The 50743-nt window shown below is 37.1% G+C and carries 72 protein-coding genes (1 of these 72 cut by a window edge); 67 read left to right on the top strand and 5 right to left on the bottom strand.

The genetic code is table 11. From position 1 onward, the window contains the following. Positions 1-426: 426 nt before the first annotated feature. The 25 genes from KJS52_RS18935 (at position 427) to KJS52_RS18815 (ending at position 19315) form a co-directional block, all read left to right on the top strand. The gene (locus KJS52_RS18935; protein ID WP_213518243.1) at positions 427-1188 is read left to right on the top strand and encodes a nucleotidyltransferase domain-containing protein; all 762 of its coding nucleotides are present in this window, start codon (positions 427-429) and stop codon (positions 1186-1188) included. 581 nt (positions 1189-1769) lie between these two features. Continuing rightward, positions 1770-2225 carry an NUDIX domain-containing protein gene (locus KJS52_RS18930; protein WP_213518241.1) on the top strand — a complete coding sequence of 152 codons (456 nt, stop codon included), beginning with the start codon at positions 1770-1772 and terminating at the stop codon, positions 2223-2225. A 917-nt stretch (positions 2226-3142) separates the two neighbouring features. Then, positions 3143-3421 (top strand): hypothetical protein, encoded by a 279-nt coding sequence (locus tag KJS52_RS18925; protein WP_213518239.1) that lies wholly within the window; start codon positions 3143-3145, stop codon positions 3419-3421. 517 nt (positions 3422-3938) lie between these two features. Beyond that, entirely contained in the window at positions 3939-4448 is a 510-nt protein-coding gene (locus tag KJS52_RS18920) for a GNAT family N-acetyltransferase (protein WP_213518237.1), read from the top strand. Between the two features lie 55 nt (positions 4449-4503). Next, a complete protein-coding gene (locus KJS52_RS18915; RefSeq protein WP_213518305.1) occupies positions 4504-4917 on the top strand; it encodes a GNAT family N-acetyltransferase in 414 nt (137 codons plus the stop codon). Positions 4918-5132: 215 nt separating this feature from the next. Then, positions 5133-5942, top strand: a complete 810-nt coding sequence (locus tag KJS52_RS18910; RefSeq protein ID WP_213518230.1) for an MORN repeat-containing protein — start codon at positions 5133-5135, stop codon at positions 5940-5942. 282 nt (positions 5943-6224) lie between these two features. Next, complete coding sequence (locus KJS52_RS18905) at positions 6225-6683, top strand: hypothetical protein (RefSeq protein WP_213518228.1); 459 nt, start codon at positions 6225-6227, stop codon at positions 6681-6683. Between the two features lie 34 nt (positions 6684-6717). Further along, positions 6718-7059: a hypothetical protein gene (locus KJS52_RS18900; RefSeq protein WP_213518226.1), complete on the top strand. Its 342-nt coding sequence runs from the start codon at positions 6718-6720 to the stop codon at positions 7057-7059. A gap of 163 nt (positions 7060-7222) precedes the next feature. Continuing rightward, complete coding sequence (locus KJS52_RS18895) at positions 7223-9208, top strand: glycosyltransferase family 39 protein (RefSeq protein ID WP_213518224.1); 1986 nt, start codon at positions 7223-7225, stop codon at positions 9206-9208. Positions 9209-9451: 243 nt separating this feature from the next. After that, positions 9452-9928 (top strand): hypothetical protein, encoded by a 477-nt coding sequence (locus tag KJS52_RS18890; protein ID WP_213518222.1) that lies wholly within the window; start codon positions 9452-9454, stop codon positions 9926-9928. Positions 9929-10017: 89 nt separating this feature from the next. Further along, positions 10018-10473, top strand: coding sequence for a hypothetical protein (locus KJS52_RS18885; protein ID WP_213518221.1), 456 nt, complete (start codon positions 10018-10020; stop codon positions 10471-10473). A 97-nt stretch (positions 10474-10570) separates the two neighbouring features. Continuing rightward, a complete protein-coding gene (locus tag KJS52_RS18880; protein WP_213518219.1) occupies positions 10571-11323 on the top strand; it encodes a GNAT family N-acetyltransferase in 753 nt (250 codons plus the stop codon). A 42-nt stretch (positions 11324-11365) separates the two neighbouring features. Next, a complete protein-coding gene (locus KJS52_RS18875) occupies positions 11366-11662 on the top strand; it encodes a hypothetical protein (RefSeq protein ID WP_213518217.1) in 297 nt (98 codons plus the stop codon). A 130-nt stretch (positions 11663-11792) separates the two neighbouring features. Next, positions 11793-13292 (top strand): serine hydrolase, encoded by a 1500-nt coding sequence (locus KJS52_RS18870; protein ID WP_213518215.1) that lies wholly within the window; start codon positions 11793-11795, stop codon positions 13290-13292. 438 nt (positions 13293-13730) lie between these two features. Then, complete coding sequence (locus KJS52_RS18865) at positions 13731-14348, top strand: hypothetical protein (RefSeq protein ID WP_213518213.1); 618 nt, start codon at positions 13731-13733, stop codon at positions 14346-14348. Positions 14349-14456: 108 nt separating this feature from the next. Then, the gene (locus tag KJS52_RS18860) at positions 14457-14873 is read left to right on the top strand and encodes a GNAT family N-acetyltransferase (protein ID WP_213518211.1); all 417 of its coding nucleotides are present in this window, start codon (positions 14457-14459) and stop codon (positions 14871-14873) included. A 189-nt stretch (positions 14874-15062) separates the two neighbouring features. Continuing rightward, positions 15063-15371 carry a hypothetical protein gene (locus tag KJS52_RS18855; protein ID WP_213518209.1) on the top strand — a complete coding sequence of 103 codons (309 nt, stop codon included), beginning with the start codon at positions 15063-15065 and terminating at the stop codon, positions 15369-15371. Positions 15372-15436: 65 nt separating this feature from the next. Then, entirely contained in the window at positions 15437-15751 is a 315-nt protein-coding gene (locus KJS52_RS18850; protein WP_213518207.1) for a hypothetical protein, read from the top strand. A gap of 120 nt (positions 15752-15871) precedes the next feature. After that, positions 15872-16153, top strand: coding sequence for a hypothetical protein (locus KJS52_RS18845; protein WP_213518206.1), 282 nt, complete (start codon positions 15872-15874; stop codon positions 16151-16153). Positions 16154-16385: 232 nt separating this feature from the next. Then, entirely contained in the window at positions 16386-16817 is a 432-nt protein-coding gene (locus tag KJS52_RS18840; protein WP_213518204.1) for an NUDIX domain-containing protein, read from the top strand. A 134-nt stretch (positions 16818-16951) separates the two neighbouring features. Then, positions 16952-17305 carry a GNAT family N-acetyltransferase gene (locus KJS52_RS27520; protein ID WP_306433594.1) on the top strand — a complete coding sequence of 118 codons (354 nt, stop codon included), beginning with the start codon at positions 16952-16954 and terminating at the stop codon, positions 17303-17305. A gap of 67 nt (positions 17306-17372) precedes the next feature. Continuing rightward, on the top strand, positions 17373-17783 hold the full coding sequence (locus tag KJS52_RS18830; RefSeq protein WP_213518202.1) for a hypothetical protein: 411 nt from the start codon (positions 17373-17375) through the stop codon (positions 17781-17783). After that, positions 17744-18280, top strand: a complete 537-nt coding sequence (locus tag KJS52_RS18825) for a hypothetical protein (RefSeq protein ID WP_213518200.1) — start codon at positions 17744-17746, stop codon at positions 18278-18280. The genes KJS52_RS18830 and KJS52_RS18825 overlap by 40 nt, the downstream gene beginning before the upstream one ends. Before the next feature lie 123 nt (positions 18281-18403). Continuing rightward, on the top strand, positions 18404-18661 hold the full coding sequence (locus KJS52_RS18820; RefSeq protein ID WP_213518198.1) for a hypothetical protein: 258 nt from the start codon (positions 18404-18406) through the stop codon (positions 18659-18661). Between the two features lie 90 nt (positions 18662-18751). Then, on the top strand, positions 18752-19315 hold the full coding sequence (locus tag KJS52_RS18815; protein WP_213518197.1) for a GNAT family N-acetyltransferase: 564 nt from the start codon (positions 18752-18754) through the stop codon (positions 19313-19315). A gap of 140 nt (positions 19316-19455) precedes the next feature. Here the strand turns inward: KJS52_RS18815 and hslO are convergent, their stop codons facing one another. The 5 genes from hslO to KJS52_RS18790 are packed head-to-tail and all read right to left on the bottom strand — an operon-like array spanning position 19456 to position 22430. Next, positions 19456-20223 (bottom strand): Hsp33 family molecular chaperone HslO, encoded by a 768-nt coding sequence (gene hslO / locus KJS52_RS18810; RefSeq protein ID WP_213518195.1) that lies wholly within the window; start codon positions 20221-20223, stop codon positions 19456-19458. A gap of 23 nt (positions 20224-20246) precedes the next feature. Continuing rightward, positions 20247-20465, bottom strand: coding sequence for a DUF896 domain-containing protein (locus tag KJS52_RS18805; RefSeq protein WP_213518193.1), 219 nt, complete (start codon positions 20463-20465; stop codon positions 20247-20249). Positions 20466-20487: 22 nt separating this feature from the next. Then, positions 20488-20895, bottom strand: a complete 408-nt coding sequence (locus KJS52_RS18800) for an LLM class flavin-dependent oxidoreductase (RefSeq protein WP_281425650.1) — start codon at positions 20893-20895, stop codon at positions 20488-20490. Between the two features lie 50 nt (positions 20896-20945). Beyond that, positions 20946-21947, bottom strand: coding sequence for an LLM class flavin-dependent oxidoreductase (locus KJS52_RS18795; protein ID WP_213518189.1), 1002 nt, complete (start codon positions 21945-21947; stop codon positions 20946-20948). Between the two features lie 54 nt (positions 21948-22001). Beyond that, entirely contained in the window at positions 22002-22430 is a 429-nt protein-coding gene (locus KJS52_RS18790; RefSeq protein ID WP_213518187.1) for a MarR family winged helix-turn-helix transcriptional regulator, read from the bottom strand. A gap of 282 nt (positions 22431-22712) precedes the next feature. On the opposite strand from KJS52_RS18790, the gene KJS52_RS18785 reads away from it, so the two are divergent. The 42 genes from KJS52_RS18785 to KJS52_RS18585 form a co-directional block, all read left to right on the top strand. Further along, positions 22713-23315 carry a methyltransferase domain-containing protein gene (locus tag KJS52_RS18785; RefSeq protein ID WP_213518185.1) on the top strand — a complete coding sequence of 201 codons (603 nt, stop codon included), beginning with the start codon at positions 22713-22715 and terminating at the stop codon, positions 23313-23315. Positions 23316-23413: 98 nt separating this feature from the next. Then, a complete protein-coding gene (locus KJS52_RS18780; protein WP_213518183.1) occupies positions 23414-23695 on the top strand; it encodes a hypothetical protein in 282 nt (93 codons plus the stop codon). Between the two features lie 67 nt (positions 23696-23762). Next, positions 23763-24167: a hypothetical protein gene (locus KJS52_RS18775; protein ID WP_213518181.1), complete on the top strand. Its 405-nt coding sequence runs from the start codon at positions 23763-23765 to the stop codon at positions 24165-24167. 259 nt (positions 24168-24426) lie between these two features. Continuing rightward, positions 24427-24951 (top strand): P-loop nucleotide/nucleoside kinase family protein, encoded by a 525-nt coding sequence (locus KJS52_RS18770; RefSeq protein ID WP_213518179.1) that lies wholly within the window; start codon positions 24427-24429, stop codon positions 24949-24951. Between the two features lie 59 nt (positions 24952-25010). Beyond that, positions 25011-25673, top strand: a complete 663-nt coding sequence (locus tag KJS52_RS18765; RefSeq protein WP_213518177.1) for a DUF3885 domain-containing protein — start codon at positions 25011-25013, stop codon at positions 25671-25673. Between the two features lie 108 nt (positions 25674-25781). Beyond that, positions 25782-26129: a hypothetical protein gene (locus tag KJS52_RS18760; RefSeq protein WP_213518176.1), complete on the top strand. Its 348-nt coding sequence runs from the start codon at positions 25782-25784 to the stop codon at positions 26127-26129. Positions 26130-26354: 225 nt separating this feature from the next. After that, on the top strand, positions 26355-26657 hold the full coding sequence (locus KJS52_RS18755) for a hypothetical protein (RefSeq protein ID WP_213518173.1): 303 nt from the start codon (positions 26355-26357) through the stop codon (positions 26655-26657). Positions 26658-26975: 318 nt separating this feature from the next. After that, complete coding sequence (locus KJS52_RS18750; protein ID WP_213518172.1) at positions 26976-27428, top strand: RrF2 family transcriptional regulator; 453 nt, start codon at positions 26976-26978, stop codon at positions 27426-27428. Positions 27429-27554: 126 nt separating this feature from the next. Then, positions 27555-28988 (top strand): MDR family MFS transporter, encoded by a 1434-nt coding sequence (locus KJS52_RS18745; protein WP_213518170.1) that lies wholly within the window; start codon positions 27555-27557, stop codon positions 28986-28988. A 22-nt stretch (positions 28989-29010) separates the two neighbouring features. Then, entirely contained in the window at positions 29011-29418 is a 408-nt protein-coding gene (locus tag KJS52_RS18740) for a hypothetical protein (RefSeq protein WP_213518168.1), read from the top strand. Positions 29419-29983: 565 nt separating this feature from the next. Beyond that, complete coding sequence (locus KJS52_RS18735; RefSeq protein ID WP_306433593.1) at positions 29984-30394, top strand: phosphatase PAP2 family protein; 411 nt, start codon at positions 29984-29986, stop codon at positions 30392-30394. Between the two features lie 5 nt (positions 30395-30399). Beyond that, positions 30400-31056: an MGDG synthase family glycosyltransferase gene (locus tag KJS52_RS18730; RefSeq protein WP_246563734.1), complete on the top strand. Its 657-nt coding sequence runs from the start codon at positions 30400-30402 to the stop codon at positions 31054-31056. Then, positions 31056-31688, top strand: a complete 633-nt coding sequence (locus KJS52_RS18725; protein ID WP_213518157.1) for a DedA family protein — start codon at positions 31056-31058, stop codon at positions 31686-31688. Before KJS52_RS18730 ends, KJS52_RS18725 begins: the two co-directional genes overlap by 1 nt. Positions 31689-32074: 386 nt before the next feature. Next, entirely contained in the window at positions 32075-32329 is a 255-nt protein-coding gene (locus KJS52_RS18720) for a hypothetical protein (RefSeq protein WP_246563732.1), read from the top strand. A gap of 213 nt (positions 32330-32542) precedes the next feature. Then, positions 32543-32926, top strand: a complete 384-nt coding sequence (locus KJS52_RS18715; protein ID WP_213518155.1) for a hypothetical protein — start codon at positions 32543-32545, stop codon at positions 32924-32926. A gap of 347 nt (positions 32927-33273) precedes the next feature. Then, positions 33274-33738 carry an SRPBCC family protein gene (locus KJS52_RS18710; protein WP_213518153.1) on the top strand — a complete coding sequence of 155 codons (465 nt, stop codon included), beginning with the start codon at positions 33274-33276 and terminating at the stop codon, positions 33736-33738. 87 nt (positions 33739-33825) lie between these two features. Then, positions 33826-35238, top strand: a complete 1413-nt coding sequence (locus tag KJS52_RS18705) for an alpha/beta hydrolase family protein (RefSeq protein ID WP_213518151.1) — start codon at positions 33826-33828, stop codon at positions 35236-35238. 33 nt (positions 35239-35271) lie between these two features. Continuing rightward, on the top strand, positions 35272-35556 hold the full coding sequence (locus KJS52_RS18700; RefSeq protein ID WP_213518149.1) for a YjjG family noncanonical pyrimidine nucleotidase: 285 nt from the start codon (positions 35272-35274) through the stop codon (positions 35554-35556). A 28-nt stretch (positions 35557-35584) separates the two neighbouring features. Next, positions 35585-36283 carry an MBL fold metallo-hydrolase gene (locus KJS52_RS18695; RefSeq protein WP_213518147.1) on the top strand — a complete coding sequence of 233 codons (699 nt, stop codon included), beginning with the start codon at positions 35585-35587 and terminating at the stop codon, positions 36281-36283. A gap of 31 nt (positions 36284-36314) precedes the next feature. Next, positions 36315-36797 carry a GyrI-like domain-containing protein gene (locus KJS52_RS18690; protein ID WP_213518145.1) on the top strand — a complete coding sequence of 161 codons (483 nt, stop codon included), beginning with the start codon at positions 36315-36317 and terminating at the stop codon, positions 36795-36797. Positions 36798-36829: 32 nt separating this feature from the next. Further along, entirely contained in the window at positions 36830-37252 is a 423-nt protein-coding gene (locus KJS52_RS18685) for a GyrI-like domain-containing protein (protein ID WP_246563730.1), read from the top strand. A gap of 56 nt (positions 37253-37308) precedes the next feature. Further along, complete coding sequence (locus KJS52_RS18680) at positions 37309-37659, top strand: VOC family protein (RefSeq protein WP_213518143.1); 351 nt, start codon at positions 37309-37311, stop codon at positions 37657-37659. 51 nt (positions 37660-37710) lie between these two features. Next, positions 37711-38466, top strand: coding sequence for a class I SAM-dependent methyltransferase (locus KJS52_RS18675; RefSeq protein WP_213518141.1), 756 nt, complete (start codon positions 37711-37713; stop codon positions 38464-38466). 49 nt (positions 38467-38515) lie between these two features. After that, positions 38516-39151, top strand: a complete 636-nt coding sequence (locus KJS52_RS18670) for a DinB family protein (RefSeq protein ID WP_246563727.1) — start codon at positions 38516-38518, stop codon at positions 39149-39151. Between the two features lie 69 nt (positions 39152-39220). Next, complete coding sequence (locus KJS52_RS18665; protein ID WP_213518140.1) at positions 39221-39979, top strand: hypothetical protein; 759 nt, start codon at positions 39221-39223, stop codon at positions 39977-39979. Continuing rightward, positions 39969-40787 carry a VOC family protein gene (locus KJS52_RS18660; RefSeq protein ID WP_213518138.1) on the top strand — a complete coding sequence of 273 codons (819 nt, stop codon included), beginning with the start codon at positions 39969-39971 and terminating at the stop codon, positions 40785-40787. The genes KJS52_RS18665 and KJS52_RS18660 overlap by 11 nt, the downstream gene beginning before the upstream one ends. Before the next feature lie 35 nt (positions 40788-40822). After that, complete coding sequence (locus tag KJS52_RS18655; protein WP_213518136.1) at positions 40823-41296, top strand: NUDIX domain-containing protein; 474 nt, start codon at positions 40823-40825, stop codon at positions 41294-41296. 66 nt (positions 41297-41362) lie between these two features. Continuing rightward, positions 41363-42382 carry an NmrA family NAD(P)-binding protein gene (locus KJS52_RS18650; protein ID WP_213518134.1) on the top strand — a complete coding sequence of 340 codons (1020 nt, stop codon included), beginning with the start codon at positions 41363-41365 and terminating at the stop codon, positions 42380-42382. 79 nt (positions 42383-42461) lie between these two features. Next, positions 42462-42926 (top strand): VOC family protein, encoded by a 465-nt coding sequence (locus tag KJS52_RS18645; protein WP_213518132.1) that lies wholly within the window; start codon positions 42462-42464, stop codon positions 42924-42926. A 75-nt stretch (positions 42927-43001) separates the two neighbouring features. Further along, complete coding sequence (locus KJS52_RS18640; protein WP_213518130.1) at positions 43002-43541, top strand: VanZ family protein; 540 nt, start codon at positions 43002-43004, stop codon at positions 43539-43541. A 102-nt stretch (positions 43542-43643) separates the two neighbouring features. Beyond that, a complete protein-coding gene (locus KJS52_RS18635) occupies positions 43644-43838 on the top strand; it encodes an SRPBCC domain-containing protein (protein ID WP_246563725.1) in 195 nt (64 codons plus the stop codon). Further along, on the top strand, positions 43825-44247 hold the full coding sequence (locus KJS52_RS18630; RefSeq protein WP_213518128.1) for an NUDIX domain-containing protein: 423 nt from the start codon (positions 43825-43827) through the stop codon (positions 44245-44247). The genes KJS52_RS18635 and KJS52_RS18630 overlap by 14 nt, the downstream gene beginning before the upstream one ends. A gap of 53 nt (positions 44248-44300) precedes the next feature. Further along, positions 44301-44687 (top strand): hypothetical protein, encoded by a 387-nt coding sequence (locus KJS52_RS18625; protein ID WP_213518126.1) that lies wholly within the window; start codon positions 44301-44303, stop codon positions 44685-44687. Between the two features lie 105 nt (positions 44688-44792). Then, positions 44793-45533 (top strand): class I SAM-dependent methyltransferase, encoded by a 741-nt coding sequence (locus tag KJS52_RS18620; protein ID WP_213518124.1) that lies wholly within the window; start codon positions 44793-44795, stop codon positions 45531-45533. Between the two features lie 97 nt (positions 45534-45630). Further along, positions 45631-46011 (top strand): BlaI/MecI/CopY family transcriptional regulator, encoded by a 381-nt coding sequence (locus tag KJS52_RS18615; RefSeq protein ID WP_246563723.1) that lies wholly within the window; start codon positions 45631-45633, stop codon positions 46009-46011. A gap of 1 nt (position 46012) precedes the next feature. Next, entirely contained in the window at positions 46013-47827 is a 1815-nt protein-coding gene (locus KJS52_RS18610; RefSeq protein ID WP_213518122.1) for a M56 family metallopeptidase, read from the top strand. A gap of 169 nt (positions 47828-47996) precedes the next feature. Continuing rightward, entirely contained in the window at positions 47997-48530 is a 534-nt protein-coding gene (locus tag KJS52_RS18605) for a GNAT family N-acetyltransferase (protein ID WP_213518120.1), read from the top strand. Next, the gene (locus tag KJS52_RS27515; RefSeq protein WP_246563722.1) at positions 48531-48719 is read left to right on the top strand and encodes a hypothetical protein; all 189 of its coding nucleotides are present in this window, start codon (positions 48531-48533) and stop codon (positions 48717-48719) included. Between the two features lie 3 nt (positions 48720-48722). Continuing rightward, a complete protein-coding gene (locus tag KJS52_RS27510; protein WP_281425649.1) occupies positions 48723-49028 on the top strand; it encodes a GNAT family N-acetyltransferase in 306 nt (101 codons plus the stop codon). Positions 49029-49087: 59 nt separating this feature from the next. Next, positions 49088-49555 carry a GNAT family N-acetyltransferase gene (locus KJS52_RS18595; RefSeq protein ID WP_213518118.1) on the top strand — a complete coding sequence of 156 codons (468 nt, stop codon included), beginning with the start codon at positions 49088-49090 and terminating at the stop codon, positions 49553-49555. Continuing rightward, positions 49555-50226, top strand: a complete 672-nt coding sequence (locus KJS52_RS18590; RefSeq protein WP_213518116.1) for a hypothetical protein — start codon at positions 49555-49557, stop codon at positions 50224-50226. Before KJS52_RS18595 ends, KJS52_RS18590 begins: the two co-directional genes overlap by 1 nt. Before the next feature lie 25 nt (positions 50227-50251). Next, a protein-coding gene (locus tag KJS52_RS18585; RefSeq protein ID WP_213518114.1) for a GNAT family N-acetyltransferase crosses the window boundary here: on the top strand, positions 50252-50743 show its 5' portion. It continues 72 nt past the right edge of the window; 492 of the gene's 564 nt are visible here — the first part of the coding sequence; it begins with the start codon at positions 50252-50254; its stop codon lies beyond the right edge, outside the window.

The raw sequence follows: 50743 nt of genomic DNA, 5'->3' as shown, positions 1-50743 counted from the left end.
AGGCAAAAGACTTCTTGCTGTGTAATTCTTACACGAACTGTCGGAACGACAGGGTTAGCTTGGTGAATTTCTCTTCGTTAGAAGAGACTACCCAAGAATCTCGTGACTTTAGTCATGAGAGGTTCAAATTTATATTGGAGACAAGGTATTGCAAGTGAAATCTCAACCCGGAATACCCAATCATTTAAATAATTTATTAGAAGAATGAAGAATAACTATTTAACTACATTCAAACTTTTATGATTGTGTGTTCAACTAAGCGAATACTTCGTATAAGACCACATTAATGCATCTTCGCATGCGCTCTTTGATCACTGGTGATGCTTTTTGCTTTTGATAGAGAAGCTGATTCAAGTACCTACCCTGCAAGGTTAAGTTTACGACCCGTTGCGCTTCACTTAAGTCTTTCAAAGGAGATACAAGTATATGTTTTCATTGCAGAATATTGAAGGAGAAGCAAAACCGATAATTGAACAAGCGGCAAATGTATATTACAAACACACTAAAAATCAGCTTATAGGAATTATCATTCATGGTTCAGTAATAACTGGTGACTTTATTCCCGGTTGCAGTGATATAGATATTAAATTGTTAATGAATGTCACTAACCTGGATTTAGGAAAATATTACGATATTCATAAAGAGTTAGCCAAGATTGACGTGACCCCTTTTCGGTATATTCAATGTGATATTATAGGCAAATCACTGCCTAAGAATTATGCAGGTTTTGTAAGTGGAACCTATGAAGTAATATATGGTGAAAATTTTATCCCAGATATGCCACCCGAACAGATAAGAGAGAATTCAATTAAATCAATAAGATCAATTGATGTTTTTCCAAGATTTGCATATGAAAGTTTGTTAGATCACGGTGGGAATCGTTTGTCCCAGAATACTAGATTGATGATTACTAAAATATGGCCTACTTTAAAAAACTGTTTGATAATTGAGGGTAATGACCCTATTCGTGTATGGAGGTTAAGCAAAGTAGAGGCTATTAATGAACTCAGGAACATGGATCTAAAGTCTATGTTTGAGAGATTTCTTAACAGTGTTTATGATTATTACCCAGACGAAAAAGAGGTAGATTGTGCTTTGAATATTTTACGTTTGGGGATGGAAATTTTAGCAAATATAAAAAGATATTGTGAGGGGCTCGAAGAAGGCAGCCACATCTTAAAACACTGAATTAAAGCAACGTCGCATACGCTCCTCGATTACTGTGGCGGTGTGCTTTTGGCAGATAAGTTTATTCATGTGACCCTGCAAGGCTAAGTCTACTATCCGTTGTGCTGCAACCCACTTAAGCCTTTTGTGTTTATTGAAGCAAGTACGTTAGACGATATCTTTCGAAAGCAAAAATCTCTTTGAAGGATGATCATATGCTAAGATTAAAAACCAAACAAGATTTTTTAAATCTATCTTTACTAGGAAAGATTTCAGTATGCATTTTGTTTACTTCATTTATTATGGTCTTCATTCTTTTTATCCCTTACTCATTTAATAAGATAAACGATATAGTTTATAGTTCAATATTTATAATCTGTACGGGAGTTTGTATTATATGTTCATCGATTGCTAGATATGATCAGATATATTTACAGAAAAAATCGAAAAAGAGTTTACGAATATTAATATTAATTTTAGAGATTATTCTAATAACACTAATAATATTCGTGTTTTTAAGTCAAGTTAAAACATAACACAGCCTTCACGCATCGTGGCATACGCTCCTCAGTCACTGGTGATGCTTCGTACAGGAGAATAAAATGAAACCTATAAGAAATTCAGCAAAAGCAATTATTATTGAAAATAATCAATTACTTTTAACAAGAAATCAAGATGAGCAGGGATTTTTCTATCTTTTCCCGGGTGGTGGACAAGAAAAAGGAGAAGAATTAAAGGTAACTGTCGAAAGGGAATGTAATGAAGAATTGGGTTGTGAAGTGGTAGTAGGAGATATTGTTTACATTAGAGAATATATAGGCAAGAATCATGAATTTGCAGAATGGGATTATGATGTGCATCAAGTAGAGTTCTATTTTGAATGTAGAATCAAAGAATCAGTAGAGAAATTTATAGGAACGAATCCAGATAATAATCAAGTAGGTGTCGAGTGGATTGAAATAGATAGCCTAAATAAATTAAGAATTTATCCAAGTAAGTTATCGGAGAAAATAATGAATAGACATCAAAAGGGATGTTACATGGGTGACACAAATTAGAAGGGAAATCATCGATTGTGAGAGATATTTCAAGGGAGCGACGACTTCAGCTAACACTGAATTCGTAACGTAGCATTCGCTCCTTGGTCACTAGTGATGTTGGCAGAGAAGCTGATTCATGTTACAACCTACTGTAGGCTCGTGAATGCAAGAACGTTATCGGGAATTTAGTGATATAGACAGAATATTAAAAGCTTTAGACGAAGAGAATAGACTGATAGAAGCATCTGAAAATTATCCCGAGTGATTCGAAGGAGCCAGCAACACCATCTAACATAATTCATGCATCGGGCTTTCGCCCTCGGTCCAGATGAGGGGGTTCGGAGAGGCATAAATGACCAGACATGTCCGAGTCCGTCGGACTTCGTGTATGTGTAATTGCATTAATAGGTTAAGAAGGTGATTCAGTGGAGGAAAGGAAATATAAAAGTTATTTTTATTACTTCATGTTACTTATAAGTCCTCTCATACTAATAGAGATATTATTATTTTTCATATATCCTATCAGCGGAATAGTAAGAATCATTACTTTTCCTCTGACCGTAATGATCAATGGAATAATCATTTTATTATCATCGAGTGTGGTTTATTATTTGATAAAATATACCCGATTTAGAGTAATGGGGCAAGTTATTATAGGAATAACAATATGTTTGACACTTATCTTTAGATTATGGATTCATCAATACATCTACTGAAAATTATAATCGAGGATATTTAAAATATGGATTAATTATTTGAAAAAGTTAAAAACCGATTCTTTCTGTAGTATATCGATAAGAATACAACAGCAAATAACACAGCATTAACGCATCGCCGCATTCAGTCACTAGCGGTCTTTTGATAGAATGAGAACGCTATGTGAAACCTCCGAAAAATCTAAAAACTTTAAAATCTTAAACCATTAAGGAGAAACTATGAAGAATTCAAATTTATTAATTGCCTGTCTGATACTGGTAATTTGCTTTTTGATCTATCAAGTGTTTGATTTGAAGCAAGAGATAAGATCAGTGGAAAGTTCGCAGCCTCCAGTGGTAGTACCTAATGGGTTTAGCATTTATGGACAAGTCAGTGGGACTAGCAATGAGGATGGTTTCTGGGTATATAAAGATGATGAGAAGAATGTTTATTTTTTTGATTACGATCCAGAAACTAAAGAAATCACAAAGATTCAAAAAAGTATTTATGATCAGTAAAACCGCATCGCGCCCGTCTCTTACAGGACTTAAGGTGGCGGGGCGTCGTTAATACATAGTGTTATGGGAATTACAGGTCTAAGTGGCACAGAACAGTGAAGTTCTATGAGGAGCTTGGATTCAAGATGTGGTATGTACAAATGTACCAGTAGAAAGCTGAATGTATTCAAGATGCCTGTTATTTCTGATCTCGAACGCCAATTAAATGAGTATTACGAAAAAAATAATTGGATTGAAATCGGTATATGATATTCAATCGGAGACGAAAAGTATAAAATCTATGAATCAAGTTGTGAATGATTATTTGATGAAGCGTGGTACTACGTATAACACAGCATTAACGCAACGTTGGATTTAATCCTAGGTTGAAAGAAGAAATATCAGGGAAGAAAGCTCACTAACACAGATACCCACCTAAGATAAGAGCAATCTAAGGTGGGTATCTGTCGTTATTTCAAGAACGTTTGAAGCAATCTCCACAAATCAAAAAAAACGGTGTAAAGAAAGGGAGATCAATATGAACCTACTTATTCGTAAAATAACTGAAAGTGACCCCATTATTATTTCAAATGCTTTTAAAGAACAAGGGTGGGAAAAGCCTGAATTACTATACGAAACATATATTACCGAACAATACAATGGGGAACGAATTACACTGATAGCCGAATTAGATGGTGAATTTGCGGGGTATGTAAATGTTATCTGGAATTCGTATTATCCCGCATTTAGGGAGAAGAAGATTCCCGAAGTGAATGATTTTAATGTCTTGATTAAATACCGTGGACTAGGTATAGGATCTAGGTTGATGGACAAAGCCGAAGAGATAATAAGTGAGAAGTCAGCGATTGCTGGAATTGGAGTCGGGATATTTTCCGATTATGGCGTAGCCCAAGTATTATATGTAAAGCGTGGCTACATTCCAGATGGTAAAGGAATACATAATGGAAAGGATTATGTTAAATACGGCGATAAAGTTCTGATTGATGATGATATTGTACTCTACTTGACAAAGAAATTAAGGGATTAACACGCGGTCTGGATCGACTACATAGACTCGGAGGAGGATTAACGTGTCCAATCATATGATATCTAAAAGCACAGAAGAAGAAAGCAAATATGTTAGAACCAAGCTTATTGAGTTCAATGCAAGTCAACTTCCAGATGATATTAAGAATAGATACGAAGAAATTAATCTCAACATTAAAGATGAAAATAACCAGATCATTGGTGGAGTGCTTAGTGTATTGTGTTGGAATTGGCTCGAGGTTGATATTTTATGGATTGATCAGACTCAAAGGCATCAAGGGCATGGCTCAAAATTGCTAATGGAAATAGAAAGAATCGCTAGGGAGAAAGAATGTACCTTTATTAAGCTTAATACCTTTAGTTTTCAAGCTCCTAATTTTTATAAGAAGCATGGATATCAAGTGATTGCAATTATTGATAATGCTCCAAAAGGACATAAACACTATTATTTAATGAAAGAACTGGTTTAAGGATATCTTGGACTTGGACCGCGTCACGGCCGCCCCCGTTGGTATTAAACCTATCGAGTTCGTGAATAAGGGAACGTTATGAAAGGATTTAAATTGAAAGAGGGTGTAGAATTATTAACTATTCTAATTTTGATTTTTTAAAGGGCAATTTCACTGAACTATTTCTTCTTGCTAAAAACACCGAAAATTTGATCTCAAAAGATCCATTTGCTGCAATGGTTAATATTCAGCAGATAATGAGAACTGTCCTTAATATTATAGTTGGTAATACTGGGATAGTTACAAGTGATCTACATATGGATGGAATTATCCACGCATTATGGAAGAATAAGCTGATAGAGGATAACATGTATGAACTATCAAGGGAAATTGAACTTTTCGACAGTAGAGAAAGTGAGATAATCGTTGATCTGTCTAAGATCGAACAAATTTTTTATAGATTGTATGATTTTACTGTCTGGTTTTATAAAACGTATGTAGATGACACTTTTGTCCCTAGCTCATTTATTAATCCAGTTTTAAAGAAAGCTCTTCCACTGGTTACTCAGCAAGAAACGGAAATAGAAGTACCAGTTCAATTTATAGATATTGATGGACGTGTCCACCAAGGAGAGTGGATTAATAGCCTAAAATCACTCGATAATTATGCGATTAATAATTATGAAAACGGTGAACGGTATGAAGGCCAGATCATTAAGAAAATGAAGCATGGTAAAGGAATTTATACTTGGCTGGATGGTACAGTATATATAGGATATTGGAGTAATGATCTTGAACATGGTTATGGCGAAAAGATATATGCAAATGGAGATGTTTATCGAGGATACTGGAAGTACGGAACTTTTGATGCTCAAGGGACGTATGTCTGGAAAAATGGGCAGTCTTATGAAGGGCAATGGAAAGATGGATTTGAGCATGGATATGGGACTAAAACAACAGCGAGTGGTATAAAAACTCGAGGCTTTTGGAATTATGGTGAGTTTGGACATTTTACTGACCAATTGAATGATATTAGAAAAAAATAGTTCAACCATTTATAATGTATGGATTGGAGGATACTCTCCAATTATTTCGCTTCGAGCAAATGATTATTATGAATAATCTACTAAAGCAAGAGCTCACTGACACAGACGCCCACCTAAGATACGAGCAATCTAAGGTGGGCGTCTGATTTTCTTCTACAAAAAAGAGGAATGGGGGGATTTAATGCCGCTTGACATAAGATGAAAAAGATAAGAAGGAGCTGGAAAAATGTTTTAATGAATGTCGCAGATCAAGATATTAGAAGGTAGAAGAGGGGAGCGAATATGATAAAGACCTATAATATAAAAGTACCACGATCCAATTATTTGCAAATCATATTGTTTGTATTCTTATTAGGAAATACTATACGTCTAGAATTGTTATTAGATAGTAGCGATTCTATCATTCTCAATTTATTAGTGTGGTTGGGGATATCGACAGCTTTATTCGTAATCATCGTAAAACTATACTTACTTGCCCGATTTGGAAAAGAAATAGTAATTACATCAGACAGCATTAAAACGAAAAACAGAGAAGTTCCTATAAAGGATATAGAAAAGATTATAGTAGAAGGGTACTTTACACAAAACATTGGAATTAAAAGAGTCGGAAAAAAATTGGTATCATCGGACTTACATTTTAGGTTTAAGAAGGAGGAAGAAAAACAAGTGGAAGAATGGACAAAGTGGGCAGAGCATAATGGTATTCCAGTTGTTGAAGGAAGGATCATTAAGTGGATATGAAAAAGATGTTTATTAAACTTGGAGGCAAGTCATTATGAGCAAAGGCAGGGTTATACTTCTCGGTCTTGTCATCTCTTTATTAATACCTATTATACATTTAATAACGTTAGAAGCCAGCACATCCTATAAAAACTCAACGCAATCAGGACGTTCCAATATTAGTATAATGAAGCAGCCCGTTCAAGAGGGAGCAGTTGTTGATGTCGAAGATGCAGCTAGATACTCGCAAGGACATCTACACATATTTTATTGGTATTCCTATACAGCTATCGATTTTTTGAGAGATTTTGTAGTGAGTATGCTAGTTTATTGGCTTATTGTAGTTGTCCTTCGAGTATTAAGGCTAAAAATCTTAAAACATAGAAAAATTAGCTGAGGTAAAGGTATTGTTTCATGTTAACGCAAGAGCGAAGTAAGGCTGAAGGTTAAATTATTATTTAACAACTCCTATATTCAAATAAGGCCGGTAGTATTATTATAATAGTATAGTAGAGAGCAAATTGTGTAAATTATAGAATAATATATAAGGAGCAAAATTAATGAAGCAAATTGTTAACTGGGTTAAGGATTATAAATGGTTTTTGGCTATATTCTTACTCGGTGCTGCTATTCGATTATTTTTAATACATATTGTTCCGCCCGGTCTTAATCAAGATGAGGCTTCTATAGGGTATGATGCCTATGCTGTTCTTCATTATGGGATCGATCGCAACGGCTACTACAATCCCATTCATTTTATCGCTTGGGGCAGTGGACAAAATGCGTTATATGCTTATTTATCGATGCCATTCATATATTTGTTTGGCTTAACCCCGTTATCTGTTAGAGCAGTTAGCATTATATTTGGAATTATAGGCTTGCTGGTTTTTTATTTACTATTTACTCGAATCCATCATAACAAGCTATTTGCGCTGCTAGGAATGTTTTTACTAGCGATTAGCCCTTGGCATATTATGATGTCTAGATGGGCGCTAGAATCTAATTTATTTCCCAGCTTAGTACTTATTGGCGTGTTATTGCTGTACACCTCCTTTGAGAAAAATAAATGGTTCCCAGCAGCTTGCTTTGTATTCGCTCTTTCTTTATACGCCTATGGAACGTCTTACTTTTTTGTTCCCGTGTTTTTAATCATTGCGGTTGGTTACGCATTATTCTTTAAACGATTAAAAATCAAACAGCTAATCCTTGGTATAGCCGTATTTATCGTTACGTCTACACCGATACTTTTGTTCGTGCTAATCAATCGACTGAAGCTTGCATCGATTGATCTAGGTCTATTTACAATTCCAAGGCTGACAGGAACTCCAAGATTCGATCAAGTTTCTTCTGTATTTTCTGGCAATATGCTTCAACAGGGAATCGAGAACTTTAAAAAGTTCATCGTTATGTTCTTAAAACAGGATGATGGACTAATATGGAACTCACTTCCACCGTATGGCTTTTTATATATTTTTTGTATCCCATTATTACTTATTGGATTAGGAAAAGCGGTATATTCACTAAAAGACAGAAGATGGAATCATGAATTTGTTATGCTGGCTTGGTTTATATCAGCTATTGCGATGGCATTTATAACCGATGTAAACATTAACCGTATTAACATTATCTATATCCCTTCGATCTATTTCGTTGCAACTGGAGTGTGGGTGCTCAGAAAGAAATTTGCAGCTACTTTTATTCCTATCGTAGCCGCTTTTGCTATTTGTTTCGTAGGCTTTACAAATGATTATTTCACAAAATTTCCTGATAAGGTCAGCTCTGCTTTTTTTGAATCATTAGGAGATGCCCTGCAATATGCAACGAATGAAACAGATGGGAAGATAGCCGTAACGAATACTGTTAATATGCCTTACATATTTGCATTGTTTTATGAAAAAACCGATCCGAAAGTATTTCAAGATACGGTGCAGTACGTAAATCCTGACAGTCCTTTTCAATCTGTATCCTCATTTGGGAGATATTATTTTACGGACGAACGGGAAAATGATCAGCAAATCTCTGCTTTTGTAATACCTAATTCAAAGATTAGTCAGTATCAGGGAGGCGAGTTCAAGCTAGAAACCTTCAAACACTATTCGGTTGCTGTTCGTCATGCAAACAGTGATGAGACTGCTGAATTGAACGCTTCAGAGCTTAATATCATTAAAGACTCAAGTTTCGAGTCCGAGGATGGAGCATGGCACTTTACAGGAAATTCAGGCATAGGCACAAATCGGCCTGTTACTGGTAGCAACTTGGCATATTTAGATATAGGTAATGAAAATATTATAAGTCAGCAGCTTACGGTAGAACAGGAAAGAACGTACACCTTCTCCGCATTTGTCAGTGCAGGTGGAGACGGTGGGAAAATAGGCATTAAAGTGGGCAACACTGTACTTGCAGAAATGAACATTCCATATGAGTACGATTATTTGTCGCTGTCACAAGAAGTTACGCTGAGTGCCAATGAACCTATAGAAGTATATGTTATAGGCGGTAATGGATGGGTTAATGTAGATGATATAAGTTTAACGCTAATGAAATAAACTGAGTGAGATGGCTGGCTCTATAGCTCTACGCAGCGGACTTTGTCACAGATAGCTCACAGTTAGACCAAGTGATCTTACACTTGGTCTTTTTCTTTTGCATGGACATTTGGTTAGTAGAATCATATTTAAATAAAGCAATAACTGGAAGCATATGTTAAAATGAATGCATATAGCGAAAATCAAAAAAATCTGCGTATCTTGCAGTAAATATTAAATTCAATGTCTGGATGAGGTGAATGTATGGAAGTAGAAAAGAAAAGATCAGAGTTTACTCTTGCGAATATTTATTCGTGGAGAAGTTTCTATTTATCTTTAAGTATGTCGATGACTTTTCTTATTTATTTAAGTGTAGCAATACTTGTCGAATCAGACGTTAAATATGTAACTATGATATTTTTAGGTAGTATTTTATTAGTTATATTTATTTTAATGCTAAGCGAATGGAAAAAAGACACGAAAATAATAGTAAACGCAGAGAAGATAATTTATAGATCAGAAGAGTTAAATCCGGCTGAAATTGAAGAAATTATATTTGTTAATTGGATTATCGATATTAAGAGAAAAAAGGGAATTAGATCATGTATCAGAATAGCATTAAAGAACAATGAGGAGTTTGAAACATTTAAGAGCAGAATAATTGAATATGGGAATTATAATAACATAAGGATTAAAAGTGATTCATTTGAAGAAAGTGAGGTGTTCCTGTACCATGATTGAAAAAATCACTTTCCCCGATCCATCAGCACATCCTGATTGGATTACTCCACATAGTTCCGAATGGTATTCATTGCTGAATGATACTTTAGGTGAATATAGATATCCATGGAAGTCTAAATTTAATTTACACCAAAAAGGGGCCATGGCTATATCATGAAGCATCTCGTATCCTAAAGCCAGGAGGAGTGATGATTGGTTTATATCACAGTGGAACGGACGGAGGTTTAAGAAGTTATTTTCCTGGCTTATTTAGTCCGTTGAAAGAAGATCCATATAATCTTGAACAAATAGAAGCAAAACATCAATTTAAGAGAAGTATTGGATTAACTGACTTTAAGATACAAGTAATAGAAGAAATTGAATACTTAGAAACTCCAAAAGATATATTAATTAAAAAATGTTATGGACAGAAAGATTCAGTAAAAACCTTTGTGTGGAAGCATTGTCTAGAGGATGTAGAAAAAATATTTAATAGATACTCTACAGATAAGGGGCTAAAAGTCATCAACTATCATCATCTCGTGATCGCTACCAAATCTTGTTGAGTGACCCGTTACACTCTTCTTTAGCCTGTCGGGTTGTGTAAGTTAGAAAAAATTGAACTACATATAGAAATTAAAGGATGAAGAAGGTGCTTATTTAATGAACTCACAGCTAGAGATTGTGAAAAATAAGATCGGACAAAACGGCTGTTACTGTATGAGGAGTATGAAAAATCATTCAGGTTATTTAAAAAAGCTTAAATGGACTGAAGAAAACTTTGATCAAGGATTAGAATATTTGCAAATCAAAGATGGAAAAAAGACGTTAGGCTTTATAGAATACTCCCCTGGCCAATATTCTTGGAGAGCCATTCATGCAGACAATTATATGGTAATTCACTGTATCTGGGTAGGAACTCCCGGGATGGGGCTTGGTTCTCAGCTCATTCAGTTATGCTTGGAAGCTGCCAGACAACAGAAAATGAAAGGAGTAGCTGTATTAACAAACTCTGATACCGGATGGGCGCCTAGTAAAGAGTTATTTATCAAAAATGGCTTTTCTTTCGTCCAAAGTGGGCCTTATTCATTTGAACTTTATGTTTATTCATTCGAAGATACGTTGCTACCCTATTTTCCTGACAATTGGAGTCAGCGTTTGGCAAGGTTTTCTGAAGGACTGACTATATTAAAAACAAATCAATGTCCGTATTTGGAAGTAGCTACAGAGAATCTTATAAAAGCAGCGAATGTAGCAAATATTCATCCGCACATTATTTATTTTCAAGATCGAACACAGATGATGGAGTTATCACCTACCCCTTACGGCGTATTTAATGTGGTTTATAATGGAAGGTTAATTGCCTATCATCGAATGACAGAGAGGTCTTTTTTGAAAGCTCTTCAAAAAGAATGAGTAAATTTGGATTGTATTAGAAGGATTTTATGGAGGAACACCATGAAGATTATTTCAATTCTCTTTTATAAAAAATTTGATTATGTAGTATTTCCGATTGGATTAATTGCAGGCTTAATAATAATTGTAGATTTATTTTACACAACAAAGATAGATGCTTCTATGCAGTGGAGTCAATTATTTATGGTGTTTTTATATTATTTTGCTACTAGAGGAAGGGCAGAAAGGAATTTTTTGATGCATGGGATTGAACCTATAATAGTCCTTTCGTTTTTCGGATTTTTAGTTGTATTTATGTTCCTTACTAATATGATATTTTTGATGAACTTACTAGTATGAAGGGCGTTCATGGAGGGGGATAACATCGCATTCACGCTGCGGGCCGTTTACGCGTCCCCTGGTCCGCCAGAGGATATTCAAGGATAAAAATTAGGGGATTTTTAGAAGACTTACAATAGGGAGAGCCGCATTGAAAAAAATACTAAGTAAAACAGGCACATCAACAATATGTGTCATCCTGCTTATCGCAATCATTACTACAATAGTGTGTTGGGATGAACTCAGGAGTTTGATAAGGACAGGGAATTATGATAATACGGATCATATGGTAGAAACCATAATGGTCAAATCAGCGACTCCGGGGGTAGCTGTAGTAGTATCTGAGCAGGGCAAGACAGAATATAAGAATTACGGATATGCAGATGTTAATAATGAGAAGAGGATCAATGAAGAGTCATTATTTGAATTGGGATCGACTACAAAGGCATTCACGGCTTTGGCCGTAATTCTATTAGAAAATGAGGGCTACTTATCTCTTTCGAATTATGTTACAGATTATATTCCATCCTTTGAGCCTACATTTAAGGAGAAGAAAGTTAATATTACAATTCATCAGTTGTTAGCTCATACAAGTGGAATTCCACCTTGGAGTATTCGGTTAATTCCTGAAGGTACTACGGATGATATGCTAGAAAAAACGATACAAAATGTATCAGGCATTGCATTAGATGCGCATCCTGGGACAGCGTATAATTATGCTACAGTTAATTATGATATTTTAGCTTTAATTATTGAAAAAGTTACAGGTAAACGTTATCAGGATTACGTGACTGAAAACATACTGGTTCCTTTAGGAATGATGGATAGTTATTTTTCAACAGGTCAGGAAAAGGAATCTGATAAGCTTACCAAAGGATATCGTGTATTTTTTGGAAGAAGCTTAGAATATGATGCTCCTAGATATTATGGGAATATCGCTGCAGGATATTTGGTAACAAATCCAAAAGATCTAGAACGCTGGATTAATGCCCAAATGGGGATAGGCGACATACCAGATCATTTATTGAAAGCGATACAACAATCTCATCAAGTCGACATCCAAACGGCGGGGTACGAAGATGAAAATCAATACTATTCATTCGGATGGAGTATTGATACCAAAAATAGAGTTGTTAGTCATAATGGATCTAATCCTAATTACTCCTCACAGGTTCTTATTGATTTAGAAAAGCAGCAGGCTATATTTGTTCTGGCTAATTTGAATTCAACTGCACCATCGCAAATTGCTAATAACATATATGAGAATATGAATGGAAATGACATGAATAAATTTAATTATGATGACGTGTATCTATTAATTGATTTGGTATTTTCATTCTTAATAATCGTAGCCGTCGTTATCTTATGCGTCCAAGTAATGAAACTCTTTAGGGGACTAAAACTAAATATTAAAGATGAAAAGTCAAGATTCAGAAAAAGGACAGGAAGTATTATCTCACTAATTTTAAGCATTATGCTTTTGGTATTGGTAATGATCTTGCCTTATTTATTAAACAGTAGTTATTTGATGACATGGGTGTGGATGTCATATTCAATATTTATTTGGATGGGTCTTACTTCTATCAATTGTATTTTATCGATAATAATTAATATTAAAAAAATCACATACAATCGTTTGTCTGAATTTTGATTTGCATCTTTAAGGAAAGAATAGGTATATTTCGAAGAAGTCGCTAACATCTGATGTACAGCATTACTGCACACTGAATGAAAAACATAACTTCGGTACGACAAGTTGGCTGTACTGTATCGTTAGGATATAATCAAATAAAGGCGGTCATTCATTATATATGAACATTTCTAATGATGAACCGGATAAATTAATAAGAAGATTGTAGCCGAGTAGGAAACTATCGGATATCGTATGAAATTTTGAATGCTAGAAAATTGTCATCTTTATTTTCAAGATCGGACCTCCTTGCGACGTATATAAATACTATCAAGAGATACCTGACGAATATGTGTAGTCGGGTATTTTTGTTTTTAGAGGTGTTCGCTGGTATTAAAGGAAGATGTTATGAGAAATCGGTGAGATTTGAAAGCTGGTGATTAATAGTTGATTAGGTGAATGCTTAAGCAAAATAATACAGGAGTTGACTATATGCTCGTAGTTCACTGGTCCCCAGTAAATAATTCAAAAAACATTTTAAAAAACGGCATTAATAAAAATCAAAATGGTGTGTATTGCTTTCCAATAACAGGTCATTTCTCAATTGATAAATGGTGGATGAAAGCATTAAAGAGGTATAGAAAAGATGGAAAAAAATATAATGGTTTTGTATTCAGATTAAAGGAACAAGATTTACCAGCTTATTTCGGACATTTCATTGGCACTACTACAAAGGATAAATTCGAAAAGCCTATTAAAACGCTTTATGATCTTGGTAAAGAAATACAAAATACAATTATTTGGCGCATTGGTGAAAGTACGCTCCAGAGTACGAGTGAAAGACTGAGAAACGATCTAGATTACATACAACTGGGACGAGAAGAGTTACAGAAAAGACCAAAGCTATATACGGAAACATTAAACGATGCTGCAATTATGGAATATATACTAGAGGATTATCAAATTGTAATAAGTAAATCTATAGAATCAAGCAGGATTATCCGTGTAATTCCACCGACAAGAGAATTTGGAAGAGTTTTATATAAGAACAAGAAAGAAAGATATCTTGAAGAATAGTATCAAGGGCGCAAGTGCATTCGCTCCTTGGTCGTTCGCTGCGCTAACTTAGGCCTTTCGGGTTCGTTGATGTGAAAATATTACAATGAAAAAGTGAAGTGTGAATTGATGATTAACTTAAGGGATTATAACAATCAAGAGGAAATAATAACATTACTAGCTGAATGTATGTATCCAGATGTAGAACGAGTAAAAAGGGAATACGAACGATACAGGAATGATCAAAATAGAATATTGTTAGGAAGAATAGAAGGCAAGAATTTGGTTGGAATTATCGGAGTAATTTGGTTAACCGAGAACGAAGTTGAATTAAAACACATATCAATCAAAGCAAGCAAGAGAAGACAAGGATTAGGGAAAAAACTAATCTATGAATTTATAAAAGAAAATCAAATTAAAAGAATAGAAGTAGAAACAGACAAGAACTCTGTGAACTTCTATAAAAAGATAGGTTTTAAGATAACAAGTCTAGGAGAGAAGTATTCTGGAGTAGAAAGATATAAATGCATAAAGGATTGCTATTGAAAGTGGTTACAAGTAGTAAACACACGTAATGGATTTCGACTTTAATTCCAATAGAATTAGAAAAGACAATGTTAATACAATATCTACCCAATTCTAAGTATGTAATTTATATAACAGTAAGTAAAAGTTAATTCTGAGATGTAGTTGACTTCATATTGACATAATCGAACAAAGAAAAGGACAACAAGTATGAAATTAATTAAAAGAGATTTTGAAAGCATAGATTTCGAGTGGACAGAAAATACTTTTGGTTATTTATCAATACCTGCATTTTTCATAGGAATAGTATTATTTAGTTTCCCAGATATTGTTTACAAAGTATTTTTGGAGTGTCAGTATCGAGTAATGAAACCCAATAGTGAGTTTGAGGATAATATCCCAAAGAAAGAGATACCAGCGATTATAGAAAAGATATTAAAGAGTATAGGAATGATATTGATTTTATTGGGAATCATTTGCTTTTGGTTCTCAAAGGATTTTTATGAATTGATATTTTGAGAAAAGAGTGTTATCGGAATGCCCGAAGGGTGATTGAATATCTTAATTCAAGGTCGGTGAATTTCATGAAAAACATTAAATTTAAGTTCTCTTTAATCTTTATCATTTTAGGTATTTGCATTATTACAATATCTAAGATCGTAGAAGAAATAGTCCCCAAGTTAGGTTTTGCAGCATACCAATCAGCAGCCGCTGGTTCATTTTCTCACGAGGATTATTATGTAAATCTAACACTAAACTATTGGATAGGAGCATTATGTATTCTGAGTGGAATTATTTACTTAATAAAGAGCTCAAATATTGTAGAAAATCAAATCGCAGAGATTAAATTAAGAAATAAGGAATTAGAAGAGAGATTTAAAAATAATCAACAAGAATAAACTAATCAGTGTACCAGAAGAAAATCAATAAAGTATTGAAGTAATTGAGAGGTGATTTAGATTAAGATAAAAAAATTATTGAGGTTTATTACAATAGGTTTAAGTATTAGTTTAATCATAATGCTAGTAACTAAGCCTTCACACGAAAAATTTGAAAAGTGGATTTTACAGGAATACGAAATTAGTTGTGAATTTGATATGAACTTATTCGATGTATGTGATAAGGATGAGAAAAGAATTGATTTTAAATCCTCTCATTTTCGGAACTCAGTATTTCTTGCCTCATATGAAAAAAAATATGAATATGAAAACGGTGAAAAATTGACGATTAGAACGCTTGGTGCAGTAGGTATGCTTTTTAGAATGAATGAAGGATTCTTGTGGGATCTATTGAACAACTAATATTTAAATAAAAACTCTTTATGCGAAGTTTAGTGTTGTAAAGCAGAATGTAAATAGATTGGTAGCTATTGATACCAATGGTCCCAACTGAATAAATATTAATGAATTAGATTCTATGAATGCTTCTCATTAGTACTAAGCGCAGTGAACTACATGAAAAATAGATTTGAATTGAAGCAAATTCATAGAGATTGGAAAATTATCAAGAAACGAATGAAAGCGTGGGTTATTTATGGAAAAAGGTCAAGATGCTGCTGCAATAATTATAATCGATCAATTGAATCGAGTTTTGTTAGTGCATCAAACATATGGAAGAAAAGTATGGTCATTGCCTGGAGGAATGGTAGAAAGTGGAGAGAGTGCGTGGAAAGCAGCAGAGAGGGAGTTAAAAGAAGAGGTCAATATTGTTGTTGAAGACTTGGAATTAGCAGGATTGTATTTTCAACCGCACAGAAATCGATATATTTACACATTCAAAGCATATAAGTATATAGGTGAAATTCAAGTGGATCAAAAGGAAATAGATGAATACGGTTTTTTTGACATTAATTCTTTACCTAAGCCCATAACTAGCTTTACAGCAGAAAGGTTAAAAGATGCGATAGCAAGTACAAAAACAATATTTAAGGAAGAAATTAAAGCAACCTATAAAATCTATGAATAAGGTTTTGGACAAGGGATGATATTCAATGGAACTAATCAATATTGAACCATTAACACGTAATAATTGGGAACAAGCTGTCAAGATATCTCTTGAAGAGAAGCAAATATCTTTAGTTCCTTCCGGTTTTTGAGAGTATAGCTTTCGCATATATAAAACCTTGGGATGAGGCACTTGATCCATATGTTCTAGAAAAAGAAGGGAAGATTTTCGGCTTTTTTTATTTGAGTTACACACCGATGAGTACAGATAATTATTGGATAGGTGGTTTCCAAATAGATAAATCATACCAAGGCAAAGGGAATGGTAAGAGAGCTTTAGGAGCGATAATAGATTTTATCAGGAAAAGGCATCCGAAATGTAGAATAATTTCATTGACTGTGGAAAGAAACAATCTTATAGCCCAGAATTTGTATAAAAGCATGTTTTTTGTTTGTGAGAATATGACTAACCAAGATGGCGAAGTTATCTATAGGCTGAAAATCAGTTGAGTTCGGAGAGCTGGTGAATGCTGAGATACCATGTTAAATCTTCGCAGATCATAAAGGAGAGAGTTTAGTGTCCTTAGTTCATGATAACGAGATCTTATCCTATGAAGTAGATTTATATAATACGAGAATTGTTCTTCATACTTTATATGAAAATAAGAGATTGATTGAATACACTGACGTTACTTTCGAAGGTGTTCTTTGTCATATGTTTGAACACCAACTATCTGGCAGTATCATTCTTACGATAAATGAGTATGAGTTGGATTACTTCTTTAGGAACGAAGAGAATTTAGAACTCCTTAGTAAAACTAAAAATTATGGTTGGCCAATGATTTATGAAGACGCTGTTCAATTAGAACAGAACTTAAAGCAATCACAATACAAATACATAGTTATTATGTCTTCATACGGATTAAATGGATGGATTCTTGCAAAGGAATGGTTATCCGAAATCGCAAAAAGAAAAATAGGGATTTAGTGATGATAAAACCTTGGATATTTGAAACAAATAAAACAGGCTTTGACTTTTGTCGTTCAACATTAATAGAACTAATTTCAAGATTTCCTCTAACTCAATTTGAAGGAATCCATCTGATCAATTCCAGATGGGGACATTTATCATTACTAGATGAAGATGAAATAACTTATCATGAATCGCCAGAATTTTGGGCTAAAGATTTTTATTGGGGTACAGATACATTTTGGTGGAAATCAGAAGACGAAAGAATTTTAATGAATCTTAGTCCCTTGAAACCTAAGAGGGACGATAAAGAGACTATTTATGAACTATGGGAAGTGCCAAGTAAAGAAGAATATATATTCGTAAACCGCGAGGAAATAAACGACTTATTCACGAATCATTTAATTAACAATGTTTTTGAAAAAACATGGTGTACAACTAAGTATAACTATAATGAAGCATTAAGGGATTTATATAAATACAAAGGCTGGATTGAATACAAAGAAATTTGTTAGTAGTTTAATGAAGACACCAACTTTGGATAACAAGCATTAACGCACGTAGAATACACTCCTCGTCACTGGTGATCTTTCGCAGAGAAGCTGATTAAAACAGAACTTACTTATGCATTAATTGAGGTGACGAATAGCGGTATTAACTTGTTCAAAAAAGATGTAGATTTTTTATGGATGTTTGGATATATGATTTCTCTGTTTCCTTACTTTTTTGGTGAATATGAAGAATGGGAACAAAGAGGGAAGAAGATGATTGAGGAAGCTATGACCTTGAAACCTAATGACCCAATAATAGAGATGCTCTACTTGTCTAGTATACCTTTATCTAAATATAAAGATTCATGTAGGTGTTGGAAAGATTTAATAGAGAAGGTTTATTAAATACTAAGAAATTGTAGAAGTAAATACAAGAACGTTATAGGAAATCAACGAAAAATCTGTAATAAAAAATGTATTCAAGGATGTGATTAGATGAATCCGATGTTGTTGCCTGTCCCTTCGGAATTCAATACTGAAAGATTGCTAATACGAGTACCTCGCCCGGGCGACGGAAAGGTAGTTTACGAATCCATTTGTAAATCGATTGAAGAATTGAAACTTTGGCTGCCCTTTGCGCATAATGAACAGTCCGAAGAACAAACTGAGATAAATCTGAGAGAAGCCTATTCTAACTTTCTGACACGCAAAGACATGAGGTTATTAATATTTTTGAAGGAAAGCAATCAATTCATAGGATCATCTGGTCTACATAATCCAAATTGGGACATACCCAAATTTGAAATTGGATATTGGATTGATACAAGGTTCAGCGGCAAAGGATATATGACTGAAGCAGTTAGAGGAATAGCCGAATTTGCTTTTAATGAATTGAGCGCACGTAGAATTGAAATAAGATGCGATACCTTAAATGTAAAGAGCAAATCAATTCCTGAAAGACTTGGATTTACATTGGAAGGCACTTTAAAAAACGATGATTTTTCAGCAGATGGAAAAAGGTTAAGGGATACGCATATATTTGCAAAAATTAGGGAGTAGAGCTTCAAGAAAGGGTGATTGTAATATTAAAATCTTTGCAATGCTGGTAAGAAGCGATTGCTTGAACAATCGCTCCCCTTTACCTTAAGACACTGCTTAAATCATCGAAAAAAAATCTTTATTTCAAACGGAAAAGAATGTTAAATCGCTAATTTTTTTATTTCTTCTAAATTTTCTCGTGAAAATTGATACTTTTCATTACAAAAATGGCATTGTGCTTCAGCCTGTCCATCTGTATCTATTATACTTTGAATTTCTCCGCTTCCGAGACTTACAATAGCGTTAGCGATTCTTTCTCTTGAACATTCACATTGAAATTGAACAGGTGTTGCTTCAAGAATGCTGACATTTTCTTCTGTATTCGGTAGCGGCTGAATAATAAAACCACCAGCCGCTTTAATGGTGTAATCTGGATTTACAAGAACGTCTATGCCAACAAAAGATGGTACTTGTTCTGAATGCAATAGATAAGAGGCAAAATCCTCGCCTATTTCACCTGATACAATAGGCACCTGCCCAATAAAAGGGTGGTTTAAACCAGTATCTTTCGTGACGGAAATGTTCCCGTTTGTGCCCACCGCTGATCTAATATCTGGTGCCCCCTGCTGATTAAGTGGCGCTGGTGCATGCGGATTTGAAACTAAGCCCCTCACGTTGCCCCTGGCATTTGCATCAACTAGAATTGTACCGATAGGACCGCCACCATTAATTTTTATGGTTAGTTTTTGTTCGCCTTTTAGCATGCTGCCGAGTATGACTCCTGCTGTTATAGAACGTCCCAATACAACAGAAGCAACCGATAACATATCATGGCGGCGTCTTGCTTCTTCAATTGTTTCGGTTGTAATAGCGGCATACGCGCGAACTTGTTTATTATGAGAAATTCCTTTTACTAAATAATCGTTCACTCTATTCACCTTTATACATGAATTTATTCTTTTGGTTTCAAGTTGCGGACTCTTTCAGGTGTTACATCATTTCCGAGTGGATCGAGTACAGTCAACCCTGAAATCGTGTTGAGCACTTGCCCGCGAATTTCACGTAAATAATCTTGTTGCAAGACAATTTGCTCAACCATTTCGGCGTTTGTTAATCCAGTTTCGCGCTTTTTTTTCGCCAATTCGTTAATTCGATCTAAGCCTTTAATCATTTATATTTCATTCCTTTACGATTTATTTGCAGGCGCGGAAGTAATCGATTATAAATCGATATCCCGATCTAAAACCTCCTTGTATTGGTTTAGGTGCTTCGTTTGGATTCCTTGATAAGTCAATCGCTAAAGCTTGAGTAAACGGTTTGAATTCACCGGTAATTTCTCGCCACTTATTTACAAGTTTGCGCTGGTCATTGACACCCTGTGAATAAAATAACCAACCATCTGTATGCTCGGCTAACCACTCAATTGTTTGGCCGGAATATCCTGTTCCCAGAATGGGAATGTCGGATAAAGTGGGCTTGGGAATAATGTCTCCTTGCTCCAATTCCATTCTATCAGTCCTCATTTTTGGAAATGACACTTTCCATACTTTTCTCATGACCTCTATAGACTCTCTAAATAATGCTGCACGTTCGGTCCATATAATCGTTCTCCTGCTCTACATTAGTCACATACTGACAATTGTTGCTTTGTTTAGAACCAGAGATCTGCAAGCATCTTCATCGACCGCTTTCTATCTTCAGGATTGTAGGTGTATGTCACAACAATCAGTTCATCGGCCCCACTTCGCTCTGTAAACTCTTCTAATTTTTTACGTACTGTTTCTGGAGAACCTACTGCTTTAATGCTGAACATCGATTCTATAAATGCTCTTTCCTGTTCTGTTCCTATTTCTTCAGGATCCACAGGTGGCTGCAATAATCGCCGTTTTCCAGTTTGCGCATCCAATAAAAATCGCTGTGTTGTGGTCCAAAGTTTCTGTGCTTCCTCATCTGTTGGAGCAACAAGTACGTTTATTCCAGCCATGACATAAGGTTCTTCAATTTGTGCTGTTGGAGCTGTCGATTTGAAGGCCGAACGATAGAGGTCAATCTTCTCTCTATAATTGTCCGGTGTGAAGTGTGTGGCAATGGAATAAGGCAATCCCAGTTGACCAGCAATCGAGGCGCCGCTTGTGCTTGAACTTAAGATCCATATTGGTATATTCGTGCCTGTCCCTACATTTGAGGTTACAGGGACACTATGGGCCACCCCATCCTCACTGAACCAGCCCATCAGATCAAAAATTGAATTGGCAAAAGATTGCGGATCACTGCCGGAACGAGTTAAGAGCTGAGCCGTCTGCGCATCGGTGCCTGGAGCCCGACCAAGGCCCAGATCAATTCGGTCAGGAAACAATTGGGCAAGTGTACCAAAACTCTCAGCTACCTGCAGTGGAGCATGGTTAGGCAGCATAATACCACCAGAACCAACACGAATTCTTTCCGTCATCTTTGCAGCCAGTCCAATCAGGTTGGAAGTTGCCATGGATGCCAAACTGCTCGTGTTATGATGCTCTGCAAACCAGAGTCTCTTAAAACCTAGCTTATCTAACAGTTGCGCAGTTTCTAAAGATTGTTCTATTGCTTCTTTAATCGTTTGCCCTTCTGATATACTGACTAAATCAAGCACGTTCAAGGGTATATGTTTTGTCATTTTGTTCACCTCTATATTAATTAGCATGCTAATTATGTTTTTGAAAAAAGATGTTTAGTCGTGGGATTTAGAAATATTTTCATGAATTTGTTGCATGAGACGACGGAGCAACAAGCGCTCCTCAGGCAAGATACCTTCCAACATTTTTTCTTGCTGAATTTTCCAAACTTCCTGAATCGGTTTCTGTAACGCCTTACCTTCAGGTGTTAAATAAACCCTGCTCACTCTCCCATCTTCGCTATCACCCTTGCGATAAACTAAACCGTATTCTTCAAGCTTTTTTATCATATTTGTCGTAGTGGGAGGTTCGCAACCCATGCGCTTACTTAACTCTAACTGTGTAATGCCTTCTTCCATCCAAAGTTGGCGAAGTGCATGATCTTGGCCTACATGAAGGTTATATTGGCGCAAATATTCAGAGTAGTTACGTCGTGTTCGAGCGCATATTTTATCAAGAAGCATTCGGATTTCATCCTCGATCATCACTCGTTCTCCTTTATCAAATTAATTAGCACCCTAATTATATGCTGTTCCTTTATCTAGGTCAAGCTATTGTATTTAATCATATTTTTAGCTCTGAACGCTCCGACGATTGAATCAGGATCAGTTGCACAATTGGTAAAGACGAAGTTTCAATGGCGAAAGGTTTTTAGCCTTGCAGTCGAGAATAAATGATTAAAGCAATTCGTCGAAGCCCAAGATGCTTTGCCGTTGCTCGAAAAGGTTCAAAATCCGTGATACAAAAATGCCGTCAGGGGGATACGAATGAATGATCAAAAGCTTTTAGAGTTTTATTTAAGCATGCGCGAGCCGGAATCATATCAATGGAACATCTCTCCTAGAAGCCTATATTTGGAATTGGAAACAAGAGATTTTTTTGCAAGACATTTTGAAGTATTCGACGGAATGAATGTTATTAATATTGGAATTGGTGTTGGAGAGTGGGATGATTATTTAGGCTATATCTTGAACGGATTAGGTCGACTTACGAGCATAGATATTGACCAAGAGATTTGCAACATATTTAGATATAGGCAGAGAAGGGAAGGTCATCCGAATTCCTCAAATATAATTTGTGAGGACTTCTTAACCTGCAAGCTTCAAAAAATGGATTATGATTTGGTAACAATGATCGGATCTGCCCTTCAAGAGATAGGGGCTTATCGTGAAGTATTTGAAAAAATATCTTATATCTTAAAACCTAATGGTCATTTAATGTATATGGATTTTGATAAATACAATAATAAAGACAAACTACAAGCAATATTACATGAGGTGCGTTTGGAAGTAGTAGAAATGGAAGAATTCAATCGGTTTTCGAATTCGGGATTCTATTGTATGAAAATAAGGAGAATAGACAGGAATTAACGATAACCCCCCAAGAGGCGGCATCCGTCGTATCATTTAATTAAGCTCTATTTTTACAACTGTAGCGCTACGTTTCACTTAGGCCAAAAGGAGTATTTATGAAAAGTTTAATTCAGCGATTAATCTTGGTTTTGATAGTAATTATTGGATTGTTTTTGTTTTGGGATTCGTATCGATCAACTACTATCGAAGTAGTATTTGTTGAAAAAATAAGCAAGAATGAAATGAGCGTGATTAATTTAAGTGGTCGAGAAAGAACGATTGTTGTCCCGTTAGATCTAACAGATATTATTGAAGTGAATAAACGATACACAGTATCCTATGACAAAAGAATTTTAGACAACTTTAAATTAAGAAAGATATATGCAAATAGTGAGTAGGACAACCGCAACAGGCAGGTTCGTTAAAAAGAAAACGTAAGCTGAAGACTAAAGGAGGTACTAAAAAATGAAAGCTTTATCAACCTTCTTTAAAGCAAGGATCAATTCATATAAAGCATTTCCTGTTTATAGCTTGATTGGATATTGTTTAGTGATCATAACTTTATTAATCAATATAGCATTTCGAATAGTATCAGATATAGGGCTTAAAATTATATTATCCACTTTCAGTTCGCTGTTTTTAATTTTGACTACAATTTGGTTAGTAATGGGAGTAATTGAATTGCTAACTTTAATCAAAACAGCTTTAAGTTTAAAGAAAAAACTAAGTAGGGATGAAATAGAGAACGATGTATATCGTAACAGATTTAGAAGACTAAAGAAGTTTTTAATAATAAATATAGGTTATATCGTGTTAATACTATTACAGATAGTGTATGTTATATTTAATTGGGAAAAATTAAATATTTAACATTCGATATAATTATTCAATACCTCGAACACCTCAGATCAAATCCTGAATTGTTATTATCCCAACCGTTTATCAATCGTCCGTCCCTTACATATAGCCAGGTAACTAATGAAACAACGGTTCTTAATCTCATGATTGCAATGGTTAGAGAAATCCATTATCACACCGGGCAAATAATATATGCAGCAAAGATTAGAAAAGGACAACTTGTATGGAATTATGATTAGTTTAAAAATTTATTACAGTGAGAGGAAACAGCATGTTCTTTTTACAAATGTCGGGCTTTCCCGGATCAGGAAAATCAACGCTGGCGAAACTTATATCTAAAGCAACGAATGCAATTATAGTCGATCATGATATCTCTAAAACAGCTATTTTAGAAGCATTAGAAGATCAAAACCTAAGTATGTATACCTTAGGTAAAACTTCATATCATATTGATTGGTCATTAATCGAATTTTACTTAAGTCAAGGGTATAGTGTAATTTTTGACGCGCCCTGTTTATATGAAGAAATGATTGAAAAAGGTCAGCAATTGAGTGCAAAGTATAAGGCCCAATACAAATATGTAGAATGTTACGTCGATAATTATGAATTGATTCAAAATAGCTTAATGACACGAGAAAGAAAAATTAGCCAAATACAAAATACAACATACGAAGCATTTAGAAATGGAATTCAACAGAGTAAGAAGCCTGAAAAATATGAATATTTGATGGTCGATAGTTCTAAACCAATTGAAACATATTTAAATAGCGTAATCGAATACATTAATCTAGCGTAGCAAGAATATGACTCATGCTCCAACCCATTTCGACTAAGATAGGAGCTATCTAGTTTAAAATGAAAAACGGAGAGAAAACAACGATGGATCTGAAGAAATATTTAGAAGAACATTTTGAAAATCTAACGTTAAAACCGCCTCTATTTTATAGCTGGGACATATCGATCAGATTTGAACTTGGAAATCCCCTACTATTTGGGATTAACAAAGAGCATTATATGGAACAGGTTTATTATCGAGCGCTCGAATTGTTTAGAGCGCTTCATAAAGTAGAAGATGAAGTCCTGCTAGTTACTCATGCTTACTTTGCTGATAGACCTAATAACAAAGTGAAGAAGTTAAACCTATATAAAAAATATATTAATAAGAAAAAGTCGATTAGATTTTTGAAACTAGAAATACTTCCAGATTGTGAACCGGACGAGATGCCGGATCCAAGGAGTAATATGTATAGATACTGGACCCGATGTAGGGTTGGGGACTTAAATTATATTCAATTAATCAAAGCTATTTGTAACCATGATGTTGGAATTAAGCCAATGATCTACCATAGGGTGTATTTTATCAATATAAACAATAAAACAATATTTCATATTTATGATGATCGAGGTTGCGATGTCATCGCATCGTCTAGAGAAGAATTAATGAGGATTTTTGAAGCGTTTAATGGTTGGATTTTAGATTATGATCGAGATAGAATTAACAGAGTATTTTTGGGATAAGGGTGAAGCACTTGAAGAAGCCACTTGAGAAGTATGATTTTGTTCTTCAATCTAAAGATAAAAAGTCGAATATAATTTTTTTCCTTCATAGATGTTGAATTAGAACGATTGAAATCCATTAACTATCTTGTAATTATAAAGGACGATCAGTTAGCAGGGCAAGTCGATATTTGGATTGAACGAAATGAATTTGCTCGTTTTGTTGAAAAGTTATTAAATGCTGAAAATAGCGAAATTGAGAACATAAGTTTAAGCGCAATTAGTGCAGAAGAGTTAAAAGTAATTTTTATCAATCAAAGAATAGGAGGTTACGAAATTGCCTATTCGATTAAGAAAATGAGGTATTTACAAAATCGATTGATTGAAACCACACTAAAAGGATTTTTTGAATACGACATTGAGTTTTTAAACCAGTCAAAAGAGAAATTAAAAGATATTCATAAACTTTTATCATAAGCATTCGGAAGCAATTCATGGTCTCTTTGCAGGTACTCGAGAGAATTGAAGAACAATTAGTGATTTGAATTGCAAGGATGAGTTCGGGGAATGAACAAAGGAATTATTGAGTTGATGGACAGAACTTCAAGTGCAGGAAAAACTAGTATCTCTATTGAATTGTTAGATTAGATCGTACTTACTGTTTCATAGCAGGTGTATCTGTAGATTTCAGAAGGATAGGTGATGATTGTGAAGCTTAAATACTTAATGATTGCCCTGATATTATGTTTAACAATGATTGTCTTGACGGGATGCGTACCTGGTGATGGCACAAATAATGCGCAAAACCCTGCGGGATTTTTATGGGGGATTTGGCACGGCTGGGTAGCTCCGATCTCATTAATTATTGGCGTTTTCAATGAAAACATTAGATTATATGAAACCTATAACTCTGGTTGGTGGTATGATCTAGGTTTTTATATTGCTGTAATAAGTGGTTTTGGAGGAATATCATTTTTTCGTCGCAAGAAAGGAAACAGAGACTAGGTATCAAACTCATTGTCGCATGCGATCCTTAGTCACTGATAGAGATGTTGGCAATAATGCTGTTTCATCAGTGGAATTTTTCTAATCCAATGACTGATAATAAAACTAAGTAAAAATACGAACGAGAAAACCAGTAAAAGCGCAACGACCAAAGATGCCCGACCTCAAAAACTCCCCTACCCATATAATGTGGCGACAGCGGATATCTGCTGATACAATAGAATTACTTCGGCATTTTGCATAAATAGATCAATAACGACAATTAGTGAAATGGAATTATGCAAAATGCTCACTTGAATACAGTGAGGTGAGCATCTTATGATAAAGGAAAAGTATACATTAACGGCAACGCCCAAGTGGCTTGGCTATGCGCTGCAATCGCTTGTGTTTATGTCCGGACAACAAAAGGAGCACTGTGCCAGTAACGAAATTGCTGAAAATGTCTGCAGCGAGGCTACCTTAACACGCCGTGTTCTTTCCCGCTTGGTTAAGGCGGGGATCGTCGATGCAAGAGAAGGGAGGGATGGCGGCTATGCACTTAGCCGCAAGCCAGAAGATATTTCGTTTGCCGATGTATACCGGGCAATTCAGATGGTAGAGCCCTTATATACAGGCTTGCTGGACACAACAAAAGACGGCCCTTTTGCCCAGGAAACGAGAGCAATGTTTACCGACGTCATTAATGAATCGGAGCGGCAACTGATTCAAGTGTTGGAAAGGTATACGATAGCAGATTTGATTCTTAAAATCAATCAGGAAAATAATGACTAAGAACATAGAAATTTTCTAAATGTGATTGACAAAATCACAGTATTGGCATATACTGTGATTTATGTAGTCACATTTTTAGTTAAACTGTGATTTTTAAAATCATAGTTTAGAAAGGAGGGATTTATTTTGCAAGAGGAGCAACCCTTTTCTATCCGCACGATTATAGCCCCTTTGCTTGCAGTAGTTGTCGGAATGATTATGGTCATTCTGGACAGTACGATCGTGAATGTAGCTTTTCCCAAATTTCAGCAGGAATTTGATAGCCCATTGTCTGTTGTGCAGTGGACGTTTACGGCGTATACCTTAGCGTTGTCAGCCGTCATTCCACTTGCCGGCTGGATGATGGACAAATTCGGCGCCAAACGCATTTTCCTTGCGACCATTGTGTTCTTTACGCTTGGATCGATACTTTGTGCTATGGCTCAAACTATTGAGCAACTGATCGTGTTCCGAATTCTACAGGGACTGGGTGGCGGTATGGTCACACCAATTGGTATGGCGATAATTTACCGACTGGCGCCTCCTCACAAGATCGGAGCTGTGATGGGCGTACTCGGGATTCCTATCCTGATTGCTCCTGCGTTTGGTCCCGTGCTGTCCGGCTGGCTGATTGACCATGTTTCTTGGCAGTGGATATTTCTCATTAATCTGCCCATCGGACTCATAGCTATCGCGATCGGCTGGAAACACCTGCCGGACTTGTCACGTAACCATGTGTCAAAGCTGGACATTCTCGGTGTGATCCTTGCTCCTATTGCTTTCTCAATGCTGGCCTTTGGTGTCGGAGAAGGAGCCTCGGACTTGAAATCTCCACTCACTGTAATTGCCCTTTTCCTTGGGGTAATCGCATTATTCGGGCTAATTGTAACGGAACTGAGACAGGAACAACCTCTACTCGAATTGCGTGTGTTTAAATCTCCGGATTTTACAAAAGGTATTTTGCTTCTATGGCTTGTGCAAATTGCCTTGTTTGGCGTCATGATTTTGTTTCCCGTATATTTGCAGGTTGTTCGGGGTTATTCTCCGTTGGACACGGGTTTAATCATGCTTGCTCAAGCCGTCGGCTCCATGCTCTTCACACCGATAGGGGGCCGGTTGTTCGACAAGGTAGGGGCTCGTCCGCTGGCACTCATCGGTCTAACAGCTGTCTCGGTCGCATTATTCTGGCTATCCCGGATATCCCCGTATTCCGAGTTAATTATGCTATTGCTTCCCTTGTTTGTCATTGGAAGTGGGATGGGGCTAATTATGATGTCGTTAAATACGCATGTTCTTAATTCCGCGCCGCGGGATCTTGTTGGTAGGGTGACCTCTTTAACTGCGGCTGCTCAGCATATCGTAACATCGCTAGCGGTAGCGGGACTAACCGGATTCCTTGCTTTTCGAACGAATGAATTAAATATGAGTGTGGAATGGGAGGGCATGGCTGCGGCCTATAGCGATGCATTTCTGCTAACGTCTATACTGACTGCCGCAGGTATCGCGCTTAGTCTGACGCTGCGCAAGCCGCGGCTTGTGCTTGATCCACCAGAAGCAAGTATCGAATCAAAAATTAACTAGTTCGGGAAAGGGGTTATTTGTTATGCAGACAGCAACACAACAACAACAAAACATCTCACCAACATTGAGAAGAACCTTGCTAAAGGGCTCTGTGGTGGGCGTGATTTCTGCGATTGCAGCCAATTTGTTGGCATGGGCGATTATGTCGAGCAATGATTATGATTTTGTCATGTTAAACGGCGTTTCTATTACTTTATCAGCCTTTTTTGTCAATGTAATTGGGGCATTTATATTCCGCATTATGCAGAACCGGAGTTCACGAGCAGTCATTTATTATGCGATTCTTAGCTTAATTATGGCTGTACTCATGTCGCTTAATACATCCGCCAACCCGATGGAACCGAACATTGAATCCGTCGCCAATCCGCTGCACTATGCAGTAGCGATTTTGTCACTGGTGTTAATTCCGTTCTTAATGAATCGCAAGTGACGGACCTGGACTAAAAATCAAAAATCTCCTGATGTTGGGTAAGGTGTAAACGAGCGCGTTACCCGACAAAAAGGAGACATATCGTATGCATAAGCTACATACGGGTCAAGCGTATCCAGAATGACAGTAACAAGCTTAAGATTCAAGATACAGAACTATTGTTCTTCATCTGAAATGCTTATTAGAAGACCAGTTGAAAAGAACCGTTCTACCTGTCGCGGTAGAATGGTACTTTTGATTTTTTTGGACTATTTTTCGAACTAATTGTAAAGGAACGTTTATTTCATGTGACGCAAGATATTGGTTTTCGGTCTATCGACCGATATTAATTCAATCGCACGACGCTGGGAGCATTCCCCTTGCTTTGTTATATTTAGCATAACAGCCTGTTGCAGAGGATTTATGGTTACTCCAACCAAGCTCGAATTCATTTTAGGAGGGAGTAGAAAGAAGTATGCATTGGATAAGACAAATTGATCATATGATGTTTTTCTGGTGCAACCAGCGACTGAGTGGTCGGGTCCTGGACCGATTGTTCGGATGGATCACTCACTTGGGAGGTGCGTTGTTTACTATTATTTGCGCAGTATCTTTGGCATGGTTTGCCGAAGGGGAACTCAGCAGAATCGGGCTGCAAAGCTTAATTGCCTTGGTCGTTAGCCATATCGCTGTTGTCCTGATCAAGAGAAAGGTGCGCAGAGATCGGCCTTTTCGCAAGATGGAACGGGTTAAGGTAGGCAAATTCCCATTGAAGGATTACTCCTTTCCATCCGGTCATACAACCGCAATTTTTGCCCTTGTTACACCTTTAATGTTCGTCTCTTCGCCAGTAATGATATTTATTTTAATTGGACTGGCCTTGTTAGTAGCCGTATCCCGAGTTTATTGGGGCTATCACTATCCGATCGATTGTATGGCAGGAGGAATGGTCGGATTCCTGACGGCGATGCTGGTTATTTGGTGCATGCAAAATTAAACGTTGTGAGGGAAGTAATTGTTATGGATCGTGTGAAGCGGGAAAAACTACTGATTCTATCAGGCTCATTCGGGGATGGCCATATGCAGGCAGCCAAGGCGATTTTGGAAGCATCAGCGCTATACAAACCGGGAATAGAGGTGAAAGTGGTCGACTTTATGGAGTTGGTCCATCCCCGTATGTATGCGCTTGAACGGCATTGCTTTCTGCAATGGATGAAGCATTTTCCTTCCTCGTACGGCTATTTGTATCAGAAGACACGTACGGACAGCATGCTAACATTTTTTCTGAAGCATATTCGCGCGACCAGCCAGCAGCGTCTGCTCATACTTTTGCAGGAGGAACAGCCGACGATGGTTGTCAGCACGTTCCCGCCGGCGTCAGCCGCAATGTCGTTGCTTAAGGAAAAAGGGAAGACGGATCTGCCGACGACAGCGATAATTACCGATCATTCCGATCACAGCTATTGGATACAGCCGTCTACGGATTTATATCTGGTTGGCTCCGAAGGTGTGTGTGCTGCTCTGCAGAGAAAAGGCATTGCTCGTCACAAAATCGCTGTAACGGGCATCTCTGTCCGCTTGTCCGCTCCTGACAGCTTTGTCGTGACTGGTGATGGGCGGAGGCAGCGGAATTTTTCAGTACAAGAGGGAGAATGTTAATGGATCTGATCGGTGTAGTTGAACGATTATTTCACGAATATGGATACCTGGTCCTGCTAATTGGTTTGCCGCTGGATTTCATCGCTCTCCCCATTCCTCCGGGCAATAGTACCTTGACTTATACCGGTTTCTTAGCCTCTAAAGATGTGCTTCACGGGCTATCAGCAATTATAGCAGCTTTGGCGGGATCGATTATAGGGATTACCATCACATACATGATTGGCTACAAGGTCGGTATGCCAGTGATAGAACGTTACGGCCGCTGGCTTTTCCTCAAGCCGGAGATTGTTGAGAAGACGCGTTACTACTATGACAAATACGGGAATCGACTATTGCTGCTCAGCTTTTTCATTCCTGGTGTACGACAATTTATCGGCTATTTTATAGGAATTATCCGTGTACCTTATCAGAAAGTGCTCCCATATGCCTATATCGGGGCGGCTTTATGGATTATAGCATTTTTTTCAATCGGCTATTTCTTTGGCGAGAATTGGAAATATATATTTAATATCGCCGAGCAATACTTGAAGTACTTTTTTATTGGAGTTGCTGTTCTCGTAGGGGGATGGTTGCTGGTTCAGGCTCAAAGAGCGAAAGGTAGTCGCTCTAACAGGGAAGATAAGGAACATTGAGAACGCTTGTACGCAGATGTAAATAAAGGTAAAATATAACTGATTAAGAAGGGACTGCCCATCCATGCTAATTGTACTGACCAAGTTTTCCTGGAACTTGGTCTTTATTACATATTTCAGGTTAGCGAATACTAGAATGCTATCGAACATCCAAATTTATATAAGAAATTGCTGTGAACTTGTTCGTTAATGCAAGACCGCTAATCGTAGGGTCAGCAGCCAACAAATCAATTTTAGATTTTATTATTCTGGGTTGCTCGTAATTCCTATTCGTATTACGGATTGGTTTCATGGAGGGGAATAGACGTAGGTGTTGTCTCCACGTGAACCCGACTATACCACCTATAGGCGATTCCACTACGAAGGCATGTGAAAGGTTATCATCATTGTTAGCAGAACTTGTCAAAGAGTATCCAGCTGGAAGTAATATTGTGAGCATTACTCATAGAGGATTTTTATGGGGTATTTGGCATGGCTGGGTGGCTCCGATTTCATTAATTATTGGTGTTTTCAATGAAAACATTAGATTATATGAAACATATAACTCTGGTTGGTGGTATGATCTGGGTTTTTATATTGCTGTAATAAGTGGTTTTGGAGGAATATCATTTTTTCGTCGCAAGAAAAATAGCAGAGACTAACATATAAGAATTCAGGAGACAATTATGGAAACTCGTATCTACAAGGAATAAATAGACTATGGAAGTGAGGGTGATTCGTTTGAAAGAAAAAGAAAAAGGAGATAGAAAAATTGGACCAGCAGCTTCACAGTTCAGCAAAGTAAATACTGAAGAGATGAACCCTTTAGAATACTATTGCGGAGTCGCCTAACCACAACAAGAAAGGAAACTTTAATGCCTAAATTTATGACATTGATGTTATTGCTGATGGTTACAGTTTTCTTAACAAGCTGTAAGCAAGATAATAAAGCTATGTTACTTGGAGTTTGGGAATCAGATCAAGTAAGTCAAATAGTTGGAAGTGATGAAGAGTTAGGACAATATAATTACTTGGAAGTAACAGAGACTAATATTCATGCTAAAACATTTAATTACGTTTCAGTAGAAGGTGGAAGTTCACAAAGGAACTTTAGTGAGGAAGAAAAAAATATAAATTATCAATGGATAACGGAAAAACAAATCCTGCTGCAAGACTCATTATTCGAGATTGAATTAAAGAAAGATCAAATGGTATTAAAAAGCAAAAATATTGAAATACACTATTATAAAAAAAGATAGATGATTGGTGAGTTGATAGTATTTCGGTAGAAGATGGTACAATAGGGAAGACAATTGAATCTGGGTGGTCATGGTTTCCCTTTGAAAGGAGGTGAGGCCATGGAAGCAAAGGATGTGTTAACGATTATCAAGAGAAAGTAAAAACCCACCCTAAGGTTGCAGTTCAGTTGCAGCCAGAGGTGGGTTTTTGGTCTTTTTTAACTAAGAAGGGAGCTCCCATCTAAGCCAATTGTTAAGCTGAGTGTTTGCCGCACTCGGTTTCTGTACAAGTATGATAACATAACTGGAAAAAGAAGTGAACCAGAAATTCCAGTAATAGAGCAAACTTCGCGAAAGGAAGTGTCAACATGTTATTAAGCCATGAACCAATTGTAAGATCCGAAATGCTTATTAAAAGACCAGTCGAAGAAGTATTTGAAGCCTTTATAGATCCAGAGATTACAACAAAATTTTGGTTTACTAAAAGTAGTGATCGTTTAGAAGTTGGAAAACGAATTCTTTGGGAATGGGAGATGTATGGCGTTTCAGATGAAATCTATGTAAAAGATATCGAGAAAAACAAACGGATTCTTGTTGAATCGTCGGATGGGACTAATATTAAATGGCTCTTTTCCCCAAGAATTCATAATGAGACTTTTGTCTCCATTGAAAACTACGGATTCGCAGGAAATACTGAGGAGGTCTTAAACCAATGTATTAACTCAATGGGAGGATATACGATAGTACTGTGTGGACTAAAAGCTTTCTTAGAGCATAAAATCGTCCTTAATCTAGTCTTGGATAAAGCTCCTGATGCTCATGTAAACAAATAGTAATAAGGTTGCTGAAGACTTGGAATTAGCAGGATTGAATTTTCAACCACACACTAGTATAAGACCACCAATATAAGGGAGAAAAACGTGAGAATTTTCGAAATATTATTAACTTTTTTGACTTTTGTTATGCTGTTTCAGCAAACTATGCCGAGAAAGCTCGCTGCTTCGGCTGGATTTGCGAGCATTGCTGTATTAGCGGGACAGCTTTTTTTTGAGGGGTATAGGTGGCAAATGGTTTTGATTTATCTGATCTCCATCCCCCTTGCCTTTATCACGATCATCAGAAAAAGGCTTCCTAACAGGAGATGGAGGCCGTTGAAATATGGTTTGTATGTTCTAACATTTACTATACTGGCGTTCTCCGTCTTCCTATCTGTATATCTACCGGTTTTCAATTTGCCTAAGCCTGACGGCGCTTATTCGGTCGGAACGAAAACGTTTCATTTGACCGACCGCGGCAGAGAAGAATCGCTGACAAACAATCCGCACGATAAAAGAGAACTGATGATCCAAGTATGGTACCCGGCACAAGATTTGAATGGACAGAAACAGGCACCTCTCTTTCCCGAAGACGCAAGCACATTTCACGAATATATTGAGAGGTTCGCAGATGGATTTGGCCTTCCCGCGTTTGCATTGGACTATTGGCGCTACATCAAAACCAACTCATACGAAAACGCCACGATTTCATCAGCTGAAGCCCGATATCCAGTCGTCATAGTCAGCCACGGCTTTGGAACAAGTCGGCTGCTGCACGCTTCCCAAGCCGAGCATTTGGCAAGCCATGGATTTGTAACAGTTGCGATTGATCATACTTACAGCACAACGGCCACGGCTTTTCCCGACGGACGGGTGACAGGCCTAACAACTGAGCAATATTTGAACGGAGCTTCCGAAAACATCGACAAGCTCGGGAACATTTGGACGCAGGATGCTGACTTTGTCATCGACCAGTTGAATCAGCTAAATCGTGATGCCTTTGAGAGAAAACTGGATATGGACAACATCGGGATGATGGGTCATTCGTTTGGCGGTGCCACGGCATTTAACACCGCATATTCAAATCACAGAATTAAAGCTGGAATCAACATGGATGGCTCACTATACAATGTCAACGACAAGCAGGCGATTTCAAAGCCGTTTCTATTCATGGAATCGAGTAGCTTTATAGACCTCAAAAACAAGGCGCTTAGCGGAAATATTTCTGAAGAAGAAATCAAAAATTCAGGTTTAACGAAAGAAGAATTCAACAAGATGATTGAGGAACGAAAACGGGAGTACAAAATCATAGACCAAGCATCAATGGTGTATATTGAAGGTACGGAGCATTATAATTTTACCGATTTGCAGCTCTATTCAAAGCTTTTGAAGCTGCTCGGCATGACGGGCGACATTGACGGTAAAAGAAGCGCGAATATCGTGAACCAGTACGTTTTGGATTTTTTCAACAAGCACTTAAAAGAAACCAGTGATGGCACCTCTTTACATCATGAATGAAAGAATAAATTGAAAAGCAAGGAGGCTACTGGATTGCAATACGAAATCATTTTATTTGATGCTGATGATACATTATTTGATTATGTCAAAGCAGAAATATATGCTCTTACAAATACATTTGAAGAATTTGGGGTTTTTATTATGCCAAGCCAGTTAGAAAGCTATAGAAAAATTAATCAACTGCTTTGGGATGAGTATGAAAAAGGAGCGATTAATCTAGGCCAGCTAAGAACGGAAAGGTTTAGAAGACTCTTTATAGAATACAATTTAAATTTAGATTCATCGATATTCAGTGAAAAGGACCTAGGAATCCTTTAAGATTGAAAAGCTATAAAAGGAGAAAAATATGAATCTTTATGCTATAAAGTTTGGTGAATCATCCCTGTTTGCAAAGTATATTTATCGTGATATAAAAAGCGACGAGAAAATGCAAATCTCATGGTCTTATTATTTGGCTCAATACAATAATAAAACCATTTTATTTGATGTTGGTTTTCGAGATCAAATTATCGCTGAAAAGTGGGGCATAACCTTGATAAATATAGAAGATGAAATAAACCATCTAACTAACTTGAATCAGATTGATGTTATATTTATCACTCATAGCCACTTTGACCATATAGACAATTTAGATTTATTCAGAGATTCATTGATAATTATCTCTTATGATGAATATATGAACGTAATAAATAATGGAAAACCGTCTACCCGAGAAAGACTGCTTAAAGAAAATGTGATAACAGTTAAAAATGAGTTTTTGTTTGATAATAAATTTAAGTTCAAAGTTATTGGTGGTCATTCAATCGGTTCGTCAGTAATTTATTTTGAAGAGAATGATAAAAGTTATGTAATTACTGGAGACGAATGTTATAACTGTAGCAATTTAATTGGGAATAGACCTATTGGAGTTTACTCAAATACAGAAAAAAATGAATCTTTTATTTCTGATGCTCTTCAGAATGAGTATATTCCATTACCCTGTCATGATTTAAATCTTTTTAATAAATATAAGAAAATTTCAAGTAATATTGTTCAAATCATTTAGTATGTAAATCCAAAGGAGGAAATGAACAATTATGAATAAACAACTGGAGGCATCATTTGAAATTGAAGTTGTTAACAGAGAATATAAGCTTGTAGGAATGTCTATTACTGGGAATTTTCCGGAGTCATTCCCTGAAGTCGCTGTTACTGTTCAAAGAGAGTTTTGGGAAAGAAGAAAAGAAATAAAAAACTCAAAGGATTACGAAACTCTATTCAGTCCTGGAATGTGTAATGGTATTCTTGCTACTTATTTTGCGTGTGTAGAGGTTACAGAAGTCGACAATGTTCCTGAAGGAATGATTGCTTTTACACTGCCAGACACAGAGTATGTAAAAGTATCATGTACAAATAAAACAATAGGTGAAGGTTACAATAAGCTTTTTGATTGGATGAAACAAAATAGATATGAACATAAATTTTATGGTGCTTGCCAAATCGAGATCTTTTATATAAATGATGAAGTAGATGAGGAGCCTGTCGAAATACTAATTCCAATATGCAAATTGAATGATTAAAGTAAGGAATATTCGAAACGAAGAAGGATAATATGGAACCCACAATTTATAAATTTCCATCAATGAATATCCTTGGAGTTGGGAGTATAGGAACTATAGTAAGTCCTAGTGATGTTTGGCCGATTTTATTTTCTAAAATTGAAGAAATTCCTTACAGAAAGCATCCTGTTAAGACATTAGGTATCATAAAGAGAAATGAACAAGGTTACTTAGCTGGAGTGGAGGTTGAGCAAATTATAGATATACCAGAAGGAATGTACTCCTATGAAATACCAGCAGGCAATTATATAGGAATGACACATAGAGGACCTTTAAATAAGATAAATATTAATCATTTGGATTGCTGTTCAAGTTTATATAATAGATTGGTTTTCTACCATTCATTTAATTTACATTATACTAGGTTTATTCATACAGATAGTAACCCTATTGCCAAATGTTCAAGAGAAATATAGGCAGCGTTTATAAAACAAAAAAACAACCAGCATTTTTATGCAAATGGAGGAGAACGATGATTGTTAAACGGATTGTGACTAACTTTTATTCAAACAATATTTCAGAAGCTAAATACTTTTATGAGGAAGTTTTAGGACTTGAGCTATTGATGGATCTGGGGTGGATTGCCACTTATGGAGCTGACCAAGAAATGAGAGTACAAATTAGTTTTGCTTCGCAAGGGGGTTCTGAAACTCCTGTACCTGATATATCAATTGAAGTGGACGATGTCGAGGCTGCTTATGAAAGAATAAAGAATGCTGGATTTCAGATAGAATATGGCCCTGTAAATGAGCCTTGGGGTGTTAGACGTTTCTTTGTACGTGATCCATTTGGAAAACTAGTTAATATTCTTGCTCATTTGTAAGATATCTAAATGTTGAAGCCAGTTGTAATTGCTATAAAGGAGCGATGAATGATGAACAATAAAGAAAGATTTTCAGACCGAGTCGATTCGTATTTGAAGTATCGTCCAAGCTATCCTGAAGAAGCTATTGATTATTTGTACGATCATGTCGGTTTGCGTTCGAACAGTAGAATTGCAGACATAGGTGCTGGTACAGGCATATTTTCAAAGCTAATTCTGGAACGCAGAAGCTATGTGATTGCAGTCGAGCCAAATGAAGCAATGCGAGCAGCCTCAGAGCAGATGCTAAACAAAAACTCGAATTTTCAGGCTATATCAGGTTCCGCTGAATCAACTGGATTACCTGATCAGTCGGTTGAATTTATCGTCTGCGCACAAGCATTTCATTGGTTTGATCGCTCAGGAGCACAAGCTGAGTTTCGTAGAATTTTACAGCCTGGTGGGAAAGTAATATTAATATGGAATACCCGTCTAACAAATGGTACTCCTTTCCGTGAAGAATATGATGATCTCCTTCATACGTACGGAACCGACTACAAAAAAGTAAACCACAAAAATGTATCGCAAACGATGCTTCAATCTTTCTTCAAGGAAGTCACCATGCATGAAGAAAGATTCAGAATTAGTCAAGAATTTGATTTTGAGAGCTTGAGAGGCCGCTTGCTATCATCTTCCTATAGCCCTGTACCTGGACATCCACACTACATTCCGATGATGAAGGAATTACGAAATTTGTTTGATAGAACTAATAAGGATGGTATTGTTCATTTCGATTATGAAACGGAGATATTTTGGGGAGAGGTATAGCAGTCAAAACAATAAAGGCTATCGTCGAGAGGCTTCTCGATGTATAATAATGGAACAAAGCTCAGACAACAAACGCCCAAGCCTAGATATGAGCTATCTAAGGCATGGGCGTTTTGTCAATATAAAAGCATCAATTAAAGATTTAAGAGAATTAAAAGATATTGTTGAGAGGAAGTTTTCCATGAAAATTGAAGAGATCTATCAAAACTTAGAAGCGACAAGAGACGAATTAATAAGAGCTCTTGATGGTTTGAGCAAAGAACAGTTGAACAGACAGATAGCCTCATCCAGCTGGAGCATCTGTCAAGTATGTCAACACCTGGCAAAGACTGAAGAGCTATATGTCGTAGCGATTATGCGAGGGCTAAAGAGTAAAGAAGATTCATTACTAGAGAAAAAATCATTAGACTTTCTACTTGATAGAAGTAAAAGGTTAACTGCTCCTGACATCGTTAAACCAACTGATGAAATTTTAGAATATGAAGAAATTATTGAAAGGCTAAGCCATTCAAGAGAGAAGCTATATAAACTATTAAACTCGGTAGAAGACCCATCAGTGCTGAGTAAAAGACAGTTCACACATCCTGTATTTAAAGAGATGTTATTAATTGAATGGGTCAAATCAGTGTACTTGCATGAACAAAGGCATACTAAACAAATTCATGAAATTAAAGCTGGATTTTAAGAGGGAAGTGGTACAAAGAAATAATTTTGATGCGATTGTTAAGTGATCATGAATTATGGGGGAAAGACAATGAGAGCAACTCAGGATATTCTTGAAATTTGGCGGAAGTTCAATGACTTTCCAATGGAAACAATAACGAAGGGATGGTACAGCCAGATTTCTTTGGGTGATAAGCAAAGAAGCGTTGAGCTAATGAAGCAACATAGAGAGCAGTATGGGACATCAGGAAATTGCTTCGACCTATCCATTTGGTTGATTGATGAGTTTAGAAAGAATAAGCTGAATTGCTACGCTATATTTACGCCGCATTCACATGTGGCTGTAGTAGTTATAAATGAGGAAGGAAATAAGTACTTATGTGATCTTGGAGATCAATGGATAGAACCTATACTTATCGACCGACAACATGAAGCATATACTGAACAATTTCTGGACGGGTTCTTTCCAGGCACCCAAATTAGGTTGAAGGTTCTGTTAGACCATCTTGTTGTAACCTACAAAAGACCAAATGGGAAGCATAGTAAACAAAGATTTGATCTGACTCCGATTTCTGATAATGAGCTATTAGCAGCAGGAGAGAAAACTCAAAGGAAGTTAAGTACTCCATTAGTTGAGAAACGATTATTTTTAGAGAATCAAGTGGCCCATTGGGAATTTGATAACTACAAAAGTTTTACTAGCTATCAAACTGGTAGAGAAAAAGAAGTTCAACTTGACAGTATTGAGGAATGGGCTAATCGAATAAGTAGAATGAGTGGAATAAATGAAGAAGTCGTATTGAAGTCATTGCAGGTTTATTTGGAGAAGGAGGGAAAACATGTCAACTAATAGTTCAGTACCCACGCTCTATTATGATGGACAGTTTATCGATGTACTATGGGACAATTTTGGAAATTGTGTGAAGTGGTTTGAACAATACTTTGGCTGGAAGGTGAAAATGCAAGAAGACTGGAAGGTAGATCCTAGATGTCTGGAAGGGAAAATGACGCAAATGGATTTCGGCACGTGGTTGATTACATATCTTACAAATTCAAAGCTGCCGCATCATTTTGTTGATAGGGGAACCGTTGAATCGAATATTCGTTTGTGCTTTCGAACGCGAAATCTAGAAAGCATGCACAACACGCTTTCGCTGGATGGCATTAGGGTATCTCCAATATATGATGGGCCTAAAACCAGATACGTTGATATTTGGGCTACATCAGAGGGCATTAGATTGACATTGCAAGAGGATTTAGCGGTTCCTATTAATGAGTTATTACCTTCATGGATTAGAGTTGGAGTAAACAATCTTGAGGATTCTGTCAAATGGTATGAACAATATATGGGGATGAAAGTCGTTGAGCAGGATAAAAACAACCATTTCGTCATCATGTCGTTAAAATTAAATCATTCAGAAGCGGATTCGCTATGGGTAATCGAACAGAGGCCTGAAGGAACATTTTCAGGAAAGGTAAATGATCAAGTTCAACCATCATGCTGGATCAAGGAAAGAGAGGACTTTTTTAGATATCACCAATATTTGATTAGCAGCAGTATAGACACCTCTGAAATTGGAGGATTTTTAACTAGAGGAATGGTTAGTTTTCATTTTTACGACCCGGATGGAAATCGCTTTAATGTAAGCAGTATGTAGTCAGAGCTATTAAATAAAAGATGAGGGTGAGCCGCGTGCCAATGTCAGAATATTATAAGAACATGCGAAGCAAGGTTGGTTCAGAATTACTATTTATGCCTTCAGTTGCGGCAATTGTGAGAAATGAAAATAACGAGATACTATTTATTCGCAAGAGCAATGAAACAATCTGGGGCTTACCTGCGGGAGCTATAGAAATTGGTGAAACGCCGGCACAGGCCATAAGAAGAGAAGTGTATGAAGAAACGGGACTGACTGTCAATCCAGAAAGAATCATTGGGGTATTTGGAGGAGACAAATATAAGTATGAATACAGTAATGGGCATAAAGTTGAGTATCTCGTTATTATGTTTGAATGTTCAATAATAGAGGGTATTCTTTATGCGCTAGATGGCGAAGCAGAAGAGTTAAGGTTCTATAAACAAGACGAAATTCCAGAAATCGCAATTCCTTACCCGAAAGAAATATTTGATAGAGAACTCAATAAAGAAAAAACCTTATTTGAATAAAACTTCAGGGAATTGTTTTTACGGTAGATGAGGACACATTTCCGTTGGAAACCAGGAGGAACATTTATGCAAACTATTCTAGTCATCGGTGCCTCGGGTGTGCTTGGCCAATTAGTATGTAGAGAAATAATGAGGAAACCCGAAGAGGCTCACGTTATAGTGAGTGATTACAAAGTTGACCGTGGAAGAAAAATTGCGGAATTGATTCCAGGTGCTGAGTTCCGGCAAGCTGATGCACGTAAAAAAGAGTCGATTCGTGCGGCATTGGTTGGAGTGGCTGCCGTAATCATTGTGGCGAAGCAGGAAAAACCGATCGTTCAACAAGTATGTATTGAGTGTGGTGTTGCTTGTGTAGATGTTACGACCGAAGCAGCCTTTGTAAATAAATTACGAGAACTGGATTCGCCCAACACAGCCTCTATCGTTATGGCAGGATTTATTCCTGGATTATCTGGTTTGATGGTGAAAGAAGCAACGGAAACGATGGAGGAGCCTGAAGAAGTAAATGTGGCATTGCTCCAGAGTACAAATGCGCAGGCAGGTGCAACAGGTGTTTCTGACATGCTGCATATTGTGGCTGAAAACGTAGAAGGCAAAGCAGGCTTCAAAGAAATGCGACAGATCACATTTGGCTCTTCCGGATTTGAGAAAAAGGTTCGGAAAATCGAACATGCGGAACGAAAATGTATTGCTGAGGCGATGAACCTGCACAAGCTACATTATTGGACGGCATGGGATGAAGAATTATTTAATAAAAAGATCAGTTTATTAAAAAAGCTCGGGTTGTTACGGTGGCTTGCTAATCGAAAGGGACTTATTAAAAAAATCGTGACTCATAATCCAAACCATGACGAAAAAGCTTATTTGACTGTGGAAGCAAGCGGCAGTATAGATGGGCGCTCTCAAGTAAAGTCATGGAGAGTCAGCGTAGTGTCAGACTATGAAACGACTGCTATGGTGGCGGTAGCTTTAGCGAAGCTCGTATTGAAAAACGACATTAAAGGTATTCACTATCCCTTTGAAATAACAAATTTGAATGAAGTGATAAAAACGATTCAATCCGAGCATATTGAGTTAAAATCTTAGTAGAGCATACTTATTATTGGATTGAAGGAGTTTGAGACTGAACAGGCAGCACAATCATTTGATAGAGGAGGAAACGAATATGCGAGAGCATGCGGAAATTAAGGTGGGGGAAGGACTGGAGCAGATTACAGGTGTAACCTGCATTTACGTACCAGTCCATGATGTTTACGAGTCTATTAAATGGTATCAAAAGAATTTAGGATTTCAGCCCGCAGACAACGAACGTGTTGGGCCTGGGATGGTAACGGCTGTTTTGAATTTTCCCGATCAGAATGGAGATTTGCCTACGCCTGGCTTAAGGCAAGCTGTACCCGCTTTATTCCTTCACAAATCGGACAAAGAAGGCGGACGATTGCGCTTTTCATGGACAGAGGATGGTGGCAAACCTCATGCAATAGCGTGCTTCATTACTCCACGGATTGAAGAGCTGCTGGAGCGGTTCCAGGAAAATGGAGTGAACATATTGGGAGAAAGAATGACAAGCGGACCCAACATAACGTTCGCAGATCCAGACGGGAACATATGGGAGGTATGGCAGCCATAATTGGTTGGCAGGCCAGGACAACGCTTGATAATCATTGCTTTGACCATTTAAGAAAGGAGTCAAAAGAAGAGACGGATGGATCAGCTAATTCAATATTGGAGAATTTATAAAGATTTAATTCCAATGGTGATTGTTGGGTTTTTGATTGTTGTTCTGGTATTTAGTATAATTTTGTTTTTTAGAGTCAAGAAAAAGCAAACAGATAGTTTCAAAAGAACGGCCTTGGATTTTTTAATTAGTCTTAATGTGATTAGCATTTGTTTTATTACTCTTTATCCAACTGGAATAAAAGAAAATCATTTCATGGATTTCAGTTTTTCTATCAATAGTATGAAAACACAAGGAATAGAGAGTATAATAAATGTTTTGTTGTTTTTACCACTAGCTTATTGTTGCAGCTTTAGAATAAAGTCTAAAAATAAATATTACATCATTTTATGTTTAGCTATATTTTCAATATTAATTGAAGCTTTCCAATACGTTTTACCGATCGGCAGAATTGCAACATTAAACGATATTGTTTTGAATTCAGTAGGTGCAGCTATCGGAGTAATAATAGCTAAGCTGTATACGATGGTAATAAACAAACAGCATGACGACATTAGATCAAGATAATCGAAGCGTTGAATTGATGCGTGTCCTGAATAAGATCGAACAGCTTCGTATTCAGCGACAGCAGCAAACAGCTTCAATCCAAACTACAAAGCGTGGATAAATATGGGGATATTCATAGGGAATCCTGAATGCTTCTCTCAATGGTATCCTTTTGCTACTGGGGAAGTGGATCTCAAACTTGGTGGTAAGATTGCTTTCGATGATGGTGAAGGAACAACATATGAAGGCACTATAACAGTATTACAAGCACCCCATAATCTATATAATGTAAGGGAGAATGTGTATGAAGAGAGTTGACGTAGCCTACTCATTAATAATGGATGAAACAAGCTCCAAAGTCCTGGCAGTAAAGAATCAGGGCAATTCGACTTGGTCACTCCCTGGTGGCGCGGTTGAGAGAGAGGAAACATTAGAGCAAGCAGCAGTAAGAGAAGCAAAAGAAGAGACAGGACTTGATGTAAAGGTCTTTGGAATTGTTGCAATCAATGAATGTATCTTTGAGCAGGAGCAGGAGCATGCTATATTTTTTACGTTTAGATCTGAGATAGTTGGAGGAACTATAGAAATAAAAAGACCTGATGAAATTACTGAGATTGCTTGGCTCGAGCTTGACGAAGCTGATAAGCTGATGCCGTATTACAAGCATGGAATAAAAAGTCTAATAGGAGGAAATGAGATACCGTATTACGATCAGGGTAGAAGATAACTCAAGTTAATGTGTCTCGTCGAGGGTTTATGAGGAATATAAGGAGTTTATTATTGTTAATATGTTTTTTTGTATTAACTGGCTGCAACACGAATAAAGCAGTTGAGGACGGCTTAGTGTTAGGTCCAATTCAATTTAGCTTAGGTGGAGAATTGGATGAAACACGTGTTTCTTATACAATTAACCTTAAGAATAACACGAATCGAGAAATAAATGTACTGACAGTTCAACCCATTTTAACAAATGAATTAAACAAACGAGTAAGCAAAGATGGATTAACGAATGAAGCGAATAAGAAGATACAAGCAAATTCAACTGAAGATATATCGGGCTCGTTTTATTTAGATACTCGAGGGTTAAGCAAACAAGAAATTGCAGCATTGAATTTTAAATTGGACAGATTCAGAATTACTACAGAACAGGATGTAGCAAGAGATTAGTGTGTTTGAATATCCTGATGAAATAATAAAAAGCTGCCAGAGTTAAATGGGTATTACGAGTAATTCTTATTTCACTAATGATGCATGGTTGAGGAGTGAAGTCCAATGAACGAACAAAGCAGACAAAATAAAAGTGCCTGGGAGTATCGAGCTTACGAATTTTGGACTAAAAGAGATGGATCTCCAAGTGAAAAAGCTAAACTGATATTAGAAAATCCGTTGGCCTTTCTCAAGAAGCATAAACACTATTTTAAGCATGTTGAAGGGAAAAGGATCGCCAATCTCTGTGGATCAAATGGGAGAAAGGCGGTACCTTTAGCTTTGCTGGGAGCAGAAGTAACCGTGTTCGATATTTCTGAGGAAAATAAAAAGTACGCCATAGAGCTTGCTGCTGAAGCAAATACTTCAATAGAATATGTTGTCACAGATATTTATGACATCGATCGAAAGAGATATGGGGGGAGCTTTGATCTTCTTTATTTAGAAGGCGGGATTCTTCACTATTTCGCTGATCTTGAACTGTTCATGCGCATTCTACACGATTTGTTGAAGGATGGCGGGAAAATGATTTTAAGTGATTTTCATCCTTTAAGTAAAGTTATTAACTCCCAGGGAAAAGTAAATTATTTTGATACGGGGCTTAAAAGTGGAGATGTTGCCTACAAAGGGTTCTTTAGCGAGGAGGAACAACTGAATTTCCCTGACACCTCAATTCGATTATATACGTTAAGCGACATTATAAATTCAGTCATAGCAGCTGGCTTTAGCTTGCAGAAGTTCGACGAGCATCGTGGGTGGAACAATGAAAATATTCCATGGGAATTTACAATATTAGCTGGAAAGTAAAGCGCAAGACTTCTTCTCAATGAGAGAAGTCTTGACTTTAATATAAGACAATTGTAGAATATAAAAGTAGACAAATGTAGAAAATGGAGGTGAGGAATTGGGCGGCGCATTTAAAAAACTTCCTGATGCTGAGTTTGAAATTATGAGAGTGATTTGGGATAGCACTTCTCCAATTACGACCAGCCTGATTATGGAACGGTTAGGTAAAGAGAAAGAATGGAAAGCACAAACGATCATTACCTTGATGTCGCGCTTGGTGGATCGCGGATTTCTCCGAACGGAGAAAAAAAGCAAGGAGCGTACTTATTTCCCTTTGATCAGTAAGGATGATTATTTGAAGCTTGAAACAGGCGATTTTATGGATCGATTCCACAGTAATTCTATAACGAGTTTGGTAGCGACGCTTTATAACGGCAACAAATTAAAGGAAAAGGACCTCGATGAACTGGAACAATGGCTAAAAGAGATGAGGGATTGACATGACGTCTTTTATTATGCTCCTGCTTGCATGTTCAGTTTCCATGTCTATCGTCTCCTTAATTTGGATGGGAGTGCTGCCTGTTTTAGCCAAACGCTACAAGGCGAAGTGGTTATACAGGATCTGTCTGCTGCTCATCGTTGGATGGATGATTCCATTTCGCCCCGTTATCGATTTTTCATTTATTTCTGTGCAAATTCCTGAACGCCTTGTTTTCCCTGTGCCAATTGATCAGCAGCTGGCAAATAATGCGGCGGTGGTGCTGCAAGCAACAGGGGAAACTGCAAGAGAGACTGCGGCAGGAGCTGCTTCCGTCTCCTTGTGGTGGGTAATTTCAGTTATATGGATGATGGGCTTGTTCATTTATATCGTGATACATGGGCTGCGGCACAGGCGCTTAACCAACATGATACGCCGTTGGGGTGAACCTGTTACCGATGCAAACGTGTTAGGAATAGCGGAGCAGCTTAAGCAGCAGCTAAATATACAGAAGCCAATAAGCTTGAAGATATGCTCAGGCATTACGAGTCCAATGTTAATGGGATTGAGAAAGCCGGTCATTGTACTGCCGTCATTTGACATTCCGGAGGATGAGCTGGCACTAATTCTAAAGCATGAATTCGTTCATTTTCTCCGTCACGATCTTTGGTACAAGGCAATCGTTATGGTGGCTGCGGCATTGCATTGGTTTAATCCGGCTATGCATCTTATGTCCAGAACGACGGCTGAGCAGTGTGAAATTTCCTGTGATGCGCAGGTTTTGCGTGCTGCTGATTTCCGCCAAAGAAAGCTGTATGGCGAGGCCATTATTGGCATGATGCGCAAACAAAAGACGCCTGGAACGGCAGTCTCGACTTATTTTTATGGAGGGAGGAAAGGCATGAAAGCACGTATTTTTTCCATTATGGATACTAGAAAAAAGAAGGCAGGAGCTTTCTTGTTTGGTATTGTTCTAATCGCGATCATTGGGGCGGGTGCTGTATTTGCTGCTAATTCGATTACAGCTACCGAAAATAATGAAGCATTGGACAAGCAGGTCGTCGAAGAGATCAACGGTCCGCTTAGCGTCAAACAAGAGATTCCTGTGGCATATGATGCGTTGCAGGTTAATGAGTTCGTGGCAATAGGCGGTCCTTATACGATTCAGGAGGGCGACATTATTCAATATAATTTGCAAGGAGAAGGGGACGGACACTTAAATGTTCATTTTCGAAAAACAGCAGATCCGAACGATAACGAAGGTTATTTGGGGCATTCTGGGCTGGCGGGCAACCATGTTAAAAACGCGGGCTCGCATAAGGTAAGTGCTAAATTGGCTGGAACCTACTATTTATGGATTGGAAATTTTGACGGCAAGTCTTTGGATAAGGGGAATAGCAGCGGAGTATTGGAAAACATTACAGGAACCGTTAGCATTGCAGTAGATGAAGGGGACAAGCATAAACAGTCCAATAAACAAGCTTCGGAGCCCTTAGCAGCCCCAGAAGTAGTAGGGGTCATCACCACATCGGATGGACAGAACCTGTCCGTCACGATAAATGGAAAAGGTTACAACAATTTTGCTAAGCTGCCATTTAATAAAGGCGAGACCTTCACGATGTGGATTACCAGCAAGGAGGAAAGAGAACTTGAAATAGGACTTCTATCCATTTCAACGGAACAAGAATATGGTGAAGTGATCAAAACAGGAACGGGTGAAGTGAGCATTACGATTCCAGAAGACGGAGATTACCGTGTCTACATTCACAATCATGACTCGCGTTCAGCTGATTTTGAACTTCAGCTCAGTCAGGCAATTGAAGGACCTATTGTATAGCTAGTCACATTGTTGAACTCCAAGCTCGTTTCTTGGAGTTTTTTGTTGTCTTTAGCAAAACGAACGCTAAGCAGCGAAAGGTATTTGCCTATGCCATAGAGAATAATTGATGGAAGCAAAGCAATAAGCTGGAATTGATGGGAAACAGCAATATACTGGGGGGAGCTCGATGATTTACATTGAAACATCAAGGTTAAGGTTGCGCGACTGGCAAGAATCAGATTTGGAGCCGTTCTGTCAGCTCAATGCGGATGAACAAGTTATGAAATTTTTTCCGAAAACATTGTCAACAGAAGAGACAAATGCCTTTTATAAAGCAATTGTAGCAGAATTTCATGAGTGTGGCTTTGGCTGGTACGCTGTCGAGACCAAGGAAAACGGAGATTTCATCGGCTTTATCGGCTTCCATAAAGCAACGTTTCAAGCCGACTTTACACCATGCATCGAAATTGGCTGGCGCTTAAAAAAGGAAGCATGGGGCCACGGATATGCTACTGAGGGAGCAACAGCATGCTTGGAGTATGGGTTCAATACTTTAGGTTTCAAGGAAGTCTATAGTTTTACAGCCGAAATAAATACGCCATCGAAAAATGTGATGCAAAAAATAGGCATGAGCTTTATTAAAATGTTTGATCACCCGCGAGTGGAAAGCAGTAGTCCGCTGTGTAAGCATGTTCTATTTCATATGGAAAGGAAGAAATAAATGAACATTAAACCATTAGACATTGATGAACCAGAAGAAATATATAATATGATTCGTGAAATTGGTGAAGGTGAGAATGGGTTTGTTAATAGTTTATATACCAACGATATGCAAGATTTTAAGGAGAAGTTAAAGCATTATAGTAATATGTCAAAGGGCATCAATTTACCTGAAGGCATAGTGCCCTAAACAATATATTGGTTTTATGTTGATGATCGACCAATAGGTTATGGTAAGCTTAGACATTATTTAACTGAGAAATTATTAGAACATGGTGGGCACATTGGATATGTAATTCGTCCCTCAGAAAGAAGAAAAAACTATGGGAAATATGCATTAAAAGAATTATTGCAAAAAGCGAGAGAAATAGGCATTCAAGAAGTGCTGCTTACTTGCGATGAAGCTAATATTGCATCACGAAAGATCATCGAAGCAAATAATGGAATGCTGAAAGAAGTTCAAAACAGCAATTGTAAATATTGGATAACCCAGTTCTAGAATATCTTCGCCAACGTTTTAATAGATAATGATATCAAAATGCAGAAAGGAATGTAAAAATGACAATTTCTCTAGAAGTTATTCAAGCGACTATTCAGAATCTGGATGAACTAGCTGTTCTTTTTAATCAATATAGAATCTTTTACAAGCAAGAATCAAATATAGAAGTGGCCAAGCAATTTTTATTTGAACGGCTAAGTTATATGGAATCCACCATTTTCCTTGTATTAGATAAAGCTTCACAAAGGACGATCGGATTCACTCAGTTATATCCTTCGTTCTCCTCTATCTCTATGGAACGTGTTTGGATTCTTAATGATTTATATGTCGTTGAACAGTACCGGAATTTAGGAGCAGCTCAATTATTACTAGAAGCAGCAAAGTCTTATGCAGTCCAAACAAAAGCTAAAGGAATAGGACTTTCAACAGCAATTAATAATGATAGAGCACAACATCTATACGAGAAAAATGGCTACATAAGAGATACGGAGTTCTATCATTATTTTCTTTACGCAGGTAAAAATTGATGAAACGAGTAGCTGTTCAAAAAGTAGCGGGAGTGAAGATGTTGAAAAGGTTTCGAGCCATATCATATTTAGCCATAATGCTTTTATTTCTAATTTGCTTGGGTTGTAGCGAGAAAGCTGAAAGTGAAGAGAAAATTGCTTATATTTCTGCCAACAAGGACTCCACATATACAAAAACATTTAAGGATTTAAATCTAGGAATTTTATATGACTTCAATTTCAGATTAACAGAAGCCGATACGAGCTGGGTAACGTTTTGGGTAGAAGGTTATCAAAACGGCGAGAAGACGGACCCTTTCCGATTAATAGAACTTTCTTATGGTTTAAATCCGGATAAGCTAGTGGAAGGACAGTTAGGGTTTGGTATTATTAATCCTCGATCAGAAGAAAATGCTTCGTTCTTTTTGTATTCACCCAATGTATACACAGCTCCGCAATCAATAGAAAATTTATTAAATTCTGAGGGGGTAGTGGGAAGTACTTGGGATTTTGCAATTGGAGAAGAAGAGCTGGGCTTGGGAGCGGAAGAAACTAAAATACTGGGAGTTTATCGAGAAACCGGAAACTCGGTAAGGACATACGATTACCAGGATATGAATCATATCACACAGATGATAAATGAGGATAAAACCGTATTATTGCTTAAGATTAAAGTAGAGAGAAAAATGTGATGGAGTTAAAGAAAGGGTGTAATGCGTGAACAACTTCCCAATACTTGAAACCGAGAGATTTATTCTAAGACAGTTGCGTTTGGAGGATGCGCCCGATCTATTTAGTTATTTTTCTAAAGATGAAGTAACTGAATTTTATGATTTGGAGAGCTTTACAGTAGTAGGACAGGCTGAAGAGTTAATTAAAAACTGGAATGATAGGTTTACTAATGCTCAAGGAATACGATGGGGAATAACATTTAAGCATGAAGACCGAATTATAGGGACATGTGGCTTTCATAATTGGTCAAAGGAACATTTTAAAATTGAAGTCGGCTATGAATTAAGCCCGCCTTTTTGGCGTCAAGGGATCATGACTGAAGTGTTAAAAACAGTCATCAACTACGGATTTTCACAACTCGGATTAAATCGTATCGAAGCTTTTATTGATCCACATAATATTAGTTCAAGAAAGCTATTGCAGAAGGTAGGCCTAACTGAAGAAGGGACTTTGCGAGATTATTTTTACGAGAAAAAT

The organism is Paenibacillus montaniterrae (assembly GCF_018403185.1).
Taxonomy (GTDB): Bacteria; Bacillota; Bacilli; order Paenibacillales; family Paenibacillaceae; genus Pristimantibacillus; species Pristimantibacillus montaniterrae.
The sequence above is the reverse complement of the archived record's forward strand: the minus strand, read 5'-3'. Positions and strand labels throughout refer to the sequence as shown.

Bases quoted from the DNA above. Each gene is read 5' to 3' on its own strand.
- KJS52_RS18935 (WP_213518243.1), top strand. From the start codon at position 427: ATGTTTTCATTGCAGAATATTGAAGGAGAAGCAAAACCGATAATTGAA.
- KJS52_RS18930 (WP_213518241.1), top strand. From the start codon at position 1,770: ATGAAACCTATAAGAAATTCAGCAAAAGCAATTATTATTGAAAATAAT.
- KJS52_RS18925 (WP_213518239.1), top strand. From the start codon at position 3,143: ATGAAGAATTCAAATTTATTAATTGCCTGTCTGATACTGGTAATTTGC.
- KJS52_RS18920 (WP_213518237.1), top strand. From the start codon at position 3,939: ATGAACCTACTTATTCGTAAAATAACTGAAAGTGACCCCATTATTATT.
- KJS52_RS18915 (WP_213518305.1), top strand. From the start codon at position 4,504: ATGATATCTAAAAGCACAGAAGAAGAAAGCAAATATGTTAGAACCAAG.
- KJS52_RS18910 (WP_213518230.1), top strand. From the start codon at position 5,133: ATGGTTAATATTCAGCAGATAATGAGAACTGTCCTTAATATTATAGTT.
- KJS52_RS18905 (WP_213518228.1), top strand. From the start codon at position 6,225: ATGATAAAGACCTATAATATAAAAGTACCACGATCCAATTATTTGCAA.
- KJS52_RS18900 (WP_213518226.1), top strand. From the start codon at position 6,718: ATGAGCAAAGGCAGGGTTATACTTCTCGGTCTTGTCATCTCTTTATTA.
- KJS52_RS18895 (WP_213518224.1), top strand. From the start codon at position 7,223: ATGAAGCAAATTGTTAACTGGGTTAAGGATTATAAATGGTTTTTGGCT.
- KJS52_RS18890 (WP_213518222.1), top strand. From the start codon at position 9,452: ATGGAAGTAGAAAAGAAAAGATCAGAGTTTACTCTTGCGAATATTTAT.
- KJS52_RS18880 (WP_213518219.1), top strand. From the start codon at position 10,571: ATGAACTCACAGCTAGAGATTGTGAAAAATAAGATCGGACAAAACGGC.
- KJS52_RS18875 (WP_213518217.1), top strand. From the start codon at position 11,366: ATGAAGATTATTTCAATTCTCTTTTATAAAAAATTTGATTATGTAGTA.
- KJS52_RS18865 (WP_213518213.1), top strand. From the start codon at position 13,731: ATGCTTAAGCAAAATAATACAGGAGTTGACTATATGCTCGTAGTTCAC.
- KJS52_RS18860 (WP_213518211.1), top strand. From the start codon at position 14,457: ATGATTAACTTAAGGGATTATAACAATCAAGAGGAAATAATAACATTA.
- KJS52_RS18855 (WP_213518209.1), top strand. From the start codon at position 15,063: ATGAAATTAATTAAAAGAGATTTTGAAAGCATAGATTTCGAGTGGACA.
- KJS52_RS18850 (WP_213518207.1), top strand. From the start codon at position 15,437: ATGAAAAACATTAAATTTAAGTTCTCTTTAATCTTTATCATTTTAGGT.
- KJS52_RS18845 (WP_213518206.1), top strand. From the start codon at position 15,872: ATGCTAGTAACTAAGCCTTCACACGAAAAATTTGAAAAGTGGATTTTA.
- KJS52_RS18840 (WP_213518204.1), top strand. From the start codon at position 16,386: ATGGAAAAAGGTCAAGATGCTGCTGCAATAATTATAATCGATCAATTG.
- KJS52_RS18825 (WP_213518200.1), top strand. From the start codon at position 17,744: ATGGTTATCCGAAATCGCAAAAAGAAAAATAGGGATTTAGTGATGATA.
- KJS52_RS18815 (WP_213518197.1), top strand. From the start codon at position 18,752: ATGAATCCGATGTTGTTGCCTGTCCCTTCGGAATTCAATACTGAAAGA.
- KJS52_RS18805 (WP_213518193.1), bottom strand. From the start codon at position 20,465: ATGATTAAAGGCTTAGATCGAATTAACGAATTGGCGAAAAAAAAGCGC.
- KJS52_RS18795 (WP_213518189.1), bottom strand. From the start codon at position 21,947: ATGACAAAACATATACCCTTGAACGTGCTTGATTTAGTCAGTATATCA.
- KJS52_RS18790 (WP_213518187.1), bottom strand. From the start codon at position 22,430: ATGATCGAGGATGAAATCCGAATGCTTCTTGATAAAATATGCGCTCGA.
- KJS52_RS18785 (WP_213518185.1), top strand. From the start codon at position 22,713: ATGAATGATCAAAAGCTTTTAGAGTTTTATTTAAGCATGCGCGAGCCG.
- KJS52_RS18780 (WP_213518183.1), top strand. From the start codon at position 23,414: ATGAAAAGTTTAATTCAGCGATTAATCTTGGTTTTGATAGTAATTATT.
- KJS52_RS18775 (WP_213518181.1), top strand. From the start codon at position 23,763: ATGAAAGCTTTATCAACCTTCTTTAAAGCAAGGATCAATTCATATAAA.
- KJS52_RS18770 (WP_213518179.1), top strand. From the start codon at position 24,427: ATGTTCTTTTTACAAATGTCGGGCTTTCCCGGATCAGGAAAATCAACG.
- KJS52_RS18765 (WP_213518177.1), top strand. From the start codon at position 25,011: ATGAAAAACGGAGAGAAAACAACGATGGATCTGAAGAAATATTTAGAA.
- KJS52_RS18755 (WP_213518173.1), top strand. From the start codon at position 26,355: ATGATTGTGAAGCTTAAATACTTAATGATTGCCCTGATATTATGTTTA.
- KJS52_RS18750 (WP_213518172.1), top strand. From the start codon at position 26,976: ATGATAAAGGAAAAGTATACATTAACGGCAACGCCCAAGTGGCTTGGC.
- KJS52_RS18740 (WP_213518168.1), top strand. From the start codon at position 29,011: ATGCAGACAGCAACACAACAACAACAAAACATCTCACCAACATTGAGA.
- KJS52_RS18725 (WP_213518157.1), top strand. From the start codon at position 31,056: ATGGATCTGATCGGTGTAGTTGAACGATTATTTCACGAATATGGATAC.
- KJS52_RS18715 (WP_213518155.1), top strand. From the start codon at position 32,543: ATGCCTAAATTTATGACATTGATGTTATTGCTGATGGTTACAGTTTTC.
- KJS52_RS18710 (WP_213518153.1), top strand. From the start codon at position 33,274: ATGTTATTAAGCCATGAACCAATTGTAAGATCCGAAATGCTTATTAAA.
- KJS52_RS18695 (WP_213518147.1), top strand. From the start codon at position 35,585: ATGAATCTTTATGCTATAAAGTTTGGTGAATCATCCCTGTTTGCAAAG.
- KJS52_RS18690 (WP_213518145.1), top strand. From the start codon at position 36,315: ATGAATAAACAACTGGAGGCATCATTTGAAATTGAAGTTGTTAACAGA.
- KJS52_RS18685 (WP_246563730.1), top strand. From the start codon at position 36,830: ATGGAACCCACAATTTATAAATTTCCATCAATGAATATCCTTGGAGTT.
- KJS52_RS18680 (WP_213518143.1), top strand. From the start codon at position 37,309: ATGATTGTTAAACGGATTGTGACTAACTTTTATTCAAACAATATTTCA.
- KJS52_RS18675 (WP_213518141.1), top strand. From the start codon at position 37,711: ATGAACAATAAAGAAAGATTTTCAGACCGAGTCGATTCGTATTTGAAG.
- KJS52_RS18670 (WP_246563727.1), top strand. From the start codon at position 38,516: ATGGAACAAAGCTCAGACAACAAACGCCCAAGCCTAGATATGAGCTAT.
- KJS52_RS18665 (WP_213518140.1), top strand. From the start codon at position 39,221: ATGAGAGCAACTCAGGATATTCTTGAAATTTGGCGGAAGTTCAATGAC.
- KJS52_RS18660 (WP_213518138.1), top strand. From the start codon at position 39,969: ATGTCAACTAATAGTTCAGTACCCACGCTCTATTATGATGGACAGTTT.
- KJS52_RS18650 (WP_213518134.1), top strand. From the start codon at position 41,363: ATGCAAACTATTCTAGTCATCGGTGCCTCGGGTGTGCTTGGCCAATTA.
- KJS52_RS18645 (WP_213518132.1), top strand. From the start codon at position 42,462: ATGCGAGAGCATGCGGAAATTAAGGTGGGGGAAGGACTGGAGCAGATT.
- KJS52_RS18640 (WP_213518130.1), top strand. From the start codon at position 43,002: ATGGATCAGCTAATTCAATATTGGAGAATTTATAAAGATTTAATTCCA.
- KJS52_RS18635 (WP_246563725.1), top strand. From the start codon at position 43,644: ATGGGGATATTCATAGGGAATCCTGAATGCTTCTCTCAATGGTATCCT.
- KJS52_RS18630 (WP_213518128.1), top strand. From the start codon at position 43,825: ATGAAGAGAGTTGACGTAGCCTACTCATTAATAATGGATGAAACAAGC.
- KJS52_RS18620 (WP_213518124.1), top strand. From the start codon at position 44,793: ATGAACGAACAAAGCAGACAAAATAAAAGTGCCTGGGAGTATCGAGCT.
- KJS52_RS18610 (WP_213518122.1), top strand. From the start codon at position 46,013: ATGACGTCTTTTATTATGCTCCTGCTTGCATGTTCAGTTTCCATGTCT.
- KJS52_RS18605 (WP_213518120.1), top strand. From the start codon at position 47,997: ATGATTTACATTGAAACATCAAGGTTAAGGTTGCGCGACTGGCAAGAA.
- KJS52_RS27515 (WP_246563722.1), top strand. From the start codon at position 48,531: ATGAACATTAAACCATTAGACATTGATGAACCAGAAGAAATATATAAT.
- KJS52_RS18595 (WP_213518118.1), top strand. From the start codon at position 49,088: ATGACAATTTCTCTAGAAGTTATTCAAGCGACTATTCAGAATCTGGAT.
- KJS52_RS18590 (WP_213518116.1), top strand. From the start codon at position 49,555: ATGAAACGAGTAGCTGTTCAAAAAGTAGCGGGAGTGAAGATGTTGAAA.